General features: G+C 32.1%; 38 protein-coding genes, 2 tRNA genes and 2 pseudogenes. 19 read left to right on the plus strand and 23 right to left on the minus strand.

Annotated elements, in window-relative coordinates; all coding sequences use genetic code 11:
* The 3 genes and pseudogenes from ABDH49_03755 to ABDH49_03765 form a co-directional block, all read left to right on the plus strand.
* Positions 1–1,599: CTP synthase (locus tag ABDH49_03755; GenBank protein MEN3046084.1), on the plus strand; the 1,599-nt coding region annotated here is incomplete at its 5' end.
* Positions 1,589–2,386: a prolipoprotein diacylglyceryl transferase gene (locus ABDH49_03760; GenBank protein ID MEN3046085.1), complete on the plus strand. Its 798-nt coding sequence runs from the start codon at positions 1,589–1,591 to the stop codon at positions 2,384–2,386. The genes ABDH49_03755 and ABDH49_03760, both read left to right, overlap by 11 nt.
* A gap of 118 nt (positions 2,387–2,504) precedes the next feature.
* Positions 2,505–2,786 (plus strand): annotated as a pseudogene (locus ABDH49_03765) (cyclic nucleotide-binding domain-containing protein).
* On the opposite strand, the gene ABDH49_03770 reads toward ABDH49_03765, so the two are convergent.
* Positions 2,783–4,045 (minus strand): O-antigen ligase family protein, encoded by a 1,263-nt coding sequence (locus ABDH49_03770; GenBank protein MEN3046086.1) that lies wholly within the window; start codon positions 4,043–4,045, stop codon positions 2,783–2,785. The pseudogene ABDH49_03765 and the gene ABDH49_03770 sit on opposite strands and share 4 nt — an antisense overlap.
* Before the next feature lie 252 nt (positions 4,046–4,297).
* On the opposite strand from ABDH49_03770, the gene ABDH49_03775 reads away from it, so the two are divergent.
* A complete protein-coding gene (locus tag ABDH49_03775) occupies positions 4,298–5,521 on the plus strand; it encodes a glycosyltransferase family 4 protein (protein MEN3046087.1) in 1,224 nt (407 codons plus the stop codon).
* A gap of 31 nt (positions 5,522–5,552) precedes the next feature.
* On the plus strand, positions 5,553–6,257 hold the full coding sequence (locus tag ABDH49_03780; protein MEN3046088.1) for a metal-dependent hydrolase: 705 nt from the start codon (positions 5,553–5,555) through the stop codon (positions 6,255–6,257).
* A gap of 3 nt (positions 6,258–6,260) precedes the next feature.
* On the opposite strand, the gene ABDH49_03785 is transcribed toward ABDH49_03780, so the two are convergent.
* Positions 6,261–6,848, minus strand: a complete 588-nt coding sequence (locus tag ABDH49_03785) for a DUF429 domain-containing protein (protein MEN3046089.1) — start codon at positions 6,846–6,848, stop codon at positions 6,261–6,263.
* Positions 6,845–8,998, minus strand: a complete 2,154-nt coding sequence (locus tag ABDH49_03790; GenBank protein MEN3046090.1) for a 2Fe-2S iron-sulfur cluster-binding protein — start codon at positions 8,996–8,998, stop codon at positions 6,845–6,847. Before ABDH49_03790 ends, ABDH49_03785 begins: the two co-directional genes overlap by 4 nt.
* Before the next feature lie 38 nt (positions 8,999–9,036).
* On the opposite strand from ABDH49_03790, the gene ABDH49_03795 reads away from it, so the two are divergent.
* On the plus strand, positions 9,037–9,402 hold the full coding sequence (locus ABDH49_03795; GenBank protein ID MEN3046091.1) for a helix-hairpin-helix domain-containing protein: 366 nt from the start codon (positions 9,037–9,039) through the stop codon (positions 9,400–9,402).
* On the opposite strand, the gene ABDH49_03800 is transcribed toward ABDH49_03795, so the two are convergent.
* The 3 genes from ABDH49_03800 to ABDH49_03810 form a co-directional block, all read right to left on the minus strand.
* On the minus strand, positions 9,394–10,095 hold the full coding sequence (locus ABDH49_03800) for a gamma-glutamyl-gamma-aminobutyrate hydrolase family protein (GenBank protein MEN3046092.1): 702 nt from the start codon (positions 10,093–10,095) through the stop codon (positions 9,394–9,396). The two genes, ABDH49_03795 and ABDH49_03800, sit on opposite strands and share 9 nt — an antisense overlap.
* 30 nt (positions 10,096–10,125) lie before the next feature.
* A complete protein-coding gene (locus tag ABDH49_03805) occupies positions 10,126–10,575 on the minus strand; it encodes an Hsp20/alpha crystallin family protein (protein ID MEN3046093.1) in 450 nt (149 codons plus the stop codon).
* An 82-nt stretch (positions 10,576–10,657) separates the two neighbouring features.
* A complete protein-coding gene (locus tag ABDH49_03810; GenBank protein MEN3046094.1) occupies positions 10,658–12,547 on the minus strand; it encodes a ribonuclease R family protein in 1,890 nt (629 codons plus the stop codon).
* Between the two features lie 22 nt (positions 12,548–12,569).
* Between ABDH49_03810 and purH the strand changes: the two genes are divergently transcribed.
* Together purH and ABDH49_03820 are read left to right on the plus strand one after the other, a co-directional pair.
* The gene (purH, locus tag ABDH49_03815; GenBank protein ID MEN3046095.1) at positions 12,570–14,036 is read left to right on the plus strand and encodes a bifunctional phosphoribosylaminoimidazolecarboxamide formyltransferase/IMP cyclohydrolase; all 1,467 of its coding nucleotides are present in this window, start codon (positions 12,570–12,572) and stop codon (positions 14,034–14,036) included.
* A complete protein-coding gene (locus ABDH49_03820; protein ID MEN3046096.1) occupies positions 13,996–14,676 on the plus strand; it encodes an MBL fold metallo-hydrolase in 681 nt (226 codons plus the stop codon). Before purH ends, ABDH49_03820 begins: the two co-directional genes overlap by 41 nt.
* Here ABDH49_03820 and ABDH49_03825 read toward each other — a convergent pair.
* Genes ABDH49_03825 through cysS form a run of 9 tightly spaced genes read right to left on the minus strand, consistent with a single transcriptional unit; the run spans position 14,655 to position 26,686 of the window.
* Positions 14,655–15,659 (minus strand): gluconokinase, encoded by a 1,005-nt coding sequence (locus ABDH49_03825; GenBank protein MEN3046097.1) that lies wholly within the window; start codon positions 15,657–15,659, stop codon positions 14,655–14,657. The two genes, ABDH49_03820 and ABDH49_03825, sit on opposite strands and share 22 nt — an antisense overlap.
* On the minus strand, positions 15,652–16,596 hold the full coding sequence (locus tag ABDH49_03830) for a DUF4837 family protein (GenBank protein ID MEN3046098.1): 945 nt from the start codon (positions 16,594–16,596) through the stop codon (positions 15,652–15,654). The genes ABDH49_03825 and ABDH49_03830 overlap by 8 nt, the downstream gene beginning before the upstream one ends.
* Entirely contained in the window at positions 16,593–17,135 is a 543-nt protein-coding gene (locus ABDH49_03835) for an NYN domain-containing protein (protein MEN3046099.1), read from the minus strand. Before ABDH49_03835 ends, ABDH49_03830 begins: the two co-directional genes overlap by 4 nt.
* On the minus strand, positions 17,128–17,928 hold the full coding sequence (gene mazG, locus ABDH49_03840; protein MEN3046100.1) for a nucleoside triphosphate pyrophosphohydrolase: 801 nt from the start codon (positions 17,926–17,928) through the stop codon (positions 17,128–17,130). The genes ABDH49_03835 and mazG overlap by 8 nt, the downstream gene beginning before the upstream one ends.
* Positions 17,928–22,259, minus strand: a complete 4,332-nt coding sequence (locus ABDH49_03845) for a C25 family cysteine peptidase (GenBank protein ID MEN3046101.1) — start codon at positions 22,257–22,259, stop codon at positions 17,928–17,930. Before ABDH49_03845 ends, mazG begins: the two co-directional genes overlap by 1 nt.
* Positions 22,244–23,545: a hypothetical protein gene (locus ABDH49_03850; protein MEN3046102.1), complete on the minus strand. Its 1,302-nt coding sequence runs from the start codon at positions 23,543–23,545 to the stop codon at positions 22,244–22,246. The genes ABDH49_03845 and ABDH49_03850 overlap by 16 nt, the downstream gene beginning before the upstream one ends.
* On the minus strand, positions 23,542–24,372 hold the full coding sequence (locus tag ABDH49_03855; protein ID MEN3046103.1) for a hypothetical protein: 831 nt from the start codon (positions 24,370–24,372) through the stop codon (positions 23,542–23,544). The genes ABDH49_03850 and ABDH49_03855 overlap by 4 nt, the downstream gene beginning before the upstream one ends.
* Positions 24,373–24,408: 36 nt before the next feature.
* A complete protein-coding gene (locus ABDH49_03860) occupies positions 24,409–25,356 on the minus strand; it encodes a glycosyltransferase family 9 protein (protein MEN3046104.1) in 948 nt (315 codons plus the stop codon).
* Positions 25,319–26,686, minus strand: a complete 1,368-nt coding sequence (gene cysS, locus ABDH49_03865) for a cysteine--tRNA ligase (protein MEN3046105.1) — start codon at positions 26,684–26,686, stop codon at positions 25,319–25,321. Before cysS ends, ABDH49_03860 begins: the two co-directional genes overlap by 38 nt.
* Before the next feature lie 66 nt (positions 26,687–26,752).
* Here cysS and ABDH49_03870 point away from each other — a divergent pair, with 66 nt between their 5' ends.
* The 5 genes from ABDH49_03870 (at position 26,753) to ABDH49_03890 (ending at position 31,810) form a co-directional block, all read left to right on the plus strand.
* Positions 26,753–28,993 (plus strand): hypothetical protein, encoded by a 2,241-nt coding sequence (locus tag ABDH49_03870; protein MEN3046106.1) that lies wholly within the window; start codon positions 26,753–26,755, stop codon positions 28,991–28,993.
* Positions 28,993–29,066 (plus strand) — tRNA-Ile (locus ABDH49_03875). Before ABDH49_03870 ends, ABDH49_03875 begins: the two co-directional genes overlap by 1 nt.
* A gap of 23 nt (positions 29,067–29,089) precedes the next feature.
* On the plus strand, positions 29,090–30,214 hold the full coding sequence (locus ABDH49_03880) for a hypothetical protein (GenBank protein ID MEN3046107.1): 1,125 nt from the start codon (positions 29,090–29,092) through the stop codon (positions 30,212–30,214).
* 91 nt (positions 30,215–30,305) lie between these two features.
* A complete protein-coding gene (dcd, locus tag ABDH49_03885) occupies positions 30,306–30,860 on the plus strand; it encodes a dCTP deaminase (GenBank protein ID MEN3046108.1) in 555 nt (184 codons plus the stop codon).
* Positions 30,857–31,810: a hypothetical protein gene (locus ABDH49_03890; GenBank protein MEN3046109.1), complete on the plus strand. Its 954-nt coding sequence runs from the start codon at positions 30,857–30,859 to the stop codon at positions 31,808–31,810. Before dcd ends, ABDH49_03890 begins: the two co-directional genes overlap by 4 nt.
* Here ABDH49_03890 and ABDH49_03895 read toward each other — a convergent pair.
* The 4 genes from ABDH49_03895 to ABDH49_03910 all read right to left on the minus strand — a co-directional run bounded on the left by ABDH49_03895 (position 31,803) and on the right by ABDH49_03910 (position 35,563).
* Positions 31,803–33,104, minus strand: coding sequence for an amidohydrolase (locus ABDH49_03895; GenBank protein MEN3046110.1), 1,302 nt, complete (start codon positions 33,102–33,104; stop codon positions 31,803–31,805). The genes ABDH49_03890 and ABDH49_03895 overlap by 8 nt on opposite strands.
* A gap of 12 nt (positions 33,105–33,116) precedes the next feature.
* A tRNA-Cys gene (locus ABDH49_03900) sits at positions 33,117–33,188 on the minus strand.
* Between the two features lie 43 nt (positions 33,189–33,231).
* On the minus strand, positions 33,232–34,275 hold the full coding sequence (gene prfA / locus ABDH49_03905) for a peptide chain release factor 1 (GenBank protein ID MEN3046111.1): 1,044 nt from the start codon (positions 34,273–34,275) through the stop codon (positions 33,232–33,234).
* 157 nt (positions 34,276–34,432) lie between these two features.
* A complete protein-coding gene (locus ABDH49_03910; protein ID MEN3046112.1) occupies positions 34,433–35,563 on the minus strand; it encodes a hypothetical protein in 1,131 nt (376 codons plus the stop codon).
* Positions 35,564–35,640: 77 nt separating this feature from the next.
* Here ABDH49_03910 and ABDH49_03915 point away from each other — a divergent pair, with 77 nt between their 5' ends.
* The 4 genes from ABDH49_03915 to ABDH49_03930 are packed head-to-tail and all read left to right on the plus strand — an operon-like array spanning position 35,641 to position 39,985.
* Positions 35,641–36,873 (plus strand): bifunctional 3,4-dihydroxy-2-butanone-4-phosphate synthase/GTP cyclohydrolase II, encoded by a 1,233-nt coding sequence (locus ABDH49_03915; protein MEN3046113.1) that lies wholly within the window; start codon positions 35,641–35,643, stop codon positions 36,871–36,873.
* On the plus strand, positions 36,873–37,352 hold the full coding sequence (ribH, locus tag ABDH49_03920; protein ID MEN3046114.1) for a 6,7-dimethyl-8-ribityllumazine synthase: 480 nt from the start codon (positions 36,873–36,875) through the stop codon (positions 37,350–37,352). The genes ABDH49_03915 and ribH overlap by 1 nt, the downstream gene beginning before the upstream one ends.
* A gap of 1 nt (position 37,353) precedes the next feature.
* A complete protein-coding gene (locus ABDH49_03925) occupies positions 37,354–38,649 on the plus strand; it encodes a dihydroorotase (GenBank protein ID MEN3046115.1) in 1,296 nt (431 codons plus the stop codon).
* Positions 38,639–39,985, plus strand: a complete 1,347-nt coding sequence (locus ABDH49_03930) for a TldD/PmbA family protein (GenBank protein MEN3046116.1) — start codon at positions 38,639–38,641, stop codon at positions 39,983–39,985. The genes ABDH49_03925 and ABDH49_03930 overlap by 11 nt, the downstream gene beginning before the upstream one ends.
* Before the next feature lie 13 nt (positions 39,986–39,998).
* Here ABDH49_03930 and ABDH49_03935 read toward each other — a convergent pair whose 3' ends face one another.
* The 3 genes from ABDH49_03935 to gcvPB form a co-directional block, all read right to left on the minus strand.
* Positions 39,999–41,825, minus strand: coding sequence for a glutamate mutase L (locus ABDH49_03935; protein MEN3046117.1), 1,827 nt, complete (start codon positions 41,823–41,825; stop codon positions 39,999–40,001).
* 71 nt (positions 41,826–41,896) lie between these two features.
* Positions 41,897–42,172 carry a hypothetical protein gene (locus ABDH49_03940; GenBank protein ID MEN3046118.1) on the minus strand — a complete coding sequence of 92 codons (276 nt, stop codon included), beginning with the start codon at positions 42,170–42,172 and terminating at the stop codon, positions 41,897–41,899.
* The gene (gene gcvPB / locus ABDH49_03945; GenBank protein MEN3046119.1) at positions 42,165–43,592 is read right to left on the minus strand and encodes an aminomethyl-transferring glycine dehydrogenase subunit GcvPB; all 1,428 of its coding nucleotides are present in this window, start codon (positions 43,590–43,592) and stop codon (positions 42,165–42,167) included. Before gcvPB ends, ABDH49_03940 begins: the two co-directional genes overlap by 8 nt.
* Before the next feature lie 38 nt (positions 43,593–43,630).
* On the opposite strand from gcvPB, the gene gltX reads away from it, so the two are divergent.
* Together gltX and ABDH49_03955 are read left to right on the plus strand one after the other, a co-directional pair.
* Entirely contained in the window at positions 43,631–45,094 is a 1,464-nt protein-coding gene (gene gltX, locus ABDH49_03950) for a glutamate--tRNA ligase (GenBank protein ID MEN3046120.1), read from the plus strand.
* Positions 45,095–45,173: 79 nt separating this feature from the next.
* A pseudogene (locus tag ABDH49_03955) lies at positions 45,174–45,681 on the plus strand (thioredoxin family protein).
* A gap of 363 nt (positions 45,682–46,044) precedes the next feature.
* Here the strand turns inward: ABDH49_03955 and ABDH49_03960 are convergent.
* The coding region (locus tag ABDH49_03960; protein ID MEN3046121.1) for a hypothetical protein at positions 46,045–46,255 on the minus strand (211 nt) is incomplete at its 5' end.

Consider the following 46,255-nt stretch of genomic DNA (forward strand, 5'->3'; position numbering starts at 1 on the left):
TTTGTAACGGGAGGGGTAGTATCTTCCTTAGGAAAAGGAGTTGCAACAGCATCAATAGCTTTTCTCCTAAAGGCAAGAGGATTAAGGGTTACTGCTATGAAGCTTGATCCATACATAAACGTAGATCCAGGAACTATGAATCCTTATCAACATGGAGAAGTATACGTTACAGAGGATGGAGCAGAAACAGATCTTGACCTTGGCCACTATGAAAGATTTTTAGATCAAAATATGAGTCAGTTAAATAATGTAACAACAGGACAGGTTTATAAAAGTGTTATTGAAAAGGAAAGAAAAGGGGAATACCTTGGTGCTACTGTTCAGATTATACCTCATATTACAGATGAAATTAAAGAAAGGATAAGAAAGGTTAGTAAGGAGTCTTCTGCTGATATTGTAATTGTAGAGGTGGGGGGGACTGTTGGGGACATGGAGAGTCTTCCCTTTTTAGAGGCAATAAGGCAAATAAGACTAGAAGAGGGTTTCGAAAATACTATCTTTATTCACCTTACACTTGTGCCGTTTATAGAAAGCGCTGGGGAGCTGAAAACAAAACCGACTCAACATTCAGTTATGAAACTGAGGGAAATCGGAGTTCAGCCTGATTTCGTTATATGTAGAGTTGACAGAAAGCTTTCCGAGAGCTCAAGAGATAAGATAGCTCTTTATTCTAATTTACCTCCAGAAAATGTAATAGAAGCGATAGATGTAAAAACAGTTTATGAAGTTCCATTAAATTTTAAAAAGCAAAAACTTGATGAAAAAATTTTAAATCATTTTAAATTAAACTGTTCTGAACCAGATCTAAAGGAATTTGAAAAATTTTTAGATGGGGTTTTAAATCCTGAAAATGAAGTAGAAATAGCAATAGTCGGGAAATATACTCATTTGAAGGATGCTTATAAAAGTATTATTGAAGCCTTTATTCATTCAGGATCCTATCTTAGAACAAGAGTTAATCTTAGATGGATTGAAGCGACGGATCTTGAAGAAAAAGAGGAGGAGAAACTTTTATCTTCTGTAAATGGAATCCTTGTTCCAGGAGGATTTGGAGCAAGAGGGATAGAAGGTAAAATTAAGGCAGTTAGATATGCAAGGGAGAATAAGATTCCGTTTTTTGGTATTTGCTTAGGCATGCAAGTGGCAGCCATTGAGTTTGCAAGAAATGTTTTAGGCCTTAAGAATGCAAATAGTACTGAATTTGATCCTGACACTCCTTATCCTGTTGTAAAAATTTTGCCTGAAAAGGAGGGGGTTAAATATTATGGAGGCACATTAAGAAAGGGTTCCTACCCTTGCAAAATAAAAAGAGGGACGCTTGCCTATAGAATTTATAACTCTGATTTAATCTATGAAAGACACAGGCACAGATATGAGTTCAATACTTCTTATAAAGAAATTTTTGAGGAAAAGGGAATGATAATAAGTGGTGAATCACCAGATGGTTATCTTGTTGAAATCATTGAATTAAAGGATCATCCCTTTTTTATTGGTGTTCAATATCATCCAGAGTTTAAATCAAGACCACTAAATGCTCATCCGATCTTTAAGGAGTTTGTTAGAAAGGCCTTAGAAAGGAGCTTAGTTTATGTATCCTGAACTTTTAAGAATAGGTAATTTTGTTATATCTTCTTATGGGGTAATGGTGGCTATTGCTTTTTTTGTTGGTACTTACCTTGCCGAAAAGGAGTGGATAAGAAAGGGACTAGATAGGAGAGTCTTTAACAACGTTTTCATTTTAGCTTTAGTTGGGGCTGTTTTGGGCTCAAAACTTCTCTTTATCTTTGAGAATATACCCTTTAATGTTTTTATTTCAAATCCGATTAAGTATCTATTACAAAGAGGCGGCTTTACATATTATGGAGGTTTTTTGCTCTCCCTTTTCTTAATTCTTATTTATTTAACAATGATAAGACACCCTATTTTGAAGGCAGCTGATGCAATTTCACCTCCTCTTGCTATAGGCTATGCAATAGGAAGGATAGGCTGTTTTTTAGTTGGAGATGATTATGGTAAGCCAAGTAATTTACCATGGGCTATGGCCTTTCCAAGGGGTACCCCACCAACTTACGTTGGAGCCTTAAGAGAGCACTTCCCCTACTTAAAGATTGAGGGACCAGAAGATATGCTTGTGAGGGTTCATCCAACACAAATTTATGAGATTATAATGATGTTTATAGTGTTTATAGTTCTTTTTAGACTTAGAGATAGGTTAAAAGAGGGAAAATTATTTTCACTATATTTGATTCTTTCAAGTTTAGAGAGATTTTTAGTTGAGTTTTTGAGAATTACGACTCCTTCTTTTATTCCCTTTTTAACAGTTGCGCAAATTATTTCAATTTTAATTTTTATTTTAGGAGTTTTTTTGTGGAAATTGAGGAAATAGTTAACGTTTTAAAGTAAAATAAGCTATTTGGGGGACTTTCAGAAGAGGTTTTAAGGGATATAGCGCCGTTTATGAGTGTTCGAGAATTTAAAAAGGGTAGAATTATTTTTTTGAGGGAGATACAGGAAGGTTTTTGTATCTGGTTAAAAGTGGTAAATTAGAGATTTTAAGAAGGAACGAAGAGGAAAAAGAGGTACAGATTGCTACGTTTGGTCCAGGAGATTTTTTAGGAGAGATGGCTCTTATAGATGAGGGAGTAAGAAGTGCTACTCGTAGAGAAGTTCAGGATTCAGAAGTATTACTTTTTTCCATCGAGCTTTTTTTAAACTTATCGAAACAAACCCAAAGGCAGCCTCTAAACTTTTACTTGAGATTGCTAAGGTTTTGTCAAAAAGATTAAGGGATCTTTAATTTTTCGTTAATATAAAATTTTGGCAATAGAAAAGTTATGAGTATAAACAAAAAGAAAAACTTGATTTCCATGTCGTAGATAGCATTTAACCAGTAATAGTCAAAAAAGAGTTGAAGAATAATTGAGATCCAACATGTAAGAAGACCTATTATTAAGAATATTTCTTTTTCGTTTGTTTTTCTAAAGATATCGAAAAGAAATTTAAATATTTTATAGAGAAAGAGTATAAATACTATGAAACCGAAGATTCCAAGTTCAGCAAGTATGTTTAAGAAGGCATTATGGGCGTGTAAGTGGACCTGAGAAAAATCAGTAAAGGCAAATTGTCCGCTTCCTAAACCTTTTAGGGGATCATTGATGAAAATTTTAATGGCTTCACTCCAAAATATAGTTCTAAATTGAATACTTATTTCTCTTCTACCCCAGAGTATAGATTCAAATCTTAAATAAATCGATGGTGCAATTACTTTAATTACAAGTAAAAATAAAATAAAAAGTATAATTGCTAAAATTGTGTAAAATACTAAAATTTTTGCTTTTCTTTTCTTTAAGAGATAAAGAAAATAAAAAAGATAGAGCGAAAGGAATAACGAGATATAGCCAGCTCTAGAAAATGTTAAAAAAATTGTGAAAATAGAGAAGAAAAGTGTGAAAATTAAAAGGTACTTTAAGAGTTTGTTTTCGGAATATAAAATAAAACTTAGTATCATTATAGAGGCAAGACTGATAAAGGCTGAATAGCTATTGCTATGATAAAAAACTCCCTTTGCTCTCATAGTCCAATAGTATTCTCCCATTTCTATTTTCCAAAACCGTGCAATTATAGAATCTGGAAAAAAATATTGGAAAAAAGATATGAAAAAATTAAAGATTAGAAAAAGTAATAGTGATAAAAGTAGAATGTTTGAATCTTTTTTATCTTTAAAGTAAAGAAAGCCGATAAAGTAATAAAAGGAGTTTATTAAAAACATGATAGAGTTTAGAAAAGCATAATCTTTTTTTAATGACCAAGAAATTGATAGAAAGTTTAAAAAAGACAAGGTTACTAGATAGCCAAAAAGGGGTACATTTTCTTTTAATCTGTTACCACTTAGAAGATAAAGGAATGCGAAAAACATAAATATAAGTACAAAGAAATTGAACATTTTAAAGGGCAAAATTATATTTGGAAGAGCTGGTTTTAAATTAAAGGGTGAGACGATGTAGTTAAAATTTATAGATAACTTTAAAATTAAGGAGTAGGGCAAAAGAATTATAACATTTCTGAAGAAATTCCCAAAGGGAAGAATCAAGAGAAAAGATAGGAATATAAATATTTTTGCTATTAAAACTAGGGATACGTTCGTTTCTAACAGGAGATAAACGAAAAAAAGAAAGAAGAGAACAAATGAAAAAAGATAAAAAGCGAAAATTTTATTCTTTCTTAGTTTTATGGTTTCTAGCATTTTTAATTATAAACTACTTTGTAAAATTTATCACAAAATTTTTAAAATTTAGCAATGAAAATTCTTTTTGTAACTTCCCAAGTCTTGTTTCCTCCTTTTTCAGGTCTTAGAAAGAAAATTTTCCTTTTTGCTAAGGAATTAAAAAAGCAGGGTCATAAACTTTATCTTTATTCTTTTGCTAACTTTGATACTAAAAATATTAACTTTTTCGAAGAAATTCAATTTGTTCCCCCATTATCAAATTTTACTATCTTTAAAAATCTCTTATTTTCCACTTTTAAAAGCCCATTAGAGATAGTTTTTTGCATAAACAGAAAAGCCTTTGTGAATTTAAAAAGCTTTGTCAAAAAAATAAAACCAGATCTGATTTTTATTGACTATATAAGAATTGCTCATGTTTTTCCCTACGTTAAAGGTAGTAAAGTTATTTTGAACATGGATGATCCTCAATCTCTAAAGTACATAAACATGAAAAAATTTATAAAAGATATAGAAAATCCCTTTGGTGAAGCTACTTACAGTTTGCCACACTTGATAAGAAAAATTTTGAAAACTTATTTCATTAAAAGATTACTTTTATCCTACGAGATAAAAATGATGAGAAGATATGAGAAGTATTGGTCAAGATTTTTTAAGTTTATTTTAACGAACTCTGAGTTAGATAAAAAATATCTTGAAAATAACGGTATAAAAAATGTTATTCTCTTCCCTCCAGCTGTTGAAATAAAAGAAGAGCTAAAAATTGATAAAAAAGATAATTACTTACTTTTCGTTGGTAAGATGGATTATGCTCCCAATCCGGATGCTGTTTTGTACTTTGTTAAAAAAATTTTCCCTTATATAAGAGAAAAGTTACCTGAAATTGAATTCTGGATTGTAGGTTCAAATTTAAGAGATGATTTAAAATCTACTTTAACTGGCGAAAAAAATGTAAAACTTTTAGGAACAGTTGATAATCTAGAGCCTCTTTATAAAAAAGCAGCTGTTTTTGTTTCACCTTTGAGATTTGGTACAGGAATAAAAGTTAAATTACTGGAAGCCATGCGGTTTGGAGCTCCAATTGTTACAACATATAAGGGGGCAGAGGGAATTGGTGTTGAAAACGGAAAACACCTTTTAATTGCAAAAGATGAAGACGATTTCGCAAGAAAAATTATTAGACTAATAGAGGATAACGACTTAAGAATGAGATTAATAATAAATGCTTACAACTTTGTAAAAGAAAACTATGAAATATCAAAAGTAACAAAAAATTTACTTGAAAAAATTTTTGTTTAGTTCTCATAATTTTTAAAAAAAAGGAGGGAAAATGAAAAAATTTAATGGGGTAAAGGTAAAATATTACGGCCACGCGGCCTTCAGACTTATATCTCCATCCGGTAGGGTAATATTTGTTGATCCCTGGCTAAGTAATCCTGTTTCTACTAGTAAAGATTACGACAAGGCTGATATTATACTTTTAACACACGCTCATGGAGATCATATTGGAGATACAATAGAAATTGCCAAGAAAACTGGTGCAAAGGTTTACTCTATCCATGAGATTTCTGTTTATCTTCAGTCGAAGGGAGTTAAAAACAGTGTAGGAATGAACATAGGGGGACATATCAAAGATGGAGATATAGAAATAATTCAAACTGAGGCTACTCACTCTTCATCAATTCAGGAAGGAGATAAGATAATACCAGGAGGGGATCCTACAGGATTTGTTATTAAATTTGAAAATGGCTTTACAGTATACCATGCTGGAGATACTGGGGTTTTCTCAGGAATGGAGATAATTGGTGAACTTTATAAACCTGATCTTGCACTCTTACCAATAGGATCTCACTACACCATGGGCCCTCTTGAGGCTAGCTTTGCCTGTAAACTTTTAAAACCGAGATTTGTTATTCCAATGCACTATGGAACATTCCCTATACTTACAGGAACCCCAGATGAATTTAAAAAACTACTTGATCCCTCATTAAATATTGAAGTTATAATTCTAAAACCGGGTGAAGAGATCGAGTAACTTCTAAATTTTTAAAAGTATTCCGTAAGGAATTTTTTTTCTTAAAACTAATATATTTTTGCCCTTAAAATAGTATAAAGAAAAGAGAGCACAAAAAAGGGCATCAAGCTCGTTATGATTTTTAATAATCTCTATATTTGTAAATTTATGTTTTAAACTTTTTAAGATTTTTCTCAGTTCTTCTTTATCTTTTTTATAGTTACCTTCAAATCCATTTATTCTTATTGATGCTGTTGGGTGAGTTTCAAGGATTCTTGTTATATTTTTTAATTTACTATATAGAAAATTCCCCTTTTTAGAAAGTTCTATCATACTTTTTACATAGAAAGGGATTACTCCCACATTTTTAACTTTTCTCTTTTTTAAATATTTTCTTAAAATTTTATCCTCTTTCCTGTCCACAAAATTCTTCCATTTTAAAGGCGCATCTATTGAAACAGAAACGGGCTTAAACTTTTTAACTAAGTAGACTATTTCCTCATCTGAAACCTTACTTTTTAAAAAAATTATGCTAAATTTTTTCTTTTTTTCTATAAAACAGATAGCTTTATTTTTATCCTTTGTAGATAAGTCGATTCCTCCAAAAATCACTCACTAAAGAATCTCTTAAGCTTAACAATAGATTTAAGATCACTGTAATCAAAGCTTTTATCTATGTTGTCTGTGTACAAAAGGTTAATGTCCCATAGATTAGGCTTTTCTATTAAAAACTCTCTTTCTTCTACATCCTCCATAAATATGCTAAAATCTAGTAGAATCTTATCTTCCACATTTAATTCATAATTTTCCTCATAAAATAAATCTTGAGGGCTGTAACTCTCAAAAATAGGATCAAAGAGTTTATTGATTTTTCTTTTTTCTCCTAAATTGTTGATAAATTCGCCTCCGTATTCAAATGGTGTTGAAATAAAGAGGTACTCCATTTTTGTTTCATATTTGGGTTTTAAAGAATTTATGTAAAAAACCTTAGTATTTTCCATAAGATTTAAAAATTCTTTATCAGGAATATCAAAATAAGGCTCAACTCTGTAAAGTATTAGGCATTTTATCGTTTCGTTCTTCAGTTTATTTTTTATTTCACTCAGACTTTTAAAATGAAAGCCTTTAAAGAGTCTAAGGAGTCCCTCTGTGTTGAATGCACTTCTTAAGTTTAAAACTTTTCCATTTTCATGACACTTTGATAGGAAATATAAAAGAAGCTGCACTTTTGGATTTAACATATCATTAAAAACAACTATGAAGTTTTTATAATTTTTTATTTTCTCACAGATTAACTCCGCCTCCTTTGATACATTCTTTCTTTCTCTTAGGAATTCTTCAAAAAAATACTTGTTAATATATTTAAAATCCTTAAGCTCAGGTAATTGGCCTTTTTCTCTATAAAATAAAGATAAAAGATCAAGAAGTAGTTCATAAGATTTTTTATAAGTCAGTTTTAAACAGAAATCAGAATTTCTAAAGAATCTATCCTCAAAACCGCTTACTACAGCAAAGTAATTTTCTTTTTTGATAACATTTTCAAGAAAGGAACCTTTAAGTTTTTTAAACCTTTTACCCTCCTTCATTATTCTAAAAAGTTCAAATCCAATTACAGGATGAGAGTAATCTATAAGTGTGTAATATATAAGAGAAAAAGAGTTTTCAAAATTGCTAAGACTTATCTCTGAGGTTATATTTTGTGCCCCATCGTATATTTTACCCGGTAAAATAGCTACGTTTTTAATATTTTCCTTTACTATAAAGTTTCTAATTCTTTTTAAAACTTCATCTACTTCACGAGGGGAAATCAAAAGGGCAATTTCCTCTCTAGCATATTCATCTAAGGCTTTTTTAAGTTTTTCCTTTGTTTCCTCTAAGTTATCACCTTTAAAAACTCTTTTAGTGTTTGATATAAAATCTTTTCCATAGAATATTCTGTCACAGAAGATTGTGGGATTTTGAAAATTATCTTTTGCAATTACTTTATATATTTTGTTTGGTTTCCTCTTTATTCCGGATTTTATAACCTTTTCTCTATTTTCTTTTCTTACCCAAAATTTAAGTTCACACCCTGTTGAACAGAGAAAACAAGAGCTTTCAATTTCTTTAAGATCCCAAGATCTTGGACCATAACTATAATCTTTATTGTCAAGGATTGCTCCAACAGGGCAGAGATGTGTTAAGTAGCCCAAAAAGGGAATCTCATCAGTAAGCTCTAAATTGAATGGACCTACAAAGCTTTTTTTACCTCTTTCAAATGAAAGCCATTTATCAGAATAGAGTTCTTCCCTAAAAAAGTTAGAGCATCTGTAGCATAAAATACATCTTGTTTGATAAAACCTTAAAAGACCATTAAATTTTTGTTTCTCAGGTAAAATTTTATTTAAATCAGTCTCTTTTAAAATCCGACCAAATTCATAGGTAAAGTCCTGTAAGTCGCACTTTCCACCCTTTTCGCATAGTGGACAGTCTATTGCATGGTGTATGAGCATAAGTTCAAGTATGTTAGCCCTTGCTTCTTTTGATTTTTCAGAATTAGGAAAAACTTTAACTCCCTCTTGAGGGTAAGTTGAGCATGCTGTAACAATATATTTTTTTCCATTAGTCTCTATTTCTACCATACAAACTCTGCAGGAAGCAGTAATTCTTAAGTTAGGATGAAAGCAGTAAAACGGAATGTTATATCCCTTTTCTCTTAGGATTTCTAATAGTGTTTTGTTCAGATCGACCTCAAACTCAAGGTTATCTATATAAATTTTCATTTTTGTATTTTAACTTTTTTAAGATTATAATTACAAAAATGTTAAAAATATTACGCTATCTGAGATTTTTCTTTTACTATTATCTTTATCCTTCTGATTCAGAGAAAAAAGTTTTGTATCTTTTGATTTTTATTATAATTGTGGGTGATCTTGGGGAAAAATTTTTAATTGAGAGAAAATCTGAGCCTAAGCTCATAAAAATTGAAAAGATTGATTTTAATTTAGCGGATTTTGAGGATTTAATGAATTTACCTTCTATTGGACCGAGATTAGCTTCCAGGATAATTGAGTTTAGAAATCAAAGGGGTGAAATAAAAAAACCTGAGGAATTACTTGAAATAAAGGGATTAGGAGAAAAGAGACTTGAAATTATAAAAAAATACTTTAAGTTTCCTTCAGATTGATCGCTTGCAGGAATTTACAAAACTTTTAAAAAGTTTAAGAAATGCTTCGTTTTTATTAAATAAACGTTCAGGGTGAAATTGAACCCCAATAAAAAATGGATGTTTCTCACTTTCAATTGCCTCTATTACTCCATCATCAGCCTGAGCTGAAACTTTCAACTCCTTACCCAAATTTTTTATTGCTTGATGGTGAGAACTATTAACCGTTAATTCTTCTATACCTAATATTTGGTATAGTTGACTATTTTTATAAACAGTTATCGAATGAACAGGCTTATCATATGGGGGTGGTTGCCTATGTGTTATATCGGATTTTATATCCTGAATTAAGGTTCCTCCCATAGCTACATTCATAACCTGTAGTCCTCTACATATTCCAAGTAGAGGTCTTTTATTTTCAAAACATCTTTTGACTAGTTCTATTTCAAATTTATCTCTCTCAAGAACTACCTTTTCAACGTTCTCTAGCTCTTCACCATAAAAACTAGGATGAACATCTCCCCCACCCGACAGTAAAAATCCATCAAAAAAAGAGAAAATCTCCTCCTCTATGTTTTCTAGGTCTAAGTACGGAATGACCAGGGGAATCCCCCCTGCTTCCCTAATTGCTTCAATATATTTATTATTTAAAATATAATCATGTGATTCTTCAGAAAAACTCGGAGTTATTCCAATTAAGGGTCTTTTACTCAATAATTTTTTTCGATTTATTTATTAAACTATTTATTCTTCAATTTCGATTTTAATCTCTTTCGGTTTTACTCTTTCGCTTTTAGGTACCTCAATTCTTAAGATACCATCCTTATAAGTAGCTTTTGCTTTTTCAGGTTGAACTTCCTTAGGAAAAGGAATATATCTTTGGAACTTTCCGTAGCTTCTTTCGATCCTATGATAAGTTTTTCCCTTTTCTTCCCTCTCTCTTTTTCTCTCACCCGAGATAGTTACACCGTCTTCGTCTACGGTTATTTTAATATCCTCCTTTTTCATTCCTGGGATCTCAGCAGAAATTATAAAAGAATCCTCAGTTTCCTCAAGATCACAAGCTGGAACAAAAGTTTCCGTCTCTCCCAATAAATATCCTCTTCTTCCAAAAAACGTATCAAAAAGCCTATCAATTTCTTCCCTCAAGGAGGATATTTCTTTGAAGGGATCCCACTTAATTATTTCTTTCATATTTATATAGCTTAAATCCTCTGACAGGGATTTGAACCTCAAAATTTTATTAAAGAAATTTTATGAAATAATACATTTTTTTTTAAGGTTTTTCAAGCTTAAGAAAAACTAAGTGTAATTTCTTTTTGAAAATGTCAACTCTATTAATTAAGACTGATGCATAGTCTCCTATAGAGATTTTCTTGCCTCCTTTAAGGAAGATAGCCTCCTTTTCAAGGTCAAAACGTGTTTTATAGGGGAGAAAACCTTTCTCAACAAAACCTTCAAAATAAAATTCAGGAATATAAACAAAAAAGCCATTATTTTTTATTTCTGTTATAATTCCCTTTGTTTTATATCCAATATATTTTTTTATATGTTCAAGTATTTTCATATCCACAAGATCCCATTCTGCCCTTTGAGCGATTCTTTCTGTTTCGGAGGCTCTCTCTGCAATTTCCCAGAGTCTTTCCTCATCCGGATACATATCTTTTGCATTCCTATAAGCTAGGCTTAAAAGGTTATGATTTGTTAGATCAGCTAACCTCCTTATAGGTGATGTAAAGTGAGTATAGAAAGGTAGTTGAAGACCAAAATGTCCAATATTACTAGGAGAGTACCTTGCTTGTTTCATTGCCTTTAAGATCCTTTTAATTACTATTATTTCCTTCTCGCTCCCTTTAACCGCATCTATTATATCAAGTATACTCTTTATATCAAACTCCTCTTTTTTTAGTATTTTTCTATATTTTTCTTCTCTAAGTATCATACTTAAACTTTTTTTCAAATCTTTTATCTTTTTTTCATCTGGGTCTTCGTGGATTCTATAAATAAATGGCAATTTTTTCTGATGGAAAAATTTAGCTACAGCAAAGTTTGCAATAATCATGCATTCTTCAATTAGGGAATGTGTGAATACTGCCTTTTCAAAACGAATAAGTTCTACCTTTCCGTCTTCACCAAAGAGTATCTCTGGCTCAGGTATATCAAAATCAAGAGACAACCTTTTTTTTCTTTTATCTTTTAATATTTTCGAAATCTCTTCGGCTACCTTTAAAGAATTTAAGATTTCCTCATCTGAAATTTTTATCTTACCTTCTAATACATCTTGAGCTTCTTCGTAGTTAAATCTTTTCTTGGATTTTATTATAGAATCATAAAAATCAAATCTTTTTATTTTTCCCTTCTTATCGAGAGAGATATGGACAGTTTTGCAAAGCCTGATTTTTCCGGGTTGAAGAGAACAAAACTTTTCAGATAATTCCTTTGGTAACATATGTATTACTCTATCTAAAAGATAATAACTTGTGCCTCTTTCAAAGACCTCTTTAAAAATTTCTGATTCAAAAGGAACAAAAAAGGAGACATCTGCTATGTGAACATAAAGTTCATACCCCTCTTTGCTTTTTATGGCACTTATCGCGTCATCAAAGTCTTTAGCGTTATAAGGGTCAATTGTAAAAGTTGGTAAATTTCTGAAATCCTTTCTCTTATTAATTTCATCTTTTATAATTCTTTTTAGCTCTTTTTCATTGAAAAATTTTTCTTTATACTCTTCGGGTAAATCATATAAGTTTTTAACTAAATTGAAAATTGTTTCGGTATCTTCTGGTGATCCAAGGTCTTTTATTTTTTTTGCTGTTCCCTTCTCTGTGAGAACAAAAGTTACTTTATTTCCTGAGGGAATTTCTTTTACACTTTCAGCTGGAATAATCATTCCACCAATTTTTTCATCGTCTGGTTCAATAAAAACATTTCTATTTTTTTTCCAAAGTGTACCTGAATATATTTTTTCAGCTCTTTTTATTATTTCTAAAACTTCGCCTTTAGGTTTTGATTTAAAGGGTTTTCTGACTAAAACTTTCACAATGTCTCCATCTTTAGCTCCACCTAACTTATTTTTTGGTATAAATATATCTTTTCCATCTTTCACAATAAGAAATCCATATCCTTGCTTTTTAACCTCAAGTTTACCAATAAGAAATTTTTTCATTATTTATTTTATAATTTTCATTATGAAAAAAGCACTTATTTCTGTTTATGATAAGTCTAAATTAGAGATAATTTCTAAGTTTCTAATTGAAAAAAATTTTGAAATATATGCTACGTCTGGTACAAAAAAATATCTTGAAGAAAAGGGTTTAACTGTGAAAGGACTGGATGATCTTGGAATAGAAACTGAGGGTCTTGCTCAAGGAAGAATAAAAACACTTCACCCTTTAATTTTACAAAAAATACTTGATAAAGAAGAGGAAGTCTTTGAAGTAGTGATTGTTAATTTTTATCCTTTCTACGAAAAATTAAAAGAAGCAAAGTCAGAAGAAGAAATTTTTGAGTTTATTGATATTGGGGGAGTGAACTTAGTAAGGGCTGCTTGCAAAAATATACAAAGGGTAATTCCTATAGTTGATCCTTCTGATTATGAGATCTTTATTGAGAAATATGAAAAGGGGATCACGTTAAACGATAGATTTATCTTTGCTTCTAAGGCCTTTGAATATATAACTTTTTATGATGTCACAATTTCAGAGTTCTTTAGGAGGAAAGCAGGTAATATTATTCCTGATTATCTGACTTTAGCTGGAAAGAAAGTATATGAGTTACGCTATGGTGAAAATCCACAACAATTTGGTGTTGTTTTTGGCAGAGAGTTTATTGAACCACTTCAAGGGAAAAAGCTTTCCTATAACAATTTACTTGATGTGGAGACAGCTTTTTTATGTGTTTCGGAGTTTGAGGAGCCTACTTGTGTTATTGTAAAGCATGCATCACCTTGTGGAGTTGCCTGTGGTGAAAGTCCTGATGAAGCCTTTGAAAGGGCCTATCTTTCAGATCCAGAATCTTCCTTTGGTGGCGTTTTGGCATTTAATACTCCCGTTGATAAGGCAACTTGTGAAAGGATTTTATCTGGTTTTTTTGAGATAGTTGTCGCTCCCTCTTTCGAAGAGGGGGTCCTGGATATGTTTAAGGGAAAAAAGAATTTAAGAGTCATAGATTCAAGTAAACTTTACGTTCCTGATTATGAGATAAAAAGTGTTTTTTCCTATATTCTTTATCAAAATAGGATGAAGGGTACGGCTCCGCCTAGTAGGTGGGAGCTAAAAACAAAGAAGAAGGCTTCTAGTTCTGAGTTAGAGGACCTATTCTTCGCCTTAAAGGTTGTTAAGTACGCAAAGTCAAATGCCATATGTATTGCTAAGGCAAAAAGGACCTTAGGTATCGGTTCAGGGCAGCCGTCAAGGATAAGGGCACTAGAGATAGCGGTCTCAAAGGCAAAATCTTTTGGACTTTCTACAGTCGGTGCAGTTTTGGCATCTGATGGTTTTTTCCCCTTCAGAGACTCAATTGATAAGGCTTACGAAGAGGGTATTGTAGCAGTTGTTTCTCCATGTGGTTCTATAAGAGATGAAGAAGTAGTTAGAGCTGCTGAGGAAAATGGTATTGCCCTTTATTTTATTAAAGAGAGGTATTTTAGACATTAAAATAGAAAAGATCGTCTATCCTCCCCTTCAAGTTAATACTTATATTGTTTTTGATAAGGAGGGAAATTCAGTAATCATTGATCCCGGTGGGGATTTTAAGCCAATAAGAAAAATTTTAGAGAAAAATAATATAAAAATAAAAGCTATTTTAATAACGCATTCTCACTTTGATCATGTGCTTGGAGTTTCCTATATAGAAAATATAGTTTCGATTCCTCTTTATGTTCCCTTAGGTGATAAAAGTCTTTATTATTCTGCAAGGGATTTTACGAAAAACTTTTTAGGTTTTGATCCAGGTGAATTTAAAGAACCTGATTTTTGGTTAAAGGGAGGAGAAAATTTAAATTTTGGAAGTCTCGAAGTTGATGTTTATAGCACTCCTGGTCATACACCCGGACATGTAATTTATGTGATTAACAGAAAGATCTTTACTGGTGACCTTATATTTTCTGGAAGTATAGGGAGAACCGATTTTCCCGAAAGCAGTTTTGAAGATATGAAAAAATCAATCTTGTATGTTATTAATAATTTTTCAGACGATTTTGAAGTTTATCCTGGTCACGGTCCAAAAACAACTATTGGTATAGAAAAGAGACAAAATTACTATATAATTCAAATTCAAAAACAAGTCTCAATATAATTTTTTGATAGTAAAAATAGTTTTCTACTTTTTTCTATTATTTTATCCTTATTTTTAACAGCAGGATCTTTTAGAAGAAATCCAGTAACCTTTGCTCTTACATAAGCTCTATACGATAAATAAAAGTAGTAGAGCGGTTTTATTTCATCAAAGTTCTCACCTGTTTTATTAAGCCATCCCCTTATAAACTCCTCCCCAAGATCACTTCTGTCCATACTGTCTAATTCCATTTTTAAAAATACTGCATCAAGTAAAATGTCTCCGAATCTAAATCTTTCATTAAACTCTATACAATCTATTATTCTTATTTTGTTTTCAAAAAAGGTAACATGTTCAAGTCTGATATCTCCATGGCAATCCTTAATTTTTCCCCCCTTTACTCTTTTTAACATCAAATCATAATATTTTTGATAAAATCTTTCTGTTTTTTCTCTAATAAATTGAAAATCACTTTTTTTAATGAGATATTCTTCAAAATCTTTAGTTTGTTCAAAGTTTTCATCTGTGTTCACCTTAAAATTTTCTGGTTTTCCAAATTCGCTTATTTTCTCGTCGCTTTGAGCACTAAGGTGAAATTCCCCTAGAAATTCTCCAACTTTATACATATCTTCCTTTTTAACTAAATTATTTTCGACTCTATAGGATAAAAGGGTCTCTTCAGGAATTTTTTTCATCTTAACAAGGTACTCAACTGGTTTTCCCCTATTGAAAAAAAGTTTATCATTTTCTTCTCCTATATAAACTGTTCCAAGGTATATTCCTTCAGCCATTCTTCTGTTGAGTTCTACTTCTTTTTCGCAAAAGTATTTTCTTTTTGAAAGATCTGTGTAATCAAGGAAGCCAAAATTTACTGATTTTTTCATTTTATAGGCAAATTCAGATGTTAAAAAGACTATTGATATATGAGTTTCTATTTTTTTCACATAGTCTGTTTTTTCTTCGTAATTTTTTGGATTTTCGAGAAATTCTATAATTTTATTCATCTCCTATATTAAAAGCCCAAGATTCCATAATTTTTAAAAATTTAAGTTTATTTTTTCTTGGTTCATAAATTCCAATATCAATAAAGTAAGTTGTCCCATTTTTTTCAAAAATTAGGGATTCAAATCCGCCCCCTACTTTTAAGTTGAGGTTTCCCCAGGCACCTGTAATGTATAAAGCTTTTTTCCCCCCTAAATTTAGGTATTTGTAATTCACAAAGCCTACTAGAACTGAATCCCCAGCATATACCTCTTTTGCTATTTTGTTTCTAAGCTCTATTATCTCCTCCGGTACTAAATTCACTTTTGAGTCAATTTTCCAAAACATAACAAATCTATCAGGATAGTTTATGTTAAAAATTATGTAATTATCTCCCTCTTTAAACACTCTGTAACCGTTTGGTATTTTTACCTTAAGCCCAATCTTTTTAAATACCTTTTCGGAAAACTCTTTTCTTTCTCCAGGAAAGTATGCAATCTTTCTCAGGTCGTCCATAACTTTGTGATAGAAAGTGTTAAAAATTAACTCCTTTTGTCTTGAAATAATGCTTAGAACTTCTTCCTCCTTTTCTCCATATATTGCTATCATAAATGACCCCCTTAGGAAAGGGTCGCTTTTAAAGTACAATCCACTTTCTTTTATATCTCTAAAAATTTCCTTAAATAACTTAAAATTATCAGAGCAAGGAGTTGCTAGTATTATGTAATTTTTGTATAAAAATTTGTCTTTTTTTTCAAGTGAGTCTATATCAATAATATCAAAAATTTTTTCTTCTCTTGGAGTAAACTGTACAATCTCTAAGTTTCTTTTGATTAAATTTTTTGCTCTTTTTAAGTTTCCTGAAGAAAGTATAATCGTGTTATATTCACCCTTAAAGTATATCGAATCTTCATAAATACAACTTAAAAATAGGGCAAAAAAAGTAATAAGTTTTTTCAATAAATTTCCTCTCTTTTTACTGATTCATAAGAATCATCCTGAGAGAAGGTTCTAGGTATCACTGTATCTTCTATTTCGTTTAGGTTGTAATATTCATCAGAAACTCTTATTAATTCAAGGGAGGTAGCTCCTTTCATAGGTCCAATTGTTATTACTCTACGACCAGCTCTATTTAATTCTTCTACAAGTGGGACAAAGTCTCCGTCGCCCGTTACAAGTATAATTGTGTCTAAATACTTTGATGCCTTGATAATTTCAAGACACATTTCAAGATCCATATTTGCCTTTAATGATCCATCTGGGAGATACTTTATAGATTTTGTGACGACTCTGTAGCCCATAAGTGCAAGTGCATCTATAAGTCTTTTTCTATGTTGATCTTCTGGATTATAGGGGACAAAGCAAACAGCCTTAAAGGGCTCTCCGTACCTGTTTTTTATAAACTCAAGTAATTTATCATATCTTACAGTTTGATTATACTTTTCAAATGTTGCTTGTAAATTTTGGACATCAATATATATACCAAATTTTTTATTCATGATTTTCTCCTTTCTTTTTAATTTTATTTTTTGCTTTCTCCCATAACGTATCCATCTCTTTTAAAGTTAACGTGTGAAACTCTTTTCCTTCCTTCTCGGATATAGAGATCATTTCGTTAAATCTTTTAATAAACTTTTCATTTACTTTATTCAAAGCAATTTCAGCTGATATTCCAAGATGTCTACCGATGTTTGTTATAACAAAAAGTATATCCCCCAATTCTTCTTCAATTTCCTCCTTATTGTTTCTTTTGATGGCTTTTTTAAACTCTTCAATTTCTTCTTTTAACTTTTCAATAACATCCTCTACATTCTCCCAGTCAAAGCCCATTCTTCCTGCTCTCTTTGACAATTTTTCGGCTAAAAGTAGTGAAGGAAAAACTTTATCCTCAACTTTTAGTCCCTTTTCTTTTTTTTCAAGTTCCCATTTCTTTAGAAACTCCTCTTCGGTTAGTTCCTCTTCTCCAAAAACATGAGGATGTTTTTTTATCATTTTATCTATAACGTGTTCTATAACTTTTTCTTTTTTTTCAACTTTTTCCTTTTCAAGAGCATCTAACATCATAAAAATTGTAAGGACTAAATCACCCATTTCTTCTTTTATTTTATCCTTATCCTTAAAATTTATTGCGCTTATAAGTTCATAGCACTCCTCTAAAAGTTCTCTTCTATAGCTAAACAGAGTTTGTTTTTTATCCCAGGGACAGTTTTCTCTCAAAATTTCTACAAGTTTAGATAGCTTCTGGTAAATATTCTTTTCTTTTTGAATTATTTCTTTAAAATTTTTCTCCATTACTCAACAGCTATTTTTCCTATTACTTTCTTTTGATCTTCACCCTTTTTAGCCTTTAATAACAAAAAGTAAATACCCTTAGAAACCTTATTACCGTATCCGTCTCTTAGATTCCATGTTATTTTATGTTTACCCTTTAGGTTTAGAGGTTTACCTTCATCATCAGTTACAAACTTCTTTATTCTTTTTCCGGATATAGTGAAAATACTCACTTCCATTATCTCTGAATCTTTTGTTAGTTCATAAAAAATTACCGTTCTTTCGTTTCTTGTAGGATTGGGATAGTTTCCGTAATATATTAGATCAAATGGAGTATGCACTTCAACTGAAAAACTTTTTTCGCTTTTTATACCCATGTTGTTAAAGGCTATGATCTTTAACGGATATGTTCCCTCTTTTAATGGTCCCTCTTTAAGATTTATTATAGTCTTTTTTTCACCTCTAATGAGCGTATTTTCATAATTTAGTGATTTGCCGTTAAAGATTATTTCAGGTTTTTTAAAAATTAAATCTATTCCTGATGTATCTTTTAAGATGATTTTCAAGTTTAGATACTTAGAAACTGTAAACTTATCCTCTTCAATTTTTCTTTCCCTTACGTAGACTTCAATTTCAGGTCCCTTTTTATCTGTGAGGTTAAAAAGGGCTATTTCTCCTATTTCTTGTAAATAGAACTCAATTTTTTTATTTATTGAGTCGTAAGTGCTTTCTAATTTATGCCATAGAGAATCCCTTTTAGTTCTTAGCATTACGTCTTTTTTTTCTTTAATATTTTTAAAAATGAATTTTCCAATTGTGTCATTTAACTTTCTGTAATTCAGTAATGATATCTCTAAGGTTGAGTCATTTATAATTTTGTCTACTCCTCTTTTTAACTCGTATATAGATAAACTGTCAGTGGGATAGAATTGGCTAAAAAATATCATATTATTAAAGTTATATTCGGCTTTATACCTTGATGTATCAACGTATATGTAAGGATTTAGAATTATACCAAAATCTTCGTTGTTTAACTCATTTTGTTCTTTTATGTTATCTTTAATGTCTAAATTTAGATAGAAGTAATAGTAGCTTGTGCAGGGTACAGAAATTTTTAAAATTTTTGTTTCTTGGGATTTTAAAAGATTTACAAAAAGAGTTTCACTTTTCAAAACTTTGCCTCCCTTTGTTTTGATCTCATAAAAAATAAAGAAACTATCTGCGTCTCTTACTCCAGCGTTTGTATAAGAAAGATTTATTTCGGGGAATTTTCTACCAGCAGTTACATAGACTAAATTCTTATTAAAAAATAAATCAGCATAAATTTTATTCTCTATATAAAAAGTATCGGAAAAGTAGCTGTTAAAGAAAGTATCTATTGCCACAAAGGCATAATGAAAGTATCTTTTATTTGATTCATAGTTAAATGGAGGAAGAGCAAGGATAGTTTTAAAGCTATTTGGCCCTGTTTTGATCATACTTACTCTTGTTAGGTTATTTGGAACAGTTGTGTCATTATAGGTGTACCATAATTCACAGCTTTTAAGTGAAAAAGGGGCACTTAAAACAGAGTAAACTCTAAAGGTATCATCAGAGTAAATATCTGGTTTAAAATAAATTTTATCAACATTAAGTAAATTTACACTGAATTTGTGATTAGAGATTATTTCTCTTTTTAAATCAAAATCAAAGGCATAAAGGTTTACGGTTGTTTTTGCCCTTATTATATTATTAGGTATTTTAAAGCTTATATTAATATTTGCATTTTCAAAAAAGCTAGTAAATAAATCCTTATGAATAATTTCATCATTTAAGTTCTGATAAATAACTTCCCATACTGAAATCCCTGATATTACCTGTGGGTTTTGAACAAATACTTTAACGCTCTCGGCTGGAGTAAAGTAATTTTTGTTTGATTTCAGTTCTACCTCCTCTAGTTCTGGTAATAGGATCAGGGGATCTCCTAAAAGATTTGAAGTTTTCAACGTTGTTTCCACAAATTCGTCTAAAATTGTATATCTTGAAAGAATATACATCCTTGAGTAAAGAACAAGGTCTCCGATTCTGTTTATACTATCTCTTAGATATCCTAAGAAAATAGATTTTGTGTAGTCACTGCTTATGTCAAAGTTGACGTTTCCTGGTGCTTTTCCGCTTCCTGAAAGAGAAATTGTGGCTATTGCGCCCCTGTCAGGGATTAAAAGTGCTTCTTCTCCAAATCCTCTTGAATCGATCATTCCAAATTCACCCGTCCAACATGAAAGAGCAGTAAAAAAGTAATATTTTTTATAGTTTCTTGTTTCCCATAGATCTTCTTGTCTAAATGCTGCCTTTCCCCATATGGAATGGATTCCACCGTGGCCTATAAAGTTAAATATAGCGCATCCGTCAGATAAGTAAGATATAAGGTTTTCCGGAGTTTCATTTTCATCCGGTTCTACATAGGTCGTACCCTTTTTCATCAAGGACTTTAAAAAGTTATTCAGTTGGGTATACAAATCAGAAAAAGTTCCCTTTTTTCTCTCTGTACCTAATATAAAATGTCTTCTCCAAATTCCATAGTTTTCCTCTGTATATTCTTTTATTTTTTTATAATAAATTTTTGCTTCGTTTTTACTTTGTAAGGGTATTCTTGAAACTACAATATCTGGAAATGGATCGTTTCCAATTATGTTTGAATAGTAAAAGTCAGAGGAAAAGAATCCTGTAAATATTGCTTGTGTTTCAAATTGTTGGAACGTTGAGGGAAATAAAAAAGTGGGAATTTTATCAACTATATTGCTTTTTAATATATTTCTTGGATCTTTACTTGCATCGCCTACTAAAATTAGATAAGTAAACTTTGGTTCTTTTTTTATGAAGTAATATTTTAAAAATTTTCTGATAGCGTGTGGGCTTTTTGTTCCATAGTTAAACTGAACATAAATATCCTTGATTGAGAATGTTTTAACGTTAAAGGAACCTCCCTTTGGAGAGGAGCGGTAGATTGCAAGTGATTCTGCAAATTCTTTAAAATCAGGATGATATATTATAACTATATTTGAACCACTTTCTTTTTTTATATCTTTATCCATCCGATAGAGAACAATGGATTCTGGATTAAATATTTCTGTTGTTATATAATATTCACCTGAGAAATTTTCCTTTATTCTTGCTTTTATCGAATAATAAGTTTTACCTGATTCAGTGTAAGTTTTTATTTCAAAGTTTGTATAATTTTTTTGATTTATATTTATAAAGTATAGTGGCTTTTTAGTGAATCCTTTTATTTCTATGTTTCCATCAACCCTATCTAAATTAAATTTTAAATTTTTTAAACCTCTTGCATTTAACAAAAATTCACCCTCTATTTCAATGTAATTTAGATAATTTGGTACACTTGATTTTTCTTTTAAAAAAATAAGAGAGTCAGAGTTTAAAATATATCCGATTATATCCTCTTCAACTGTATAGGGTACTCTTGTGTTATAAACGAAGGAATCGATGAAATGTTTACCAATTTTTAGTTCAATTTTATGAATTGGTTCCTGTCCGCTCATCTCTTCTGTATCAAAATTTAGTCTTAATTTATAGTAATTTGAATCAGAAGCAAGTGGAAGTTGTATTTTCAGGGTTTCTACTTTGTTTTCTCTTAGATATTTCCAAAACCAAATATTTTCTGTATCAGAGTGAGCTGGATCAAGATCTGGAAAGTATATATCTTCTTCGAAGTGAAAATTAAAGTACCCCTTTCTAATGGTATATAAATTTTCATCTGGTGTTGTGTTTTCCTCAGGTAACTCTATTTTTAAGTTTTTGTTAAAATAAAGAATATAGGTGTTTTCAAATGAGTAAAGATCAAAGTAAGATTCTTTTCCCTTTAGTTTTCTTGCATAAAAAATTATTTCATCGAAGGGGTCAAACTTTCCATCTTTAAGTCCCTTTGTAATAATGGGAATTTTACCTTCTCTTCCCAAAATAGTGATATAATCTACATTTATTGTGTCAATTCTTATACCTTTTGAAGTTAGCATATAACCTTTAATTGAATAAAGTCCCTCTTTTTTTGTATAGATTAATATCACTTCTTTTGGAATACTTATTGGAGTATCACTTTCTAAAAAACACTGAAAATTTAAAGTTTTTGCCCTTTCAATATAAGAGGGATTTAAGGCAATTTTTTTTAGTATCTTTCCATGAAAATCGTTTATTTTATAATCGTTTCTGTTTAGATCTAACCTCCCCCTTAGTTCTCCAACAGCTATTTTATATGGTCCAAAGTAGCCTTCCCTAAATATTTTTACTTTGCTTTTTACTTCGTCATCTAATAAGAAAATACCTGTTTTAAAAATAATAATTAAAAGGAGATACATTTCAAAGTTTCCCCCATTTTATTTTTAATAAAAAAAACACCTCTTTTCGATATTAATTTTACTTTTCTTCCACTTAAATCAAATACTTTCTTTTTTTCTAAATCTTTTGGAGAAATAAAAGTTAAATAGTTTTTCATTTTTGTATTGTTTTGAAAGTATCTTTTTTTGAAGTATATATGATTAAACTCCCTTAAGTTTTCTTCATATTTTCTTCTGTCACTCTGAAAGAACACAAAAAATTCACCCTCAGAGGTTATAAGTGGAATTGGATTTTCATTTTTTCCTACTGAACTTACAAATTTCTCTTTTTTTAGCACACTTCCCTTAAAAGTTATTAAAAATATGTCAGAGTGTATGTTATTGCCCTTAACGTAAAATATGTAGAGTGTATCTTTTAAAAAAATTAGAGATGGATTTTTAATAAAAAGACCTTGTCCATCATCTAAAAATATCTTCTTTTTGGTGTTTAGATTATAGTCTAAAATTTTTAGATATAGAGAGTCTTCGTTAATGTACAAAAAGTAGATCTCATTATTCCTATAAGTTATGTTATAGTCGTATCCTCTTGAAATTTCAAAGGGTCCATAAATAAAGTTATCCCTTAACTTTCTTGCGTAAATTTTTTTACTAATAACCTCGTAGTAAAAAATTAGTTTATCGTTATTGTCAAGAGTTATTATAAGGGGTTTTTCAGCGATTTCATTTTCATCAGTAATTTTCCTATTATGCCAAATTCCGTAGTTATTTCTTTCGGCCAAAAATATGCTTTCTTTATCCATGAATATTTTCCAATAGACAACATAGATTTTGTTTGAAAGGTCACAAGTTGCGCTTGGAAATAAATCAAAGGAATTTGTATCTTTTGAAACGTTTTCAATTACAGGAAAATTAGTGTAAGTTCCAACTGAATAGGTATAAAAAATTTCAGTTTGCCACCAATAAGGGTATCCGCTCATGCTTCTTTCTGAATTCCAAAAAATATGGATTTTAAAATTCCTTGAAGAATCAATAACAAGTGAAGGAGAGCCATCGTATGGGGGTCTACTTGCAGGTGGATCCTCAATAATTTTTATCGGGGTATCTGTAAAAGAAGTTGTTGGTGATCTAAAGATGTAATGTATGTCTGAGTTAAGATAATGGGGATAATAGGTTAAAACAATAAAAGTCCAGCCGTTTTTCTCTGCGATACTTATTATTTTGTTATCTGTAAGGTAAAAGAAACCTCTAACATTTGATGCGTATAAAAGCGAATCTTGAGAGAACATTAAAAAGATAAAAAGTATCATTTCTTTATTGATAGATTTGCTGCTTGAATTATTCCAAGTTCATGTATTCTAAGGGAATAGTGTACACTGAAATTTTCAAAGTTAAGTCCTACTCCAAATCTTGGTTCCTGTTCAAATCCAGAAAGTAATGAGAAAATTTCTTTTATCTTAATTTCTAATCCTGCTGAATATGTTGGTTCAACATCGTACCTGAATTTAAAAGATGTAGAAAAAGTTAGGGGTTTAAATTTCTTCTTAAGTGTTATAAAAGAAATAATTTTTATTTCCTCTTTATCTACTTCATCTTTGTTATATGAAATTTTAGTTCCTAAGATGTCAAGTAATGAAACTCCTATATATGTTACGAAGAGTTTAAAATTGAAATTTCTTTTAAATCCCAAGTCAATACCAATACCTTTTCCTTTTAAATCTTTAATTTTTTTACTTATTAATTTAAACTGAAAAGCAATTGGGAAATTACTTATTTTGAATGGTAAAAGAAGAGCATTCTGGGTACTTGAAAATTCGCCAATTTTATTTTTAGGAATTGTATCTCCTTCAGGAAGTTCTGGATATATTGGTATTTCGTCTACTTGAGTTCTTATCCATAGAATACCGGTTTTTAATTTTTTTAGAGGTAGTGAGAAACCAAAGAGATAATACCTTGCAAGTAGTGCAAAGTCCTTTGTTCCAAAATTTAAAGATACAAAATCTGGTAAGGATGAAGGGTTTATGGGTATAAAGTTTAGATTACTCTCTGATATGTCAGAAAAGGCAAGCGAAACTCCTCTTGCATCTGGTACTTCTCTTAGGAACTCTACTGCATAGGCTGAGATTAAAAGTAACACTAGCATTTTTTATTATAATAGAGCCCCTATCTTAAGTCAAAAATTTAGAGTTTCCTCTAAAGCTTTTAAAACTTCCTCAGTTTTTATAATATAGGTGCATTTATACTTTTCTCTGTTAATGCATCTAGTTTTAAAGAATTTATAGCAGGGAAAACAAAAAAGAGAAGGGGTTATTTTTGTAGAACTATTAAGAGTTTCGTTTTTTTCTGGATCGGTTGAAGTGTATATTACTATTCCTTTGAGTCCGAACCAACTTGCAAGATGAGTAAGGCCTGTATCGTTACCTATATAAAAAAGGGAATTTTCAAAAACTTTAAACAAATCTTTTAAATTTTGAAAAACAAATACGTTTATTTTTTTTTCCTCAAAGATTTCTTTAAGTTCAATTTCGTCAGGTCCAAGCACAGCCAAAATGTTAAATTTATTTTTTAATCTTTCACCTAAATCTGTAAAGTATTTCCATCTTTTAAAATTTTTGAATTTTTTTGAGCTCCCAGGGAAAAATAGAAGAAAGCCCCCATCTTTTGAATGTGATGCCGGATTAAACTCTTTTATTTCTTTAATGATAGGTTTTATAAGTTCAACGTTTCCTTCTTTTTCTTTTTTAAAAAAAGGCACTGTATGTGTATAGACTCTTAAATAATTTTTTCCCTTTAGACCTATTCTTATTTTTGATTTTAAAAAAAAGTAAATTAAAGGGTGTTTTTTATAGGGAGCATAGAGATTATGGGTTGATGCATAAATTTTTTTGTTTTTTAATTTTCTTAAAATTTCAAAAAAAGATGAAGATAAATCTGTTTGTACCCTTAAATTTGATATTAAAATAAAATCTTCTTGAATTTTATTTAATAGAAAAACTTTTGTCTTGAAATTTTGAGATAGCACATAGAGAGTAGGGTAAGCTAAGATAGAATTTCCCAGTCCGCCGTAAAGAAAATAGAAAACTTCAAATGATCCTATAATAGGTCCCCTCTTTTTTATCAAAAAGCTCAATTCCCAGACTTTTTAACCTTTCTCTTATTTTATCAGAAATATCGTATCTATTTTCTTTTCTTAAGGTCGTTCTAACTTCTATAATAAGATCCAAGAGGTCCTCAAAAATCTTTGATTCTATCTTTTTTATCTCAAGTTTAAATCCAAGTACTTTTGTAATAAATATAATTAAGTTTTTCATATCGAGGAATTTCTCATTTTTTTCCTCATAATATTTGTTGGCAAGAGTCGTTAACTCATGAAGTAGACTGAAAACCTTGGGTGTGTTTAAGTCCTCCTCCATGTAAGTTTCAAAAATTTTAATGTATTTTTTCACATCGGGCGAGTGAACTGTAAACTCCTTTGTTTCCCCCCGTGAAATTACATTTTTTATTCTATTCCACGAGCTTTGTGCCTCATTAAGAGAATCTTCGTCATACTCAAGTGGAGATTTATAGTGTGCTTTTAATAAAAAGTATCTTATTACATCTGGCTCGTATTTTTCGAGGGCATCAAGAACTCTAAAGAATATTCCGGTTGATTTACTCATCTTTTCTCCCTTCATCCTTAAAAGACCTGTATGAAACCAGTATCTAACAAACTGTTTACCTGTTGCTCCTTCACTTTGAGCAATTTCATTTTCGTGATGGGGAAATATTAGATCTTCTCCTCCGCCGTGTATATCTATTGTTTCGCCGAGATGCTTCATACTCATAGCAGAGCACTCTATGTGCCATCCGGGTCTTCCTTCTCCAAAGGGAGAATAAAAGTAAGGTTCATTTTCTTTTCTTTTTTTCCAAAGAGAAAAATCAAGGGGCTCTCTTTTTGAGGCATCAGGTTCTACTCTGGCTCCGCTTTCAAGCTCTTCGATTGTTTTACCTGAGAGTTTTCCATAATCTTCAAACTCAGAAACATCATACCAAATATTTCCATCAGAAATATAGGCAAGATTTTTTTCGACTAACTTTTTTATTATTTCTGAAATTTCAGATATGTGTTGAGTTGCTCTTGGATAAAGGCAAGCTCTTTTTAAGTTCATTTTTTCAACAATTTCAAAGAATTCTCTCTCGTATCTTTCAGCAATTTTTCTGTAATCTTTTCCTTCTTTAATAGCTTTTTGAATAATTTTGTCATCAATGTCTGTTATATTTAAAACAAAGTTAACCTTATATCCCTTATATTCCAGGAATCTTACTAAAATATCAGCGGCAAGGAATGCTCTGAGGTGCCCAAGGTGTGGAGAGTCTTGAACTGTCATTCCGCAAAAATAAAAGGATATTTCCCCCTCTTTAGAAGGAATTAATTCTTCTATTTTTTTTGTTAAAGTATTGAAAATTTTCATACTTTTTATTATAATAAAGCCTATAAGAAGGTTCAATCCCTAGGTGACATAAATTTTAAAAGTAGGATGGTATTTATTTTCTTAATTCCCCTTAGTGTGAATTTTTTAAATTTCCCTTTTGCGGAAATTGAAAAAAAGCTTAAATCTGTTTATGATAAAGATTTTAATAAAAATTTTATAGGATATAAGAAGAACTCTTATCCTCTTACTTATATAGGGCCTCAGGGAGGTACTATCATTTATCCTATATCTTCTGAAATAAATCCTAAAAAAGTTGTAGTACGTTCTTTTGTAGAATATCATAAATGTGAAAATGTTTTTAGGGGTGATACTTTTGAGATTGCTCTTCCTTATTCAAGTTCTTATTTTACTCTTGTCGGCAGAATAGGAGTGATGACAGGTAACAATAAGTTTCTTTTGTTGAGGGATCCTACATCTTATTATATAACCTCTGATAATTTTGTCACAGTAGATACAGTCTATTTAAATGCAATGATAGGAGGTTTAGATGCGCAGGAGCAAACTTGTTACATGGTAATTAGTGATTCCCTTTTTAGATCTATTGATGGAGGTTCTAACTTTGTTTTTGTTAGTGACCTTGAATCGTATATTCCTTCCGGATCCTATATATGTGTTATTGATATTTATCCTTTTAATTCAAATATAGTTGCAATTTTAGCCTTTTATGAAGGTGGTAGTAACTATTATTTCCTTTATTCAACTAATGGCGGATTAAGTTTTTCAGTGGTAAGTACTATACAGAATGTATCTGGATACTGCTTTTCTTTAAGATTTTCACATACTAATCCTAACGTATTATTTTTTACTTCAGAATCAGGTCTTTTCTACACTACAAATTCAGGTTCCACCTGGTCACAAGTGCAAATGCTACCAGGGCTTCAGTATTATCCTGGTTTTGTGTTTGACGTTGTTCCCTTTAACCAGGACTCTTTCTTAATTGCGTCAATAGTTGATAGAGGTATTTTTAAGGCTAGGAGAGTTTATGGAAATGTTTACAATTATTCTATTTTGGATACAACTTTTATTCCATTTTATTTCGAGCCAATTTATAGATCTTTAAATTTAATTGATACTTTCTATGTTGGTTCAAATGATGGTATTTATTATACCGTAAATAGGGGAAGAAATTGGACAAGATATAAGAATCGTTTAAAAGCTGTAATTTTCTTTGGTCCTGAGCAGGCAAGTTCAAAAAGAGATACTCTATTTTTAATTACAGAGGGTGGTCTTGTTTATAGGAGTTTTGATATTATTAATCAGGGATTTACAGAGCTACCATTTAAGGGTAATTTGATATTTTTCGGTAACAACTTGGTTGAAAATTTTATCTCCTCTGCGAAGAGTTTATATCTTCTTACTAGAAACATTCGCCTCCTTGTTTCCCCGAACGAAAGAATTTTATTTTTCTCAAACAATGCTGGTTCTTCTTTTGCTTTAAGAAATTCCGCATCTAATCTTGCCAATTATTCTGGTATGTTTATGGGCTCCAATGTAAATACACTTTATTTGTGGAATGATGTTAGTATTTTAAAATCTACGGATGGAGGATCCTCTTTTGCGAGTTTTTATAGTGGTTCTATAAGGTCTGCTACAGGTGAGTTTGATACTCTTTTTGTTCTTAGGGGTGATGGTACACTTTTAGGGAGTTTTGGTGGCAGTTCATTTACAAATTTAGCCTATATTCCTAACGGAGGTGATATATTTTACATAAGAAGTTTACCATATGTCTTTTTTGATGATATGGTAGGACATCATGTTTTATATTACAATATTTTACAATCTCGTATTGATACGGCTATTAAAAGGCCAAATTCTAATTCTTATTTTATAAGCCTTTCGCCATCTTATGACGGAGTTATATATGCCTTATATTATGATGCAGCTTTAAATGAGAACATTCTTTACTATAAAGTAATGCCAAATGGAAATTTAAAGTCAGTTTCGGTTCCACTTGATAATCCTGTGGGTATACATGCACTAAATAATGGTTACGTAGTTATATATGAACTTGGGAGGGGGCTTTATCTCATGGGAGTTACAGCAGTTGCAGAAGAAATCAGAGATAATTTAGAGTTTTTATTTGTTCCATCACTAATTTATGATTTTCTTGAGGTGAAGGGCATAAAGAGTCCTATAAGATATACAATTTATAGTGTTTTGGGAAGAAAATTGGGGCAGGGTTTGCTTAGTGGTAAGGTAGAAACTAAAATAAACTTGAATAATTTGAAATCTGGAGTTTATCATATAAATATTGATAAAAAAATATTTAGATTTATAAAATTTTAGGCCCCGTAGCTCAGGTGGTTAGAGCATACGCCTGATAAGCGTAAGGTCGGTGGTTCAAGTCCACCCGGGGCCACATAGTAATGTAGGAGGAACAGTATGAAAAAAATAGTGGTGAGTTTCTTTCTACTTACAGGTCTTCTCATTGCGACAGAAACAAGAGTCAGAACCCTAGGAGGAGTTGTTGACTTTCTGAAGGATGATGTTTTGGCCTTAACTTATCCCTCTCAAATTACATCTTTTCCAAGCCTCTGTGTTCTTGAAGCTTTTGATCTCGGAACTTTAACAACAAACAATTCCTATTTAAAGGGTTATTTTGGTATCGGAGAAAATCACTCCCTTGGAGTTTTTGGAGCCTACCTAAATATACCGGTTTATATGTATCTTGATACAATGATTAGGGGCTTAATGTTTTCTTATGGAAAATATTTTGGAGAAAAATTTACACTTGGATTTAATATTGGTTTTTCTAATTATAGTATGACAACAGAAGATACTATTGCTGATTATAAGAATAAGGAAGAAGCAAGGGTATTTTTATTAAATCCAGGTTTTACTTTTTATTTTTCAGAGTCCCATTTTGTTGATGTGGCTTTAAATTTTGCAAGTCGCTCCTTTAGTCGAAAATTTCAGCGACCTGTAGATACAACAAAAGCAAAGGGAACACAAGATATGTCATTTGATGTTAGATATTTTAGATCCCTTTCAGAGTATACAAATTTTGTTGTTGGTTTTCATTTTCAAACATCTGATCGGTCAATAGAAAGAAGAATAGGTGGTAATACTGTAGATTCTACTCACAAAATTTCAAGTTTTAACTTGAACACTGGTTTTAACATTCAACCTGTTGATGTTTTAAGTTTGATTTTAGGAGTTCAAATCGTAAATCTTACAAATAAGTATGGAGACTCAAGAAAAGAAGTAGATTTTTCAATAAATTCAATTTTAGGTCTTGAAGCAGATCTTGGAAAATGGTTTGTAGTGAGACTTTCAGCGAGAAAGGCTCTTTTATCGACTTCTAAAGATGAATTTCTTGACAATAGAACCAAGTTTACAGAAACAACTCAAGGACTTCTTCCTGTTATAATAGGACTTGCCTACAAAAGAGGAAATTTAAGAATAGATGCAGAAGCTTCACCTGATATTTTTTACAACGGTCCTTACTTTATAACAGGAACTCCAAGTACTTTCTTTACCTCAATAAGCATTCTTTATTCCTTTTAGTAAATCATAAAAATTCGAAAAATTTAGGGGGAAGGGGGGATAAGATTCCTCTCTTCCCCTTGTTTTTTAAAAATCCAAGAGAATTTTCAGTATGGGAATAAAAAATGATAGATGGATAAAGGAAATGGTAAAAAAATTTAAGATGATAGACCCTTTTGCTGAAAATCTTGTTACAGAGAAAGTAATATCCTATGGAGTTTCCTCCTATGGCTATGATGTAAGAATCGCCGATGAGTTTAAGATTTTTACAAATGTCTTTTCCAGTATAGTTGATCCAAAAAATTTTGATCCCAGGTCTTTTGTAGAATTTAAAGGTAAAGAGTGTATTATACCTCCAAATTCTTTTGCCCTTGGAAGAAGTGTAGAGTATTTTAGAATCCCAAGAAATGTGCTTGGAATATGTCTTGGTAAATCTACTTACGCAAGATGTGGAATAGTTATAAATATAACCCCACTTGAACCTGAATGGGAAGGTTATATAACAATAGAGATTTCTAATACTACACCTCTTCCCGCTAAGATTTACGCAAATGAAGGTATAGCGCAGGTTATATTCATTGAGGGCGACGAGATTTGTGAAGTTTCCTATAAAGATAGAAAAGGAAAGTATCAAGGTCAAAAAGGTATCGTACTTCCAAGAATTTGATCTTTATACACTTTCTAACTTTAGTGATTTTAGAAAAAGAGAAAGAAAAAATAAAGTTTTATTTAAATTTATTGTGGAGAGAAAATTACAAAGAAGCAATAGAAATTGAAAGAAGTTATTTTTCTAAATATAAAGATCATCCAATTTTTTATACTTTAAAAACTATAAGGTATTTTGATTATTTTCTTGATAACTATGAGCCAGACTCCGAAAAAGAGTTTCTTGAAAGTATTGAAAGGGGAATTAGTCTATGTGAGAAATTGGAGGAAAAAGATAAAGAGATAAGATTTTTAAAGGGGGTCTTGATTGCCTATTCCTCGATGTTTGAAGGAATAAAAGAAAACTATCTTGAGGCCCTCGTTAGGGGTTTTAAAGCCTATAACATAATTAAAAAATTTAAGAAATACCCAGATGCATATCTTGCTTTAGGTATGTATAACTACGGAGCAAGCGTCTTACAAAAATATGTTGGAAAAACATTCATAAAAGGCGATAGAAGAGAACAGGGGATAAGAGAGATAAAGTATGCAATGTCAAATGGAGTTTTTATGAAAGCGTACTCCTATGATGCCTTAATAGAAATTCTCTTGAGAGAAAAGATGAGAGATAGTGCAATCAAGTGGGCAGAAAGGTTTTATAGTGAATTTGGAGAAACTCGTAGAACTCTTTTTGCATTAGGAAAAGCTTACAAAAAGAGCGGCTATTTTCAAAGGGCAGAAGAAATCTACTTAAAACTTTTAAAAGTAGTAGATAATCAAGATTCAGACTATAACAAGGGTATTGTACGCTTATACCTCTCCGAATGTTACTACGTTTTAAACAAAGATAGAGAAAAGGCAAAAGAACTACTTAAAGAGGCTGAATTTTTTCTTAATAGGAGCAGATGGTATAGAAAAGACAAAGTTATTAACTATTTGAATAAGTTAAAAGTTCAAAAATTTTTTAGGTAGAAAGACTTTTTATTTTATTCTTCCAAAATTCAGTTTCTTTTAGTATTTTTTCTAAATCAATTGTTTTAAATTCACCGTTTTTTAGGATCCACTTGCCTTTTACCATAACGCTTTCTATGCTTTCTCTACCAGCAGCATAAACAATATAAGAATAGGGATCATAAAAGGGAACTGTTCCATCTCTTTGAGGATTAAATACTATAAGATCTGCAGATTTCCCCTCTATAAGTTCTCCTGAATCAAAACCAAGTGCTAAAGCTCCAATTTTAGTAGCCATGTTAAAAACTTCTTTTGCACTTAGTATTAAGGGATCAAGATTTACTCCTTTATGTACCAGGGATACAAGCTTCATTTCCCTTAAAATGTCTAAATTGTTGTTTGAGGACGCACTATCTGTCCCAATAGTAATTTTTAATCCTTTTTCAAGGTATCTTTTTATGGGTGCAATACCAGAGGCAAGTTTAAGATTACTTGATAAGTTGTGAGAAATGTAAAAATTTTTATCTTTTAAGAAATCTGTTTCATCTTCTGTTAAATAGACACAGTGGGCAGCAATTACCTTTAGGTCAAATAGTCCTAAATCATTGAGGTAAAAAATTGGTGTTTTTCCAAATTTTTTAACAGATTCTTCTATTTCTCCTCTTGTTTCAGAAATATGAATATGTATAGGTAGATCGTACTTTTTTGCTAGGTTTATACACCCAATAATTGTTTCTTTTGAGCAGGAGTAAATTGCATGGGGTCCAGGGATTACCCTTATTCTTTCATTTTCAATGTATCTATTTATTAATTTTTCAGTTTTTTCTAATGCCTCTTTTGAATTTTTGTAGTAAGGTGTCTCAAAATCAAGGATTCCAACAGATAAAAGTGCGTAAATTTGGGATTCTTCAATAACTTCTGCTACTTCTTCTTCAAAGAAATACATGTCGACAAAGCCTACTGTTCCAGATTTTATCATTTCGATGAGGCCAAGGTAAGTTCCTGCTCTTACGTATTCTGGAGATAGTAGTTTAGATTCAAGGGGCCAAATGTACTTTGTTAGCCATTCAATGAGTGGTAAATCATCGGCAAAACCTCTCAGCAAGGTCATTGGGATATGGGTGTGAGTATTAAAAAATGCGGGGGAAACAATTTTATTACTTAGGTCTAGAGTTTCTTTAGCTTGTAGATTTGGTTCTTTTTCAGAAACTAAGGTTATCTTGCCGTCTTTTATTCCGAGGAATCCCTTTTCTATGAATTTATTTTTATTTTGGATAATGAGTGGGTTTTTAAGGAGTATGTCTAAGTTATTCAATTAAATTTAAAGAGGCGGCGCCCGGAATTGAACCGAGGTAAGCGGTTTTGCAAACCGCTGCCTATGCCACTCGGCCACGCCGCCCTTCTTTAATTATTTTAATCTATTTTTTTAACAAATTCAATACCTAAATAGCCTTTTTACTCTCTCTTTTTCTTAACTCCTCAATAAAAACATCTATATTTCCATCTAAAACATCTTCAAGGTTATATACAGTTATAGGTATCCTATGATCTGTAACCCTATTCTGTAAAAAATTGTATGTTCTAATCTTTTCACTTCTATCCTGGGTTCCAATTTGTTCTCTCCTTAGTTCTCTTAATTCTCTTTCTTTCTTTTGTTTTTCGTACTCATAGAGTCTCAATTTCAAAATTCTTAGTGCCTTTTCCTTATTTCTATGCTGTGACCTTTCGTCTTGGCACTGCACAACAATACCTGTTGGAATATGCCTAATTCTTACTGCTGAATCAGTTTTCTGCAGGTGTTGTCCGCCTGGACCACTTGCTCTTTTTGTCTCTATTTCAATATCCTCAGGTTTAATTTCTATTTCAACATCCTCAACTTCAGGAAGAACAGCGACTGATGCTGTTGAGGTATGTATTCTACCGCTTGCTTCAGTAACAGGGACTCTTTGGACTCTATGGACTCCGCTTTCGTATTTAAGCATCTTATAGGCACCTTTTCCTTCCACAAGTAATACTGCCTCTTTAATACCCCCTAAGTCACTTTCTCTCATATCTGTTATAGAACATTTAAACCCTTTTCTTTCACAAAATTTTAGGTACATTCTTAAAAGATCTCTTGCAAACAGTGCTGCTTCCTCACCTCCTGCTCCTGCTCTGATTTCTATTATGCAGTTATTTTCTTCACTTTCGTTTTCGACGTCTAAAAGTAAAACTAAAAGTTCATTTTTTTCACTCAATTTTTTTTCTTTCTCTTCTTCCAAATACTCTCTCATTTCAGAATCTTTTTCGCTTTTTATCATACTTTCTATTTCTTTAATCTCCTTGTCTAAAGCGATAATCTTTTCTGCAATTTCAGCCTTTTCCTTTATTTTTTTATATTCTTTATTTAATTCTGTAAGTTTTCTTTTGTTCTTAATATTCTCAGGCTTCGAGAGTTCCTTTTCAATTTCCTCTTTTTTCTTTATTATTTCCAGTAGATTTTCCATAGTCCTCCTGTCCTATAAGGGATTTAAAAGGTGAGTTTTTCACGCGTAATAACTTTAGTACTCATGGATACGACTCCACCGAAAGTTTCTGTTTCACTTTTTATTGTTAGATACCTTTTCTCTCTAAAAAATTTTTTAAAACCTGTTTCAAGTATTTTTATGTTTCAATTATTTCAACGTTTGCTCGAGGCACTGTTACACGCCTTCCATCTTTAAGTTCTACTTCAAGAATTCTAACTTTAGACTCTGTGTCTATAACTCTAAGTTCTGGAGGAAGAGAGACAACTTTTCCTATTTCACCAAAGTAGGGATCTCTAATTATTCTAACTATCGTTCCCTTTGCAAGACCTTCTTTAAGAGTATCCTCTTCCTTTACTTCTTGAATTTCCTTATAGGGAATAATTATTTCAGGTCTTATCACACCTGCTCTTATTTGTGTAGCCCCATTTATTGAGCACTTTTCTCCCTCTCTTTTTTTGAGAAGCTCAAATGTTCTTTTTGCCATTTCGAGTCTACCAAATCCTTCTGTGAGAATTAAAGTTATCTTAAGTGGTTCAGAACCTGTAATTGCAACTCCTATATCATATCCGAGGAATTTTCTTAAGTTTTCATCATCTATTCCACCCACAACACAACCAACCACGTTGAGCTCTTCAAGTTTTTTGAGGACTTCTGCGGTTATAAAACTACCACCTACAACAATTAAACTATCAGAATCATCACCTATTCTTGCCAGCTTATCTATTTTTAGTTCTTCATCAGGAGAGTCAACAAGAACCTTTAGTTTTCCTATTTTTTCCCCACCAACACCAAAGATACCCTGAATAAATGTAGCTGTAGTTTTCATAATTACTCCTTCCTCAGGTATGATTTCTTCTACAACGCCATCAAAGTAAGCTTTTACCTCAACTGGTATAGGAGGTTCTCTTATAATCACTTGACCTGTAACAAGTGATATCTGTTCTATTTTCCCATCGACCGGGGACTTTACTTCAGTTTTAAAAAGCCCAAAAAAACCTTTACTTATTGCAATAACTTCATCTTTTTTAACTTCTTGTCCTTCTTTTTTTATCATGAAGTTTGGAAGCTCAGTAGGGGATACTCCAAGGAGTCCTGCTACATTAACTGGATGAACGTTTCCAGGCAAAAGTGTTCTAGCAACAACATCTTCAGCCTTTACATAATTACCCTTTTTAACAATCACCTCACCCTTGAGGGGAAGCCTTCTTTCTTTAAAAATTAAAGTTTTTTCAGAAACTTTTAAACCCGGTGTATACGCATGCGCCATATAAAGATTATAAGATATTGATAAAAATTTCACAAAATTTTTATAATATAATCTACCTTTCAAGGGAGGAAAATTTAATGAAAGAATACAAATTTGCAAGTATCGAAGAGGCGCTGGAAGATATAAGGGAGGGGAAAATAGTTATAGTTGTTGATGATAAAGATAGAGAAAATGAGGGAGATATGGTTGTTGCTGCTGAAAAAGTTACACCTGAACATATTAACTTCATGGCAACCTATGCTAGAGGTTTAATATGTCTCTCGCTTACAAGGAAAAGAGTAGAGGAGTTAAGGATTCCGGATTTTGGCGGTATAAATACCTCAAGGATGGGCACTCCCTTTGTAGCTCCAATTGATGCAAAAAAGGGTATTACAACTGGTTCTTCTGCCTTTGATAGAGCAAGGACCATAAAAGTAGCTATAGATCCTAATACAGTTCATGAAGATCTTGCTATACCCGGACATGTTCACGTTTTAAGAGCTCACGATGGTGGTGTTTTAAGAAGGGCAGGACACACTGAAGCAGCTGTAGATCTTGCAAGGTTAGCAGGATTATATCCAGCAGGAGTGCTCTGTGAAATAATGGATGATGACGGCACAATGGCCAGATTACCTAAACTCTTTGAGTTAGCTGAAAGGTTTAACTTAAAAGTTATTACAATTGAGGATTTAATTAGATATAGGTTAAAAAGAGATAGGCTCATAAAAAGAGTAGCAAGTGTATTTTTACCAACAAGGTTCGGAAACTTTAAATTATACGCCTATCAAGATATAGTGGAAGAAGATATTCATCTTGTGCTGGTTATGGGAGAGCCTGAGGGAAAAGATAACGTTTTAGTGAGAGTTCACTCCCAGTGTATTACAGGAGATATTTTGCACTCTTTAAGATGTGACTGTGGGGAGCAGTTAGAAAAGGCTTTAGAAATGATAAGAAAGGAGGGTGAGGGAGTTTTGGTTTACATGAGGCAAGAGGGAAGAGGAATAGGTCTTTTAAATAAACTAAAAACTTATGAACTTCAGGAAAAAGGTTTAAATACGGTTGAGGCAAACGAGGCTATAGGTTTTCCCCCTGATATAAGAGACTATGGTATAGGGGCTCAAATTTTACTTGATCTTAATCTCAAAAAAATAAGACTTTTAACTAATAATCCCTCTAAAATCGTTGGACTACAGGGCTATGGAATTGAAATAGTAGAAAGGGTTCCAATAGAGGTTGAGCCTAATGAAAATAATAGAGAATATTTAAAGATCAAGAAAGAGAAAATGGGACACTTTCTTGAGAAAATTCAAAAGGAGGGGATAAAGCTCTAATGCCTGAAATTTTCGGAAATTTAAGAGTTAACAAAGAGGATAGATTTTGTATAATTGTATCGCGCTTTCATTCACATATTACTTTTGAAATGCTAAGGGGGGCCAAAGAGTTTTTAAAAAGATGCGGTGCCGAGGAGGAACAGATTGATGTTTTTATAGTTCCTGGGTCTTTGGAGATAGTCAGTGCCTTTTCATTTTTGAAGGATAAATTTCCAAAAAGATATAACGCTTGCTTAGTTATCGGAGCTGTTATAGAGGGCGAAACAGAACATCACACTCATGTAGCTAGAGAGAGTATCAAAAATGTGATTGAAATAGCAAGAGAAAGAGAAATACCGCTTGGAATGGCGATTATAACACTTTCTGATACTCTGCAGGGGATAGAAAGATCTGGAGGAAAATTGGGTAACAGGGGTGAAAGTGCCGCCGCTACAATGCTTGAACTTTTAAGACTTAAAGACAAAATAAAGGAACTGTAAGTTGAGTGAACTTTTAATTAAAAATGTTAATATAGTAGATCCAGAGGAAGGACTTAAAGAAAAGTGTGATATTCTTATTGAGAAAGATAGGATAAAGTGTATAGATAGAAATATAGAAAGGGAGGGTGTAGAGGTAATAGAGGCAAATAATTTATATGCAATACCAGGTCTTATTGATGTGCATGCTCATCTGAGAGAACCAGGTTACGAAGATAGTGAGACAATTGAAACAGGGACAAGGGCAGCAAGTAAAGGAGGGTATGTCGCTGTTTTTGCTATGCCTAATACTAATCCATGTATGGATAGGGGAACAGTTATTAAGTATGTGAGGGAAAAGGCAAAGTATTACGATTACTGTGAAGTTTTTCCTGTTGGAGCGATAACAAAAGAAAGAAAGGGAGAAGAACTAGCGAATTTTTATGAGCTGATTGAAGAGGGTGCTATAGCCTTTTCTGATGATGGTGATTATCTTCAGAACAGTAAACTTATGGAAAATGCTTTATATTATTCAAGAGATTTTGATAGACCTATAATACAGCATGCAGAGGATAAGTTTTTATGCGAAGGGGGGGTGGCAAACGAATCTCCCTTTACACTTTCACTAGGACTTAAGGGGAGACCAAGAGAGGGGGAAATTATTGCAATATTAAGAGATATAACACTTTTAAAGAAGACCAAGGGCAAACTCCACATTGCCCACGTGAGCGCAAAAGAAAGTGTAGAAATAATAAGAAATGCAAAGGAAAGTGGTTTAAATTTAACATGTGAAGTAACTCCACATCATCTTATTTTAACCGAGAAACTACTTTCTGATTTTGATTCAAATTTTAAAGTAAATCCTCCACTTAGAGAAGAGGAAGATAGAATAAAACTTATAGAGGGTCTAAAAGAAGGTGTTATTGATATCATTGCTACAGATCATGCTCCGCATAAAATTTTTGATAAAGAGAAAGAGTTTGAGATTTCTCCGCCTGGAATATCAAGCATCGAAGTATCTCTCCCTTTGATTTTGACTTTTTTTTACCATACAAAGATTTTTGAGCTTAAGGATATTGTAAGGTTTATGTCATATAATCCAGCTAGGATTTTTGGTTTAGAAGGCTATGGAAGAATTAAGGAGAACTTTTTTGCTAATATAACGATTATAGATTTAGAAAGAGAGTGGGTTTGTGATCTAGAAAAATTCTATAGTAAAGGTAAAAATACTCCTTATAAGGGTTATAAGTTAAAGGGAAAAGTTCTCTACACGATAAAGAAAGGAAAAATAACCTATAAGGAGGATGACCATGAAGGGTAAGGATTTTTATTATGATTTTTTCAAAAAAATTCTAAATTACCAAAAGGGTGAAGAGATTTTTACTGCATTTTTATACGAAAAAAATGAGATAACGAGGTACTCAAAAAGTAAAATTCATCAGAATACTTCATACGAAAACTTGGAGGTGGCTATAAGTATAAAAGAGAAAGATTACATTGTAACAAGGTTCTTTAGTAACCCCCAATTAGATGATGCTAAGAGCCTAGTAGATAGAACTTATGATATGTTAAAAAATACCTATCCTTCTGATTATCCTGGATATCCCGAGTTTAGTACTTACAAAGAAGTTTTTACTTTTGATGAAGAGACATTTAACGTAAGTGAAAAGGAGAGAGCTTTAGCTGTTTATAGGATTTCAAAGGTTCTTGGAGATTTTGAAGGTTATGGAGTTATTAATACAGGTGGGAGTGAAATTGCACTCTTTTCGTCGAAAGGACTTTCTGCTTATTCAAAAATCTCTGATGCTCATGTTACTATAACTGCTATGAAAAAAGATGCAACAGGGTGGGCTGAGGGGCATTCAAGAAGGTTTTCGCAGGTAGATCTTGAAAGTATTGCTGAGGAGGCAAAATTTAAAGCAGCTAACTCCTTTGATAAGATTCAGGTTGAACCTGGAGAGTATACTGTTTTACTTGAACCAGAGGCAGTTGCAGACATTTTTACATTTGCTTCATACTTAGGTTTTTCTGCTAAAACTTATCAAGAAAAGAGAAATTTCTTGTTTGGCAAATTAGGTCAAAAAGTATTTTCAGATAAGTTAACAGTTTATGAAGATCCCTTCTTTGAGGATGGATTTCCCTTTCCTTTTGATTTTGAGGGCGTCCCAAAAGAAAAGATAGAAATTATTTCTAATGGAGTTTTTAAGAATCTTCTATACGATAGAAAAACAGCTACTCTCGAAAATAAAAAATCAACTGGAAACGCCGCAGGCTTTCCTCCATCCACTTTTCCGCTTCCCTTTAACTTAGTTATTTCTCCTGGGGATAAAAGTAAAGAAGAAATTCTCTCAGAAATAGACTATGGTATTTATGTTTCTAGATTCCATTATACAAACGTTGTTGATGTTACAAGTTTTTCTGTAACAGGTATGACAAGGGATGGAACTTTTTTAATTGAAAAGGGCAAAATTACAAAAGCTATCAAAAATCTTAGATTCACAGATTCATTTTTAAGAGTTTTAAGTAGTGATATTGAAATCTCAAAGGAAAGAAAACTAATCGCAGAGTCAAGTCCTTATGGTTTTCGTTTCTCAACTGGTGTTTATGCGCCCTACATTTTATGCTCTCTAAGATTCACAAGTTTGACTTATTTTTAGAGGTTATCTAATACTACCTACTCTCTCTTAAAAGCCTGAGATATTCATTTTGCGGATATACATCAATAGAGAAAACCCATTCAGAAAGGTAAGATACTCTTTCCTCTTCGTTCTTAGGAATCTCAAGTGGCCTTCCTCTTCCATCTAGAATAATGCCAACAACTCCTCCTCTTACTTCTCTTTCAACCTTTTTGCCTTGCCCCTCTCCCACGTCAAAATTTTTCTCCGGGATTAAAATTACCTTAGCTTTTTCTCCAACTGAAAGGGGAATTTTCTTTAGCTCTCCAAATTTAAGTTCAAATTCTATCTCTTCAAGGTTTTCCTTTATTATCTTTCCTTTCAATATTTTTTTATTTTTTCTATCTATTCCCTTAGGGGCAATGCACGTACCAAGCCATATTAGACAATCTTTTTTGAAAACCTCCATTGCTGACTTTTCGTGAACCGTTGAGAGAACCCCAAGGTGTGGCATCATAAAGATAGAATCGACCGTTAAATAAGTAATACCTTCAGGTTGAAAAGCATCTATCATCATCAGGGCAGCTTGACTTCTCCTTGGAGCATGTGAAAGGATTCCTCCTGATCCTATAATCATTCCAAGAGTCATCATATTAACAAGAGTTTCACCCCCTGCGGTTTGAGCAAAAACATCAGATATTGTTCTTTCTTTTTGAACTCCCTTTAGACTTACTGCCATCTGTTTATGTTGCTCTAGGGCTAGCCTCAAAGCCTCTCGTGCAATTGCTTGCTCTACTATAAGATCTTCAAGACTCTGAGGAATGGTCGTGGGTCTTATCATTTTGTTTCTTATTCTGTTTCTTAAATCACTAACCTTTATCTTAAAAGGTATCCATCTTAAAATGTTTTCCATACCCGCTTCTACCATTACGTTTGATATGGAGTAACTCATACCCAAATTAGCGCTAACGGTTCTGTTAAAAATACCCTGAAAGACACTAAAGACATCTGTCGTGGCTCCACCTATATCAACGCCTAAAATTTCAATTCCCTCCATTTCAGCAACTTTTTGCATAAGAAGGCCTACTGCTCCTGGTGTTGGCATAATCGGAACGTCTGTCCAGCTCATTAGTTTCGGATAACCTGGGGCATGGGCCATAACGTGTTCAAGGAAGAGGTCATGTATTTTATTTCTTGCAGGTCCTAAATTTTCTACTTCAAGTACAGGTCTTATATTATCAACTATAGAGAGAGCTGTTTTGTCCTTTAAGATTTCTGCTATATCTTCCCTTGCATCCTTGTTACCAGCATAAATGACCGGCAGTTTATAACTAATTCCGAATCTTGGTTTTGGTTCTGCTGCTCTTATAAGTTCTGCAAGTTCGATTACATGCTTTTTGGTTCCGCCATCGATACCGCCTGCAAGAAGTATCATATCAGGTCGAAGTTGTCTAATTAATTCAACTCTTTTATAGGGAAGTCTCCCGTCGTTTGAGGCAATTGTTTCCATTACGATTGCTCCTGCCCCAAGGGCTGCTCTTGCCGCTGACTCAGCTGTCATGCTCTTTACAACACCAGCTACCATCATCTGAAGACCACCACCTGCAGATGAAGTCGAAACATAAAGATCTACACCTTTTGAGCCCTTTGCTCCCTTTATAATTTTTTCCCCCTCTAAAATCTGAATACCTGTTAATTCTTCTAATTCTCTAAATGCGTTTAAAGCCCCTCTCGTTACATCCTCAAAGGGCTTTTCAACCGTAGTTGGAGCCTCACCTCTTGCTACAAGCGTATAGCTTTCCCCCCTTTTCTCTATTAAAATTGCTTTTGTTGTAGTGCTTCCACAATCGGTAGCAAGTATTCTTAGCGGATCTTTTATCATTTCCAGTTAAAACTCTTATAGGGAATGGAACCATTTAAAAATTTTAAATAAGTTTTTAGTTAAATTCAAATTTAATTTTCTTGAGAGTACTCTTCAATTTTTCTGATTAACTTTTCGATATTTTCTCTATTTTCGAGCATTTCGTAAAAATTTTTGTAATCCTTAAAAGAGAAAAAGGAAGTTATAATTGGTTCAAAGGCTACAAGTAGACTTGAGACAATAAATGAAAGGGGTTTTGCTGATTCTAAAAGAATTATGAAAATTGTTTCAAGTTTTAAATCACATACTCTTTTAGCAATTCTATCGATTAACTCATCATAGTTTTGTGAATTTGAAAGGTTAGTCAAGGAGGGTCTCTCTAACGTTGAGTTCTTTATTTGCTTTAACTTCGTCAAGTCTTTTAACTGGTGTAGTGTGTGGTGCATTTATGACAACCTCGGGATTTTTTTCTATTTCTTCTATTATTTTTTCGATTGTTTTTACAAATTCATCTAAGGTTTCAATTGACTCTGTTTCTGTCGGTTCTATCATAAGAGCTTCTTTTACAATCAATGGGAAATACATCGTTGGGGCATGGAATCCATAGTCAAGTAATCTTTTGGCAATGTCAAGCGCCTTTACATTATGCTTTCTTTTGATATTTTCGGCAGATAACACAAACTCATGCATAGAGGGCCTGTTGGGGTAAGGATTTTCAAGGTACTTCTCCAGTTTTTTTCTTAAATAATTAGCGTTTAGGATAGAAAATTCTGCGATTTTTCTTAAATTTTCTTTTCCTATTCTTAAAATATAGGAAAGTGCCCTTACCCATACAAGAGGGTGACCGTAAAAGGCATGTACTTTTCCTATTGAATGAGGAAAATCATAGGAAAGTTTTAATTCTCCGTTTTCCTCTACTATTCGAGGAATAGGTAGATACTTTTCGAGAAACTTTTTAACACCGACTGGTCCTGCACCTGGTCCTCCTGAACCGTGAGGTGTTGAAAATGTCTTATGCAGATTGAAATGAAGAATGTCTACCCCGGTATCTCCTGGTCTTACTATTCCTAATAGGGCATTTAAATTGGCGCCGTCCATATAAAGAAGTATATCCTTCTCATGAAGCATTTCTGAGATGATTTTTATATTTGATTCGAATAAACCCAGTGTATTCGGATTAGTTATCATAAGAGCAGCTACTTCTTCACTGATCAGCTCTTTAAGTTTTTCAATATCCACGAGTCCCTCTGAGTTAGACTTTATCTCTATAGCGGTATAACCTGCAAGAGTTACAGATGCTGGATTTGTACCGTGAGCTGAGTCAGGCACTAAAACGTACTTTCTTGGATTTCCTTTTTCAGTGTGGTATTTTCTAACTATAAGCATCCCCACTAACTCTCCGTGAGCACCTGCAGCAGGCTGTAAGGTAACTCTATCCATACCAGATATTATGCAAAGAAAATTCTCAAGTTCTTTTGCCAACCTCAGGATGCCTTGAACTGTAAATGAAGGCTGTAGAGGATGTAAATTTACAAAGTTAGGATGAGATGCAAGCTCTTCATTTAGCTTGGGATTATATTTCATAGTACATGATCCAAGAGGATAAAAGCCATAATCGACAGAGTAGTTTTTTCTTCCGAGTCTATCAAAATGTCTTACAATTTCTCCTTCTGTTAGATTCGGTATCCTGAGTTCGCTCTTTCTTCTTAAATCCTCGGGTATTTCATCCCCTACTTTTATATTACTCTGGGTTATCCTATGTTTATACTGAATAAATATGTTTCCCATTCTTTAATTTTAAGCTTTTCATAGCTTATAATCAAATAATGGAAGTGCGACTTAGGTTTGCTCCATCGCCTACTGGAGTACTTCATGTAGGGGGGGTAAGGACGGCAATTTATAACTTTCTTTATGCTAAAAAAATGAGGGGGAAGTTTCTTTTAAGAATTGAGGATACTGATGTAGAGAGATCAAGGGAAGAGTTTATAGATGTAATTTTGGGTGGTTTAAGGTGGTTAAAAATAGAGTGGGATGAGGAGATTATCTTTCAGAGTAAAAGGTTAGAAATTTATAGAAAATATGCGGAAAAACTTATAAGGGAAAAAAAAGCATATTACTGCTTTTGTTTAGAGGAAGAGCTTGAAGAAGAAAGGAAAATACTTAGGCTTGAGAAAAAACCGACTAAATATTCAAGAAAATGTCTTAAAAGAAGTGAGGTGGAAATCAAAAAATTATTGAGTGAAAATAGGGAAAAAGCAATTAGATTTTTGGTTCCGGAGGGGGAGACTAGGTTCGTTGACCTAATTCATGGTGAAATTGTCTTTAAAAATGAAGAGATTGAGGATTTTATTATATTAAGGAGTGATGGAACACCAACTTATAATTTTGCCTGTGTGATTGATGATAAGGATATGGGAATAACTCATGTCATAAGAGGTGATGATCATATATCAAATACACCAAAACAAATTTTACTTTATAAAGCCTTTGGATGGAAGATACCCGAGTTTGCTCATCTTCCTATGATTTTAGGGCCAGATAGAAAAAAGCTTTCAAAGAGACATGGTGCAACTTCAGTGATAGAGTTTAAAGAAGAAGGATTTTTACCAGAGGCCCTCTTTAACTTTCTTGCTCTTTTAGGATGGTCACCAGGTGGGGATGTTGAAATAATATCAAGAGAGGAGATGATAGAGAAATTTGATATAAGAGATTGTAGAAAAAGTGCAAGTATATTTGATAGACAAAAACTTTTATGGATGAATTCCGAGTATATAAAAAGAAAAGATATAAATGAGCTTGTAGAACTTTCCCTTGAATTTTTAAGAAAGGAGAAGTGGTGGAAAAGAGAGTATGAGAAAGATCTGGATTTTCTTAAAAAAGTAATAGAACTTACAAGGGAGAGAGCCAAGGTTTTAAGGGATATTCCGTATTTGATTGATTATTTTTATAAGGATGATTTTGGTTATGATATTGAGGCAGTTGAAAGATACTTTGCTGATCCTAAGGTATTTGAGGGGTTAGAAGAAGTAAAAGGTGAATTCGAGACACTCGAGGTATGGAATGAAGAAGAGATAGAGAAAGTTGTAAGAAAAGTGGCTGATAACTTAGGTGAGAAACATGCCTTTTTAATTCACCCACTTAGAATTGCGTTAACAGGGAGGAAGGTTGGTCCTTCGCTTTTCAAATTGATGGAATTGATTGGTAAGGAAAGGTGTATAGAGAGAATAAGAAGAATAATAAAGGAACTTTGGGGCTACATTCCAGGAAAGACAGAGTTTAAGAAAATTTAAACAAAAGAGGTTCAGATCCTTTTTAAGTAAGATTAAAAAATGGCTGTTGAGTCTATTTTTTATTCCTATAGGGACAAAAATGCCTCATTTTGAATTAAAGGATCCCTTCGGTAAAGTTTATTCAACAAAGGAACATATGGGTAAGGTTGGTTTACTTATTGTATTTACATGTAACCATTGTCTTTATGCAAAAGCTTATGCCAAGACTTTTAAGACTAGCTGATGAAATAAATAAAATTGGCATAAATACCTTTGCAATAAATCCTAACTCAAAAAATGTTGATTATCCTGAAGATTCTGTAACCGAAATGATAAACAAAATAAAGGAGTGGAAAATAAATATACCTTATTTAGTTGATGAGAATCAGGAAGTTGCTAAAATGTATAAGGCTCAGTGCACCCCGGACTTTTATCTTCTTGATAGGGAAATGAATCTATATTATCATGGAAGACTTGACGATAATTGGAAAGATGAAAGTCTTGTGACAAGGGAAGAATTAAAAGAGGCATGTTTAAAACTCTCTTATGGTGAAGAACCCCCAAAAATTCAGCATCCTTCAATCGGTTGTTCTATAAAGTGGATATAGATATTTGAAACTTTTTATAAGTTAAAGCTTGACATAAATAATATTACCTCATATTTGCCATTTTTTGTAAAAAAATCGAATTTATAACTTTAAATTTTTAAAATTTGTGGGGTCAAATTTGTTTTAAAAGGTCAAAAAGAAAGCAGTTGCTAATTGGGGTAGAAGGTTTTTTGCTCTTTTAGCCTCTCCTTTGTGTATGCCCACAGAGGTAAGATCTACATAGGACAAAAGATAGAGCGAATGCGCATATATCTGATAAAAGACAAAATTTTATTCTTCTCTTAAAATCTTTTTTAAAAGTTCTTTTTTTATCCTTTGTTTCTGTTAAGATTAAAGGAGCAATAAGTTTTACATCTTCATGCATTATCTCAAAACCCTTATCACTCTTTCAACCAATCCTTTCATCTCTTCATGCATTTTTTCAAATCTCATATCCATTCTTTCAAATCCCTTATCCGTTTTTAAAGCTACATTTTTAATCTCCTCAACTATTCTTAAAGTATTTTCCCTTGTAATTTTCCCATTTCTCCATGCAAGATAAGTAACAGCAAAGGCTAAAAAGGTTACACCAAAA

This window comes from Candidatus Hydrothermales bacterium (assembly GCA_039630235.1).
Lineage (GTDB): Bacteria > Hydrothermota > Hydrothermia > Hydrothermales > JAJRUZ01 > JBCNVI01.

Excerpts from the sequence above, each read along its gene's own strand:
- dcd (MEN3046108.1), top strand. The coding sequence starts at position 30,306 with ATGGGAATAAAAAATGATAGATGGATAAAGGAAATGGTAAAAAAATTT.
- ABDH49_03870 (MEN3046106.1), top strand. The coding sequence starts at position 26,753 with ATGGTATTTATTTTCTTAATTCCCCTTAGTGTGAATTTTTTAAATTTC.
- ABDH49_03790 (MEN3046090.1), bottom strand. The coding sequence starts at position 8,998 with ATGAAAATTTATATAGATAACCTTGAGTTTGAGGTCGATCTGAACAAA.
- cysS (MEN3046105.1), bottom strand. The coding sequence starts at position 26,686 with ATGAAAATTTTCAATACTTTAACAAAAAAAATAGAAGAATTAATTCCT.
- ABDH49_03880 (MEN3046107.1), top strand. The coding sequence starts at position 29,090 with ATGAAAAAAATAGTGGTGAGTTTCTTTCTACTTACAGGTCTTCTCATT.
- ABDH49_03845 (MEN3046101.1), bottom strand. The coding sequence starts at position 22,259 with ATGTATCTCCTTTTAATTATTATTTTTAAAACAGGTATTTTCTTATTA.
- ABDH49_03935 (MEN3046117.1), bottom strand. The coding sequence starts at position 41,825 with ATGATAAAAGATCCGCTAAGAATACTTGCTACCGATTGTGGAAGCACT.
- ABDH49_03915 (MEN3046113.1), top strand. The coding sequence starts at position 35,641 with ATGAAAGAATACAAATTTGCAAGTATCGAAGAGGCGCTGGAAGATATA.
- mazG (MEN3046100.1), bottom strand. The coding sequence starts at position 17,928 with ATGGAGAAAAATTTTAAAGAAATAATTCAAAAAGAAAAGAATATTTAC.
- ABDH49_03910 (MEN3046112.1), bottom strand. The coding sequence starts at position 35,563 with ATGGCGCATGCGTATACACCGGGTTTAAAAGTTTCTGAAAAAACTTTA.
- ABDH49_03780 (MEN3046088.1), top strand. The coding sequence starts at position 5,553 with ATGAAAAAATTTAATGGGGTAAAGGTAAAATATTACGGCCACGCGGCC.
- gltX (MEN3046120.1), top strand. The coding sequence starts at position 43,631 with ATGGAAGTGCGACTTAGGTTTGCTCCATCGCCTACTGGAGTACTTCAT.
- ABDH49_03760 (MEN3046085.1), top strand. The coding sequence starts at position 1,589 with ATGTATCCTGAACTTTTAAGAATAGGTAATTTTGTTATATCTTCTTAT.
- ABDH49_03930 (MEN3046116.1), top strand. The coding sequence starts at position 38,639 with ATGAAGGGTAAGGATTTTTATTATGATTTTTTCAAAAAAATTCTAAAT.
- gcvPB (MEN3046119.1), bottom strand. The coding sequence starts at position 43,592 with ATGGGAAACATATTTATTCAGTATAAACATAGGATAACCCAGAGTAAT.
- ABDH49_03775 (MEN3046087.1), top strand. The coding sequence starts at position 4,298 with ATGAAAATTCTTTTTGTAACTTCCCAAGTCTTGTTTCCTCCTTTTTCA.
- ABDH49_03795 (MEN3046091.1), top strand. The coding sequence starts at position 9,037 with ATGTTAAAAATATTACGCTATCTGAGATTTTTCTTTTACTATTATCTT.
- ABDH49_03850 (MEN3046102.1), bottom strand. The coding sequence starts at position 23,545 with ATGATACTTTTTATCTTTTTAATGTTCTCTCAAGATTCGCTTTTATAC.
- ribH (MEN3046114.1), top strand. The coding sequence starts at position 36,873 with ATGCCTGAAATTTTCGGAAATTTAAGAGTTAACAAAGAGGATAGATTT.
- ABDH49_03835 (MEN3046099.1), bottom strand. The coding sequence starts at position 17,135 with ATGAATAAAAAATTTGGTATATATATTGATGTCCAAAATTTACAAGCA.
- ABDH49_03805 (MEN3046093.1), bottom strand. The coding sequence starts at position 10,575 with ATGAAAGAAATAATTAAGTGGGATCCCTTCAAAGAAATATCCTCCTTG.
- prfA (MEN3046111.1), bottom strand. The coding sequence starts at position 34,275 with ATGGAAAATCTACTGGAAATAATAAAGAAAAAAGAGGAAATTGAAAAG.
- ABDH49_03825 (MEN3046097.1), bottom strand. The coding sequence starts at position 15,659 with ATGAATAAAATTATAGAATTTCTCGAAAATCCAAAAAATTACGAAGAA.
- ABDH49_03810 (MEN3046094.1), bottom strand. The coding sequence starts at position 12,547 with ATGAAAAAATTTCTTATTGGTAAACTTGAGGTTAAAAAGCAAGGATAT.
- purH (MEN3046095.1), top strand. The coding sequence starts at position 12,570 with ATGAAAAAAGCACTTATTTCTGTTTATGATAAGTCTAAATTAGAGATA.